Genomic DNA, 56,878 nt, shown 5'->3' on the forward strand with positions numbered 1-56,878 from the left:
TTCCATTGTCTTCTGAGTTTTTTTCTTAATTTACGCAGCATTAGCCAGTTCCTCCTTTATTAAAATATTTGTCCCAGAGTTCTTTTATACAAATAGTATACGGAGATTGAGGAAGACTTTTCGTGGTTATTAATGGAATTTAATATGATTTTTGAACGAAATTGTTTGCTGAATGACAATCTTTTTGTATGATGAGGGTGGGAATTGCAGACCAAGACGATAAAGGGGAAGTTGCGATGGATTCTAAATTAATCTTTTTTGATATTGACGGCACAATATATGATCATGATAAGAATATACCGGAAAGTACGAGAAAAACCGTGGCGGAGCTGCAGCGCCAAGGGCATCATGTGTTTATTGCCAGCGGCCGGTCTCCATTTTTGGTTAAGCCGATTTTGGAGGAGCTGGGCATCCACTCATTTATTTCCTACAATGGACAGTTTGTTGTCTTTGAAAATCAAGTGATTTATAAAAATCCGCTGCCTGAAGATGCAATCAGGCGATTATTAAAGCAGGCGGATGAAGGCAAGCATCCTGTTGTGTTTATGGCTGAGGACACGATGAAAGCGACTGTTGCGGATCACCCTCATGTTCTCGAGGGAATCGGCAGCCTTAAAACCGATTACCCAGAGACCGATGACCTTTTTTATGAAGGAAAAGAAATTTTTCAGCTTCTTTTATTTTGTCAGGATGAAGAAGAAAAAGCTTATGCCGCTTTTCCTGAGTTTGATCTAGTTCGCTGGCATGAGCTATCGACTGATGTTCTGCCGCACGGAGGTTCGAAGGCAGAAGGAATCAAAAAAGTGATTGAGCGTCTTCCGTTTGATATCGGCGATACATATGCTTTCGGCGACGGATTAAATGATCTGCAAATGATTGAATATGTAGGGACAGGCGTTGCTATGGGAAATGCTGTTCCCGAGCTGAAAGAAATCGCGGACTTTGTAACAAAACCGGTGGACGAGGATGGAATTGCATACGCTGTCAAAGAATTGGGCCTTTTAAAATAAAGAAATGGCTGGCATTGTGCCAGCCGTTTTTTCTTTTAGCGCTCAATTGCGATTGCATTTTCAGGTTCTTTGAAAGGATTTTCCTTGTCAATATGATCATAGAACATAACGCCGTTCAAATGATCGATCTCATGCTGAAACACAATAGCTGGAAATCCTTTTAAACGAATATCGATATTTTCGCCTTCTAGTGTTGTTCCTTTTACTCTGATGCGAGCATAGCGGGGAACATAACCGGGAATCGCTTCATCTACAGAGAGGCAGCCCTCGCCGCTTGTTAAGTAGCTTTTTTCAACTGAATGGCTGACGATCTTAGGATTAAACAGAGCATAGCTGTATAATTTACCGGAAGCATCTTCCGCATGAACGGCGATCATTCGTTTTTTGATATTAATTTGAGGAGCTGCGAGCCCTACGCCAGGGCGCAGCTTGTATTTTTCGGCTAATTCCGGATTTTGGCTGTTTTTAACAAATTCGATCATGTCGGCCAGCTGCTGTTTTTCTGCATCAGTTGGAGGCAGCTCAACAGGTTCGGCAGTCTCTCTGAGGGCTGGATGGCCGTCACGTACGATGTTTTCCATAGTAATCAAAAAACTTCACTCCTAAAGCTTAATATGTAAATTATATCGGATTTCTTCACAAAGGTGCAACGAAACGAATGACCAGCCGTATATGGCTGGTCAATTTCATGCTGTGTGGTTAGCAACAGCCTCCGCCTAAATAAGCAGCTCCGACAATGATTAACAGAATGAATAAAACAACGATTAGCGCAAAGGTGCGGCCGTAGCCATATCCGCAGCCACCATATCCGTAACCACCATAACCGCAGCAGCCTCCGCCGTAACCATATCCATACATATTACATAACCTCCTCTTTTAATTACGCCAGAGCCTTTATAAGTAGGCATAGCGTCTAATATAACCTATGTAAAAACAAAAAAGTTGTATGGTCATCTGTCCTGATTTTTCACTTTTTTGATTTAATTTCAGTATTGCATTAATACAGCACGACTATTGCCAAATGTCCCCATGGATTCTATAGTAGAAATTGTCAAGATTGGGGGATTTAACGTGAAAGACGCAATAAAACGGCGGCCTGGAATGAAGATCGGAGCTTTTTGTGCCATGGCACTGATATTAACAGGATGCATGGGACAGGACCCGGTTGATTCACTTCATCATTCATTAGAAAAAGCCGCGGAATCGGAAAAGCCGTTTCAAGAAGAACAAAAAACACTCAAAGAATTAGAGGCCAAAGAAAATCAGCTTTACGATAGTGTTATGAAGCTCAATATGGATGATTATAAAAAAATTGTTGCTTTATCTAATAAGGCGCTTGAAAATGTCAGCAAGCGCGAAGAACACCTAAAGCTTGAAAATGACAGCATGAAAAAATCGGAAACAGAATTTGAGGAAGCAAAAACGTCAGCGGAACATATTAAGGAAAAAGACATAAAAGAAAAGGCCGATGCCGCAGCAAACCATATGGAGAAAAGATATACATCATATGGCACCATGTATAAAGAGTATAAAAAAGCGCTTGAGCTTAATAAAAAACTGTATATGCAGCTGAAAGACAAAGATTTGACAAGAGATGATCTGGATCAGCAGATCGATAAAGTCAATGCTTCTTATGAAAAGATCCTTAAATATAGCGGAGAATTTAATGAACAAACCGAAAAATATAATAAAGCCCGGGAAGATTTATATGATGCTGCAGGCTATCGTGTGAAAAAGAGCTGACTCGATCAGCTCTTTTTTTGAATGAAATGCGATTCGGATTTCGTTCAAAATTTTCATTTCTATTGTAGTACAGTATAGTGAGGTATACTAGTACAGTTTTTGGTGCGGTTGGCATCTGTTTTTTTGTTGAAAATGTAAAGCGAATACATTTATTGAAAATCAGCGATGAAAACGATTGACGGTTCTTCTTTATTTGGTGTAAACTAATCCATGTTAAGCGGTGTTGTATTAGTTTTTTACAACTTCGAAATAATACAGTTCAAAGCAGAGTGTAACTATCCTACATAAAAGGTTTTGGCAAACTGGGGATCGGCTAAAATATAATACGACTTACTGCTGATACTTTAGGGTACCCTAAGTTTGTATGTATAAAAGGAATGCACGTCTAATGACTGTTTAAAAGAAAGGAAGAGGTGACTTAGTATGGCTGCAAAAACGAAAAAAGCTATCGTTGACAGTAAGAAGCAATTTGATGCCATTAAAAAGCAGTTCGAAACGTTCCAAATTTTAAATGAAAAGGGAGAAGTCGTGAATGAAGCGGCGATGCCTGATTTAACTGATGATCAATTAAAAGAGCTAATGCGCCGCATGGTATTTACGCGTGTGCTTGACCAACGCTCTATCTCATTAAACCGTCAAGGACGTCTCGGATTTTACGCTCCTACTGCGGGTCAAGAAGCTTCTCAGATTGCAACGCATTTCGCGCTTGAAAAAGAAGACTTTGTTCTTCCTGGATACCGTGATGTGCCTCAGTTAATTTGGCACGGCCTTCCATTATATCAAGCGTTTCTTTTCTCTCGCGGACATTTCAGAGGAAACCAAATGCCTGATGATGTGAATGCCCTTTCTCCACAAATCATTATCGGTGCTCAATACATTCAAACTGCCGGTGTTGCGCTAGGTCTTAAAAAACGCGGTAAGAAAGCTGTCGCAATCACTTACACTGGTGACGGCGGAGCTTCTCAAGGGGACTTCTACGAAGGAATTAACTTTGCCGGAGCTTATAAAGCACCTGCAATCTTCGTGGTGCAAAACAACCGTTACGCGATTTCAACTCCTGTTGAAAAACAATCTGCAGCTGAAACAATTGCACAAAAAGCTGTAGCTGCCGGTATTGTCGGCGTACAAGTAGACGGAATGGATCCGCTTGCTGTATACGCAGCAACTGCTGAAGCACGCGAGCGCGCAATCAACGGCGAAGGTCCAACACTAATTGAAACACTTACATTCCGTTATGGCCCGCACACAATGGCTGGTGACGATCCTACTAAATATCGTACAAAAGAAATCGAAAATGAGTGGGAACAAAAAGATCCGCTTGTACGTTTCCGTGCGTTCCTTGAAAACAAAGGCTTATGGTCTGAAGAAGAAGAAGCAAAAGTAATTGAGGATGCGAAAGAAGAAATTAAGCAAGCGATCAAAAAAGCTGATGCTGAACCGAAGCAAAAAGTAACTGATTTAATGAAAATCATGTACGAAAAAATGCCTCACAACCTTGAGGAGCAATTTGAAATTTATACACAGAAGGAGTCGAAGTAAGCCATGGCGCAAATGACAATGATTCAAGCAATCACGGATGCGTTACGCACAGAACTGAAAAATGACGAAAATGTCTTAGTTTTCGGAGAAGACGTTGGTGTAAACGGCGGCGTATTCCGTGCGACAGAAGGATTGCAAAAAGAATTCGGTGAAGACCGTGTGTTTGACACGCCACTTGCTGAATCTGGTATCGGCGGTCTTGCCCTTGGTTTAGGCTTAAACGGCTTCCGTCCGGTAATGGAAATCCAATTCTTCGGATTTGTTTATGAAGTAATGGATTCAGTTTCTGGCCAAATGGCTCGTATGCGCTACCGTTCTGGCGGACGCTGGACTTCACCTGTAACAATTCGTTCTCCTTTCGGCGGCGGTGTTCATACTCCTGAACTTCACGCTGACAGCTTAGAAGGTCTTGTTGCACAACAGCCTGGTATCAAAGTTGTTATTCCATCAACTCCTTACGATGCCAAAGGACTTTTAATTTCTGCGATCAGAGACAATGATCCTGTTGTCTTCTTAGAGCACATGAAGCTTTACCGTTCTTTCCGTCAGGAAGTTCCTGAAGAAGAATACACAATTGAGCTTGGAAAAGCTGACGTGAAACGTGAAGGTACTGATCTTTCAATCATCACTTACGGCGCAATGGTTCATGAATCATTAAAAGCTGCTGAGGAGCTTGAAAAAGACGGCATTTCTGCTGAAGTTGTCGACCTTCGTACAGTAAGCCCACTTGATATCGATACAATTATCGCTTCTGTAGAAAAAACAGGACGCGCGATTGTCGTTCAAGAGGCACAAAAACAAGCCGGTATTGCTGCAAACGTAGTAGCAGAAATTAATGACCGTGCGATCCTGAGCTTGGAAGCACCTGTACTTCGCGTTGCAGCGCCAGATACAGTATTTCCTTTCTCTCAAGCGGAGAGCGTATGGCTTCCAAACCATAAAGACGTTCTTGAAACAGCAAGAAAAGTGCTTGAATTTTAATCAAACTGCATAATCGAGAGGGAAGCTGAACGTTTTCCCTCTATTATATATCTGTTTTCAATGCTTACGATGTAAACTTTAAAATTGCTTAATCAAACTAGGAGGTCGAGAACTGTGGCATTTGAATTTAAACTTCCAGATATCGGGGAAGGTATCCACGAAGGCGAAATCGTAAAATGGTTTGTCAAGCCTAACGACGAGGTAGACGAAGATGATGTACTGGCTGAAGTCCAAAATGATAAAGCAGTAGTAGAAATTCCTTCACCTGTTAAAGGAAAAGTATTAGAATTAAAAGTTGAAGAGGGAACGGTTGCAACTGTTGGACAAACGATTATTACGTTTGATGCACCTGGTTACGAAGATCTTCAATTTAAAGGCAGCGATGAGTCTGACGATGCGAAAACTGAAGCACAAGTTCAGTCAACTGCAGAAGCTGGACAAGACGTTGCGAAAGAAGAGCAAGCTCAAGAGCCTGCAAAAGCTACTGGCGCAGGACAGCAGGATCAAGCTGAAGTTGACCCGAACAAACGCGTGATCGCTATGCCTTCCGTACGTAAATATGCTCGTGAAAAAGGTGTAGACATCCGTAAGGTTACTGGTTCAGGCAACAACGGACGTGTTGTAAAAGAAGATATCGACAGCTTTGTAAACGGAGGAGCGCAAGAAGCTGCACCGCAAGAAACAGCTGCACCACAAGAAACAGCTGCTAAACCGGCTGCTGCACCAGCTCCAGAGGGCGAATTCCCAGAAACACGCGAAAAAATGAGCGGTATCCGTAAAGCAATTGCAAAAGCGATGGTTAACTCTAAACACACTGCTCCTCACGTAACGTTAATGGACGAAGTGGACGTAACAAACCTTGTTGCACATCGTAAACAGTTCAAACAAGTTGCTGCTGATCAAGGAATCAAGCTGACTTACTTGCCTTACGTTGTAAAAGCTCTTACATCTGCACTGAAAAAATTCCCTGTTTTAAACACGTCAATTGACGATAAAACAGATGAAGTCATCCAAAAACATTACTTCAACATCGGTATCGCTGCTGACACTGAAAAAGGCTTGCTTGTACCGGTTGTGAAAAATGCAGATCGTAAATCTGTCTTTGAAATTTCTGATGAGATCAATGGCCTTGCAACAAAAGCTCGTGAAGGCAAGCTTGCTCCAGCTGAAATGAAAGGCGCATCTTGCACAATTACAAACATCGGTTCTGCCGGCGGACAATGGTTCACTCCGGTTATCAACCATCCAGAAGTTGCGATTCTTGGTATCGGACGCATTGCAGAAAAAGCGATTGTTCGTGATGGCGAAATCGTAGCAGCTCCAGTCTTAGCTCTTTCTCTCAGCTTCGACCACCGTATGATCGACGGAGCAACTGCGCAAAATGCATTAAATCACATCAAGCGTTTACTGAACGATCCACAATTAATTTTAATGGAGGCGTAATGTTATGGTAGTAGGAGATTTCCCTATTGAAACAGATACTCTTGTAATTGGTGCGGGACCTGGCGGCTATGTAGCTGCCATCCGCGCTGCACAGCTTGGACAAAAAGTAACAGTCGTTGAAAAAGCAACTCTTGGAGGCGTTTGTCTGAACGTTGGATGTATCCCTTCAAAAGCGCTGATCAATGCAGGTCACCGTTATGAGAATGCAAAACATTCTGATGACATGGGAATCACTGCTGAGAATGTAACAGTTGATTTCACAAAAGTTCAAGAATGGAAAGCTTCTGTTGTCAACAAGCTTACTGGCGGTGTAGCAGGTCTTCTTAAAGGCAACAAAGTAGATGTTGTAAAAGGTGAAGCTTACTTTGTAGACAGCAATTCAGTTCGTGTGATGGATGAGAACTCTGCTCAAACATACACGTTCAAAAACGCAATCATTGCTACTGGATCTCGTCCTATCGAATTGCCAAACTTCAAATATAGTGAGCGTGTGCTGAATTCAACTGGCGCTTTGGCTCTTAAAGAAATTCCTAAAAAGCTCGTTGTTATCGGCGGCGGATACATCGGAACTGAACTTGGAACTGCGTATGCTAACTTCGGTACTGAACTTGTTATTCTTGAAGGCGGAGATGAAATTCTTCCTGGCTTCGAAAAACAAATGAGTTCTCTCGTTACACGCAGACTGAAGAAAAAAGGCAACGTTGAAATCCATACAAACGCGATGGCTAAAGGCGTTGAAGAAAGACCAGACGGCGTAACAGTTACTTTCGAAGTAAAAGGCGAAGAAAAAACTGTTGATGCTGATTACGTATTGATTACAGTAGGACGCCGTCCAAACACTGATGAGCTTGGTCTTGAGCAAGTCGGTATCGAAATGACGGACCGCGGTATCGTGAAAACTGACAAACAGTGCCGCACAAACGTACCTAACATTTATGCAATCGGTGATATCATCGAAGGACCGCCGCTTGCTCATAAAGCATCTTACGAAGGTAAAATCGCTGCAGAAGCTATCGCTGGAGAGCCTGCAGAAATCGATTACCTTGGTATTCCTGCGGTTGTTTTCTCTGAGCCTGAACTTGCATCAGTTGGTTACACTGAAGCACAGGCGAAAGAAGAAGGTCTTGACATTGTTGCTGCTAAATTCCCATTTGCAGCAAACGGCCGCGCGCTTTCTCTTAACGAAACAGACGGCTTCATGAAGCTGATCACTCGTAAAGAGGACGGTCTTGTGATCGGTGCGCAAATCGCCGGAGCAAGTGCTTCTGATATGATTTCTGAATTAAGCTTAGCGATTGAAGGCGGCATGACTGCTGAAGATATCGCGATGACAATTCACGCTCACCCAACATTGGGCGAAATCACAATGGAAGCTGCTGAAGTGGCAATCGGAAGTCCGATTCACATCGTAAAATAATTTTCATATCAAAAACAGCCCTCGCTCAAAGCGGGGCTGCTTTTTTATTTTGACAGCACATGCTGTAATGGTTTAATGATGTCTTCTTTCTTTTTCACACATCCTTCGATTTTCACCACGACATGGCGCTGATCAACAACCATAAGGGTAGGGACAGTTTCAATCTCATCTTCCCAGCCTTCTTTTTTATCATAGACCTTCATTTTATCTATTTGCTCGGGATAATCTTTTTCTAAATCAAGCAGTGCATCGTAATAAGGCGCTTCCTGGTCTATTTGGTTCTCATCAGAAAAAAACAGGATTTGTGTATGATGAATGTTGTCAATCCGGCTTTTTTTCATCGGATTGATGGTGGAAAGCGTACAGCCCGATAAAGCAAATACTATTATCAGCATGGGGAATACCGCGCGATATCGCATCTATCTTCTCCTCTGTATAAACAGTAGTAAACTAGCTTTAGTTTATCACGAGAGGCGGCTTAATCTGCTTCTTGTTACCTAATTGTTATATAATTGAAACCGTTTTTAAAGTGAGATTACATATTATATCAATCGTTTAAAATAGCACCTGGGGTATATTGAATTTTTTGCTGCATTCTTGGATGAAAGTTCAAGAAAACGTGAAATTACATTATGTGCTGTGGCATATATATCGAGTAAAGCTTCTGTATGAAGAAGATAGTGTATGTGGGAAAATGAAAAAGAACGGTCTATATGATGATCTAAAATCAAATGTGTTATACAGTTTGTTGTTGACATTTTAAATGTGACATATTAATATAATAACAACAAAAGAAATTAAGCGTTTTCAAATTTCAAAGAAATGGGGAATAAGAGATGGGTACGATTGTTTGCCAAGATTGCAACGAAGCCATTCATTACTTTGAAGATGAGAAAGTGACAACATTATACGGAACATGCTGCGGACAATGTCAATGTCCTGTTGATGAAGAGTAAAAAAAGCATGCGGCTTTAAGCCGCATGCTTTTTATTTTTTATTGAATTGCTTTTTGTTCTTTGATGACTCGGATCATATGTAAAGTCGAGTCCTCAGGTCCTTGAACAGGGAGGCCTGCGTCAAGGTTTTTAAAAATGTAGCTGATGTTTTCTTCTGTAATAATTTCTCCTGGAATGAAGATTGGAATACCAGGCGGATATACCATGACAAATTCAGCAATAATCCGTCCGGATGCTTCTTTTAATGGGATGACTTCCGTATTTGCATAGAAAGCATCACGCGGAGTCATTGCCAATAAAGGTATTTCTGGAAGCAGAACCTCAGTTTGCTGATGTGTTACATCTTGTTCTGACATTTGCTGTGCGATCTCAGTTAAAGCCTCTACAAGCCGGTCTGCATCATTTTGGCTGTCACCAGGAGTGAAAATACACAAAATATTGTACAGATCAGAAAGCTCAACCTCAATATTAAAGGATTCACGAAGCCATTTTTCCACGTCATGTCCTGTCAGGCCAAGACTTTTCACAGAGATAATCAATTTTGTCGGATCATAGCTGTAAGCTGCTTTCGACCCAAGAATCTCAGAACCGACACAATAAATGCCTTCAATCTGGTTGAGGCGATCTCTCGTCTGATTGGCAAGCTTTAGTGTTTCCTCAGCAAGCTGGTGGCCTTCTGTTGCAAGGCGTTTTCTGGCAACATCCAAAGAAGCGAGAAGCAAGTAAGAAGTTGACGTAGTTGTCAGCATGCTCAGGATGGATTGCACTCTGTCTTTTGATACAAGGCCCTCTCTCATATTTAAAATCGAACTTTGCGTGAGTGATCCGCCCAGCTTGTGTACACTTGTCGCTGCTATGTCCGCTCCTGCCTGCATAGCCGATAGCGGCAATTCGTCGTGAAAATGAATGTGAACGCCGTGTGCTTCATCCACAAGCACTGGCACATCAAACGAATGAGCGAGTTCTACGATGCTTTTTAAGTCGGCTGCAACACCGAAATATGTCGGGTTGATGACGAGAAGCCCTTTTGCATCCGGATGTTCGGTAAGCGCCCGTTTAGCAGATTCAAGTGTAATGCCGTGGGAGATGCCCAATTCATTGTCAATTTCAGGATGAATAAAAATTGGAACCGCTCCGGAAAATACAATAGCTGTCATAATTGATTTATGAACATTTCTTGGAATAATAATTTTATCGCCAGGTCCGCAAACAGCCATTACCATTGTCATAATGGCGCCGCTTGTTCCTTGAACAGAAAAAAATGTGTGATCCGCGCCAAATGCTTCAGCAGCCAGATCTTGTGCTTGTTTAATAATGCCTTTTGGCGCGTGCAGATCGTCTAATGGTTCAATATTAATCAAATCTATGCTTAACGCGTTTTCACCGATAAATTGTCTGAATTCTGGGTCCATTCCTGCCCCTTTTTTATGGCCGGGAATGTGGAATTGAACAGGCTGTCTGCTTGCATGCTTTTTCAGTCCTGTGTATAAGGGTGTTTCATGTTGCGACAATTGTTTTCCCACCTTTGTAATCATACCTATGCATAATAGTGTGTATTAAAATCAGTTTCTCAACCGTTTTTTAGACGTAAAACAAATGAATTATATTATGAACTTGAAAGAATGTAAAGAACAATTTATGATCAAATGAAGATGCTTTCTCTTAAGGGAAGTAAATCTATAAGGAGTGAAGAAAATGGAGTATCAATATCCGATGAATGAAGATTGGACAACCGAAGAAGCAGTGGATGTGATTGCATTTTTCCAGCAGGTTGAGCTTGCATATGAAAAAGGGGCGGATCGTGAAGAACTGCTTAAAGCTTACCGCCGTTTCAAGGAAATTGTACCGGGGAAGGCCGAGGAAAAAAAGCTATGCGGCGAGTTTGAGGAACAAAGTACATATTCTCCTTATCGCACGGTCAAACAGGCGAAAGAATCTGATCACGCGAAGATTAAAATGTAGGAAAAAGAGCCGGGGATATCCCGGCTCTTTTTTATGCTTGTGATACTTTTTGGGTGAGACGGTACAGAAAAGCAAGCTGCTTAAAGGCATCGTCGATACGCTGAAGGAATTCCTGGTTATTCATATTCAGCACTTCTTCTTTTTGGAGCTGGATGCCGCATAACAGCTCAGCTTTCTTTACAGTCTGCAAACGCTCAAACAGTGTCTTCAGATGTTCCTTGTCCATTTCAGACTGTTTATGTACTCCCGGTTTTGTGTGATCTGCAGACCAAACGAAGCTGTCAGGGATATTTTTCGTAATGGTTTCTTGGTTCACTTCAAGCAATTTGCCGTATTCTTCTTTGATAGGGGATTCATAAATAATCGCGAACCACACAAAAACGTGGCTTTCCCATAAACCAATTTGGAAATGCGGCAGTTTTTTATAGCCTCTTTTGCTGTTTGCGAACGCCACCCAGCTGTCAGCCGGGGGATTGACGGATCTTCTTGCGTGCTTTGCCACATGCGGAAACATTTCATCTCCGGTTAAAGCTGATAAAGTTGGGGCAAAATGTTCGCCTAGAGCTGTAAGCTTCGGACGGACCGTCTCTTTTAATACTTCCATGCGCGCGTCTAAGCCTTCTATTGTAAAAGTGTTAAAGTCCTCTTCAGTGAAACGCATTTGTGTCATGATTTTCCTCCTTCATGCTAAGTATACATATTTTATCACAGTTCATACGAGCTTCAAAAAGATTGAGTGCGTTTGAAGTAAGGGGAAATGTGGTAATAAACGAATAGGTAAACACACAATTTTCAGAATCATGTTGCGCGTAAATAGAACAATCATACGATATAAGAAGTAATCATTGTTGAATGGCAAAATGGGATGCTTTTTTACAAACAAATGATCTCTGGAAGGGGCGAAAGACAATGAGGCAAGTTGTAAAAGAGGGATTTAAGGAAGAGAAAAACAATCGTGTTGCTGTCTGGAGACTAGAGGTTGATTATGAATTGGCAACCCTATATGAAGCAATGCAGAAAGAAAATGAAGAGCAGATTGAACAAAGCAAAAACAAACTTGAGCGACTTAGAAAAGAATGGATTCGTCTTAACGGGTAAAAAAGCGATAGTGAAAACGAACCGCATGAATGGTTCGTTTTTACGTGAGAAGGGATATTTTTCATTTTCCTTGCTTTTTCATTGCCGTTATCAGTATCCTATAAAATAAAAGGTCTACATAGAAGAGAGGTACGAACGAATGACAAATTGGACGGAAATTGATGAGATTGCAAAGAAGTGGATAAGAGAAGCAGGCGCGAGAATTACACAATCCATGCATGAAAGCCTGACAATTGAAACGAAATCAAATCCGAATGATTTAGTCACCAATATTGACAAAGAAACCGAAAAGTTTTTCATTGATCGAATTCAAGAAACTTTTCCGGGACATCGGATACTCGGTGAAGAGGGGCAAGGAGACAAAATCCACTCACTTGAGGGAGTCGTATGGATTATTGATCCGATTGATGGGACGATGAATTTTGTGCACCAGCAAAGAAATTTTGCGATTTCCATTGGGATTTTTGAAAACGGTGAAGGGAAAATCGGTTTAATTTATGATGTGGTGCATGATGAGCTGTATCACGCATTTAGCGGCAGAGGGGCTTATATGAATGAAACGAAGCTGGCTCCTTTAAAAGAAACCGTCATTGAAGAAGCGATTCTTGCCATTAATGCAACATGGGTAACGGAAAACAGAAGAATTGATCAAAGTGTGTTAGCGCCACTTGTGAAAAGAGTCAGAGGCACACGCTCCTACGGTTCTGCCGCTTTAGAGCTGGCAAATGTCGCGGCAGGAAGAATAGATGCTTACATCACGATGCGGCTTGCGCCATGGGACTACGCAGCCGGCTGTGTGCTGTTAAATGAAGTAGGAGGCATCTATACGACCATTGAAGGAGAGCCGTTTACTTTTTTAGAAAACCACAGTGTGCTAGCCGGAAACCCATCTATACATAAAACGATATTTGAAGAGTATCTTCATGCTGGGAAGTAGGCCATTTGAGCAGGATGATCTCAGCTTGTTAGAAAAGCTCGCGGAGGCTCATCCTGTATGGAAAGAGGAGGAGTTTGGAGATAAAGATGCAGAAGACTATATCATCTCCTATTCCATGTACAACGGGTCATGGCTTGTATGGGAAAAAGACGGTCTGCCTGTTGCCGTCAGCTACCATCTCGAGTGGTCTCCTTCAAACGGTAAGCCGTGGCTCGGAACGGTCCTGATTGACCCGGCTGAAGAAAAAAAGGGACATGCGAAGATGATCATTGAACAGATCAGCAAATTGCTTAGAGCCAAACACAAAGCGATGTTTGCGGGAGTTCCCATTGAGCGCAGTGAATGGATACTGTTTTTAAGCCAATGCGGCTTTGAACAGCTGAAAACGGAAAAAGATGAGAAAGGCAAATCATTTATGATCTTGGTGAAGCCTTTAGCAGAAGATTCCATATGATAACGGCAGCTTATTTGCTGCATACGGGTTCAATAAAAAGCCTCTCAAACATTGAGAGGCTTCTGATGATTTGAAAATTATTTTTTTACCGCATGAATATAATGAATCGTTTCAAACGCTGACAAATTGTCTTTTCGATTACTAAAGAAAAGGTCATTGATGTCGTCTGGTGATAGATGTTCATAGATCAGTAAACCAGATGACTCTAACAGATGTTCAATCTCTTGATAAGTGAAACATGATTTCATCGGTTCTCCGCTTGCGGCAGCCATCTTCACCATATGTTCAACTCGATTCGACGTCCCTTTTGCTGTAAAAAGTGTTTCGTCTGCATAATCAAAAACAATAGAGCTTCCAGGCGGGACATGAGAAAATAAATTGCTGATCAAGCTTGCATTTTCTTCCCGTGTTACATAATAAGACACTCCGAGAAGGCTGAAGAATGTTTTTGTGTTCTTAAATCCTTCATCTAAGAGAGGATCATACGAAAACGTATTGGTGAAATCCATAGGAACAAAATGAAGATGATCCGGAATTGTCAGATTTGCATCCTTCAGCTTATTTTTTTTGAATTGCTGTGTAGCCGGATGGTCAACCTCGAAAACCTGTAAGCTGTTTTCTAATTCTGGATGCCGAAAGCAGAAAGTATCCAGCCCCGCTCCAAGAATGACATACTGTTTTGCTCCCAGCATTAATTCGTTGTGCAAGACTTTTTCACAATAAGAAGCACGTGCTAGGGGCGTGGGAGACAGCTGGATTTGTGCAACCCATTTTAATATTTTTTCAGGATCATTTTGGAGACGTTCGGCGATCTCTTTGTTGAAAAACGATATTCCTTGAATCATATTTTTACTGATGTCGATAAACTCTTTTTCGTTAATGAGATCTTTTGCGATAAAATCATCAAAAATAAGTGGTGTGTCATATCGGCTGTGATATGCACGGGCAAAAGCTGAAATCAAAGACGTTAAGCTGGACTCATTTTTCCTCATGAAATGATCCTCCACAAAAAATAAGATTCCCCTGGCCAGGAGAATCTTATTATACATACAAATATATTAATAGTAAATTTTAGCATAAATAAATTTTTTGTCAATGTTTTTGCTCTTAATTGGACGCGCGATCCTTTACATAGCCACGTGACCTGGAGCAGAATTCGTCTATCAATTATGTGGACTGAATCATTAGCTTTTATAAAATGCGTACTTGCGGCTGCATCCCTCTTTTTGCAAATCAGGAGCGGTTTCTGTCTCATGGCAGCATCTTTTCGTCGTTTCTGCTGAGAGAGAAATCAAGATATGTAACAAAAAAAGCCTGAGAAATCTCAGGCTTTTCCTAATATTACAATCCAACAGCATTCCAGGCTGCTTCAACTTTAGCGGCATCAGTTGAGCCGTAGAGGTCACGGGCAGACTGAATGAGAGCTGCCTTGGCATCTTTGAACGTGGAAGAAGGCGTGAGGTACGTTGTTAACGCACGGTAATAGATTTGCTGTGATTTAGATACACCAAGTTTTGTGATGGTGTTGTAAGCGGCTTTGTTTGGAATTCCGCTGTTTGTGTGTACACCGCCATAATCGCCTTCATCTGTGTTTGGAAGGTTTCTGTAATTGGCGTAATTGTCAGGCTGGTTGTATTTTGTAGGGTTGGACAGGCTGCGAAGAGCAGGCTGGCTGACCGTAATGTCTTCACCGATGTCCCAGTCTTCTGTATCGTTAAAATACCCGAATACGTCAGAGAAAGACTCGTTTAATGCACCTGGCTGATTTTCATAAATCAAGTTGGCTGTTTCTTGGGTGACGCCATGTGTCATTTCATGCGCTGTCACATCTAATGAGCCGGAAAGCGGAGAGAAGAATGAACCGTCGCCATCACCGTAAATCATCTGGTCTCCTGTCCATGCAGCGTTATTGTATTGAGTGCCGTAGTGAACGGAAGAAACGATTTTACTGCCTTTGTTATCATAGCTGTTTCGTTTAAAGTTTGAATAAAAATAATCGTACACTTTACCGAGGTTATAGTGTGCGTCAACGGCTGCCCGCTGTGATGAAGATGTAAATGTTTTCGTTGTGCTTGAGACAAGCGTGCCCGGAAGGCGGCTTTGTCTGTTTTGCAAATCATATGTGATGATTTGGGTGCCTGTTGGTTTTGAAAGATCTCTTAGAACATATTTTCCGCCTTCATAAGAGATGTTCAAAGGAACAGTTGCGCCCTTTAGAGTTGTTCCGCTTCCAGTGGCGGCGGCATGTTCTACTTTATTTTGCTGTTTTAAAATGCTGCCTGTTTCGGCGTCAACTAAGACTTCCCAGTTTGCAGGTTCAGGCTCGACATAGCGAATCGTCACGTCGTAAGCAAGACGATAGCTGCCGTCTTTTGTTTCTATCGCTTTTAATTCGGCTTTATTGCTGTTTTTGGCCGCTCCGTTAGAAACAGCGTCTGGTGATTTGCCGATAGCTTTGAAAGCGAGTGCCAGCGCTTTTTCAGAAGAGACTTTTTGGCTGTTATCTGTTTTTGCAGCAGATTGATTGTGTAATTCACCATTGACCGCATAGACATTATCGGATTTATCGACGTGAACGATCACTTGCGAATCTTTAATTGGCACTCCGTTAACGACAGGCGCATATCGAAAGTGCTTGTATCCAAGGGCATCAGTCGTGCTTTCAACAAGCTTCAGCCTTTTGGAAGGGTCACCTTTAAAAATGTTGCTGTTCTTTTTCAAAAACTGCTTGACAGCCTTGTCATTTGGTGCAGAGAGTTCTGATTGCGCAATCGCGTTTTTGGAGAGGAAATTTGTTTGATTCTCTTTAAGCTGATGACTTTCAGCAGCCTGAACACCTGGCAGGCTGATTGATAAACTCATAAACGAAGCAGCGACAGCAACAGACAATTTCTTACCTAAACCCACAATAAATCCCCCTTTTTGAAAATACTGAAAACTTTATATTGTTATATTAAACTAGCATTCTGGAATACTCAACAAAAACTAACATAACTAGACAAAATTGATAGTATTGTCCTGTGTTTGTTTTTGTTGAATAATATCAAGATGAGTCAAGTGTCATGTGATGGTTCACTCAAGAGTTATGTTTTTTACATATCAAGGGGAAGATGAGATATTTTTGTTTCATCTTGAAACTTTTTGAAAAGTCCGCTGTCTAACCGAATGAGGCCTTAATAAGAAGTAAAGGATTGTTGTTCGTGTTGGAGTTATTCAGTCATTATGTATTGCATTTCGAACGTTATTTTATATTAAGCAGACAGAGCACCCTGCTGATTCAATGGTCAATTGTTGTTCTGTCGGGCTTATATCTTTTGGTGCATCATCCTAAAATAAACCGGCAGCGCACAATGTTCTTGGCGGGTGTTATATTGCGGATTGTGCTGCTGGCGGGAGTGTCTGTTGAACTTATTCACCAGGTGCAATCAACAAACTTCACCAGCGCTTACTTAAGAGAGGACGGAAAAGAACTGCTGCCGCTGCTGCATTTTTTGTTATACGGATATGTGTTGCTGACGGCTTTTCACTATATGCTGATGCCGCGTGATCATGGCGGAAAGGGTAAGTTTTATACGTTCGACCTTGCCGTTGTCAGTTTGCCAATCGTACAAATGATATTCAGTTTCTTTACGTATTGGAAGGAAAATCCGGATGGAGTCGAGCCAATTGCATTCGTGTTTCTGTTTTTCATCATCACTCTTCCCATTGCGTTGAATGTTGTGTTTTTCAAGCTGTATTGGAGAACAAATAAGATTTTACTAGGCTTATTTTATACGCTGATTATCGGACTGCTTGTCTTGCTGCTTGCGCCATATCCCAATCAAATCTCAAAAGATTATGGTGCAGTAATGCCATATACGATTTATTTGGCAATGGCCGGATTTTTGATGAGCTATCATCTGTTCCAAAAGTCAGGAAAGGTTTATGTGCGTGTGAATAAGTGGGTGACGATGGCTGTCATGTTGTTTTTTGTCCTGCTGTTAAATCCGATATATAACATAGGAACGGCTGCTTTCGCTGTATCAAAGCCAGCAAATGTCCATGATTCATTCAATTTTGTCGGGGAGCACATTTCATCAGAAAAAGCGGAACAGATACTAAAGTCATTTTTTCCTACGGATGAAACACTTTATTTGCATGATACAAACATGGATGTGCATTATTTCTACTCATTTGAAAGCAAAGGTTATAAAGCTGAGGTAGATGAAGTATCGCAGCTGATTCGTAATTATGAATACTTACAAAAAGCACATGGAAAAAAGCTAACGAATCAGGAGTACAAGCGAAAGTCCATCGCTTTCCTTGAGCGACACGGACGTGTGTTACATAAGGATCATATCGAAACAAAGGTATCTCAAGAAGACGGCCAAACAGTCGTACGTATTTACCTGAAAAATCAACTTCATAAAAAAGATCATGCTGATGATGGCGCGGTATTTTATTGGGAAAAGGAAACCTTAATGGGTTTTAGTGAAGATCCTTCGATTTATCAGCTTGACTCTCTTCTGCATGTTCATATAACAGAACAAGACATTCAAGACAAAGTGGAACAAATGTTTACAGTACTGAACATCTCAAAACAGCCTTATCAGATCACTGATATTGAAAGCAATAGCCTGCTCGGAAGCATGGTGAGAGTGGAAACAAAAGGTGGAATTGTTTTGGAATTTGAGGGCGAATCCGGTTGTTTACATAGTCTTTCGCTTCCGATGAAAAAGAATATCTCAATGGCTAACAGCCGACTGCAGCATCAGATATTATCGATCTTCGATGCTCGTGGATCAGAAAAGAAGAAAAAAAGCAGTCAGGGTGACATGGTGATGTATACTGATTCTTCTAAAACATATGAGTTTTTTGAAGATCAAGGTCAGCTAAACGTTTATGTATACAGCGATACACCTGATCAGTCATTCCCCTATACGTATCGTAATGGAACATTGGCTTACGAAAAAGTAGCTTCTCTATATCAGGATGTCATTTACAAAAAGCGTATGCGTCCGATTATCGTTCAAAGAGGGGATGAACGGCATTATGCATGGCTGATCATTATTCAGCCGTTTGGTTCAAATCGCCATGATGCCTATGTAGTGGATGGAGAAACACAAGAGGTGAAATGTCTTTATGAATCATAAAGAAAAAGAGTCTGTTTTTGTAGACTTATACGACCTGTATAAAGAAGGAGAGCTAGAGGATGAATCAATGGAATGGATGAAACAGCATGAATCCCTATTTCAAAAGAATGCGGAAGACTTAAAGAGTAAAACTTGTTTAAAGAGAAGTCCCGGTGCTGAAGAAGAAAGCCAAATCAGATATATGAAAGTATACCTGTCTTCCATGTATATCTGTTTCATTTTATTGGCCATTTGGATGACGGTGTGGTTTTACTTTTAATGAAGCATAAGGATTCCATTGAGGACTTGTATCGGCAGTATTATCAAGAAATTTTAAATTATTTATTCAGAAGGACTCATCACCTTGAAACAGCCAAGGACTTAGCGCAGGACACGTTTGTGAAAGCTCTTAACGGTCTGGCTTCGTTTAGGGGGCATTCTTCCATCAGAACATGGCTCTACACCATTGCGCATCATACCTTTATCAATTGGTACCGCAGGGATGTCAAATACCAATTTACTGATATCAGCAAAAATGAAGGGTTAACGCAAACAACTTATGAGCAGCCTGAACAGTATCTGTCACGGACGGTGAAAAGCGAAACACTGCGGCAGGAGCTCCTGAAGTTAAAAGATCAGCATCAATCCGTTTTGATTTTAAGAGAATTCCAAGAGCTTTCTTATGAAGAAATCGCTGAGATATTAGGATGGAGTCTTTCTAAGGTGAAAACCACATTGCACCGGGCTAGATTAGAGCTAAAGAAAAACATGACGAAAAGTAGAGAGGAGGAGCGGATATGACCTGCTTTCTAGTAAGAGACCTGCTTCCTCTGTATCTTGAAGGTGATTGTAAAAGAGAAACGGAACACGTTATAGAAGAGCATTTAAAAATGTGCAGCAGCTGCAGAGACATGTATGACACGATGGCTGAGCCATTTGAATTGGAAAGCGAACAGGCCGTTGAGGAGGCTTTTCTGCCGGAAGAAGAACTGCGTTTTAAACAGAGGTACTATGGTTTACTGATCATGAAAGCTGCCTGCTGGTTTGGAGCGGCGGTTGCCATGATGCTGATCATCAAACTGCTGATATAAAAAAAGCGCTTGTCCGATTCCGGCAAGCGCTTTTTCACATTAAGCCTGGGGATGAATCATATCGTAAATAGCGGCAAGCTGTTCTTGTGACAGGGCACTGAAGAGTTTTTCATAAACGTCAGCTTGCAGTGGCGTTGCACCTGCTTGTAGCGCTGCGTCTTTATCATAGCTGTACACATCATCTTGTAGCACAATGGCTGCTTGAAGAATGTGAATCTTGAGAGAAACAGCGGAGAAAAATTGTTCAAGTGCAAGTGCTTCTTTTTCTGTGAAGCCAAGTTCAACTGCTTTTTCTGTATCAAATTTGTAATTTCCATCCTCAAGATACACACATTGTGAAACAATGCTGAAAAATTCTGATGTCGATTCCCAGAGTGTAGCAATTACCTGAGCCTCTTCTTTTGTCATTCCTAACTCGACGGCTTTTTCGCTGTCAAAATAATATACACCGTCTTGTTCGTATATACATTGATTTAATATATCAATGAATGTATTGAGATCTTCGTTAGTGCTCGCCTGATGCTGAAGTTGAACAGCAGTGTTATCAACCAGTGTTTTTGCGCTGGCTGCATCAGGACCGAACGTTAATAGAGCAGCTGATGTCATTGCGGCAGTCGTTAACATAGCTTTTTTTACAAATGTTTTCTTCATGTTTCTTCTCTCCCTTTTATGAATTGTGCTACAAATTCCATTATAGGGAGTAGTTTCCGGTGGAGGAATAGGCGCTATGGTATTTTATGTGTATCGTTGCCGAACTACTTTTTGAAGGCTGCACGTGTGATCGTTAGAACGATTGTCTATGTATGAAGGATGATTTGCATCTTCCTGACTAAGAAACAGGGGAGATAAGGCTTAAAGAAATGAAAAACACCGCTTTCTTTGCGGTGTTTTTTGATTACAATGTCGCCGGCGGGGCAATGCTTTTAATCAAGCAAGCCTTGTTCGCGCATTTTCTTTTTTAATGTAAATCCGCCGCCCATGACAGCGCAAACAAGTACAATGCTGGCGATAATGCCAATAGCGCTTTTTTCAGCGATAAAGACGCCGATCAGCATAATGCTGAAAACCGCTGCAAATGCAAATAATAGTAAAAGCCAATTCATTTTTTTCATATTTTCCATCCCCTTTTACGTCTTATATTAAGTTTACTGAAAAACGTGACGCTTTTAAAGAGGATGTGTGGTATAATATGAAAGTTATCTAATTTTTTTAGGAGATGAAAAAGTGAAACTTCGAAATGATCTTCGCAACATCGCGATTATTGCCCACGTTGACCATGGGAAAACGACTTTAGTCGATCAGCTTTTACATCAGGCTGGTACGTTCCGTGCCAACGAACAGGTTGCTGAACGCGCAATGGACTCAAATGATCTTGAACGCGAACGCGGCATTACAATTTTGGCGAAAAATACTGCGATTAACTATAAAGATACACGTATCAATATTTTGGACACCCCTGGACACGCAGACTTTGGGGGAGAAGTAGAACGGATTATGAAAATGGTAGACGGCGTAGTGCTTGTCGTTGACGCATATGAAGGCTGTATGCCTCAAACTCGTTTTGTTCTGAAAAAAGCTCTTGAGCAAAACCTGAACCCTGTTGTTGTTGTAAACAAAATTGACCGTGACTTTGCTCGTCCAGAGGAAGTTATCGATGAAGTTCTTGATCTGTTCATTGAGCTTGATGCCAATGAAGAGCAGCTCGAGTTCCCAGTGGTATATGCTTCCGCGATTAATGGAACAGCGAGTCTTGATCCGAAACAACAGGATGAAAACATGGAAGCTTTATATGAAACCATTATTAAGCATGTTCCGGCACCTGTTGATAATGCAGAGGAGCCGCTTCAATTCCAAGTTGCCCTTCTTGACTACAACGACTATGTAGGCCGTATCGGAATCGGACGCGTATTCCGCGGCACAATGAAAGTCGGACAGCAGGTTTCTCTTATGAAGCTTGACGGAACGGCAAAGTCATTCCGTGTTACAAAGATTTTTGGTTTCCAAGGCTTAAAGCGTGTGGAAATTGAAGAAGCAAAAGCGGGAGACCTCGTTGCGGTTTCCGGGATGGAAGATATCAACGTTGGTGAAACGGTATGTCCTGTAGACCATCAAGATCCGCTTCCGGTGCTTCGCATTGATGAGCCGACACTTCAAATGACATTTGTCGTGAATAACAGTCCGTTTGCAGGCCGTGAAGGCAAATATGTAACGGCCCGCAAAATCGAAGAGCGTCTTCAATCACAGCTTCAGACGGATGTGAGCTTGCGTGTTGAGCCAACAGCTTCTCCTGATGCTTGGGTTGTTTCAGGACGCGGTGAGCTGCACTTGTCAATTTTAATTGAAAATATGCGTCGTGAGGGCTATGAGCTTCAAGTGTCAAAACCTGAAGTTATTATCAAAGAAATCGACGGCGTACGCTGTGAGCCTGTTGAACGTGTGCAAATTGATGTTCCTGAAGAGCATACTGGCTCTGTCATGGAATCAATGGGTGCCCGCAAAGGCGAAATGGTTGATATGATCAACAACGGAAACGGCCAAGTCCGTCTCATCTTTACAGTTCCTTCCCGCGGATTGATCGGTTACTCTACAGAATTCCTATCATTAACACGCGGATTCGGTATTTTGAACCATACGTTTGACAGCTACCAGCCGATGCAGGCAGGCCAAGTCGGCGGACGCCGTCAAGGTGTACTTGTGTCAATGGAAAACGGAAAAGCAACATCATACGGTATTCAAGGAATTGAAGACCGCGGTGTCATCTTCGTTGAGCCGGGTACTGAAGTATACGAAGGAATGATCGTTGGAGAGCATAACCGTGACAACGACCTTGTTGTTAACGTTAGCAAAATGAAACAGCAAACAAACGTCCGTTCTGCGACAAAGGATCAGACAACTACAATTAAAAAAGCGCGCATCATGTCTCTTGAGGAGTCTCTAGAGTACTTAAACGAAGATGAATATTGTGAAGTAACACCTGAATCCATCCGTTTAAGAAAGAAGATCCTCAATAAGAACGAACGTGAAAAAGCAGCTAAAAAGAAAAAAACAGCAGGATTGTCTTAATCTCGTGCAGAATTTGAAAAGATAGAACCCGTACGTTTACAGGGGAGGGAATCTTTTTGAATGACGTAAGCGAACGTCTGTCGTTCTTCGCCGCTCTATATCAAGTAGACCGGCAGCCTGCGGCAGGCATGTGGCTGCTGTACGGCACGATTTTTGTGTTGGCCGTTATTGTATTTAAGCTTGGATTTGCTAAACGGCTTCCTGTATTAAAATCTGCAGTGGTGTATGTATTTTTGGCGTTGGGCTGCACTGTTTTGACGTTTTTAGGGGTGTTTTTGCCCGTGGCAGAAGGATTGGTCGTCGCTGCGCTGATTTTAATCATTTACAAAATCCGGCTGTATCAGTCGAAAAAAGGACAGTCTGCAAAATCATAAAAGACTCAGCTGAAAGCTGAGTCTTTTTTGTGTTCTGTATGGTTAAGCGGCCGCTTTATTTTTTGACTTTTTCTTTTTTCTGCTGTCCCGGGTGAAAAGTAAATTTTCCCGTTTTCAGCCGTTCCTCTGTTTTTTTGGCAATCCGATCGTGGCATTCCTGGCACATATATGTATGGATCGGGCGGTTTCGAAGCCGTTTCGCGATCAGGGTATCATCATCAATTGTTTCAATTTTATCGCAAATAGAACATTTGACCCTCATCATATCACCTCTTTCACTAACATGTATTATAGCACGGATCAGAAGCTGTCCAAAATAAGAAAAAGCTAAAGCGCAAGGCTATAGCTTAGTCATTGTTGTTCTTTTTCATATGATGATCAGATTGATCGTTTTGCTCCTTCTCCATTTCCTGCTGCTGTTTTCTATTTAATTGGTCATTTTGCTGCTTTGTTTGCGGTTCGTCTTCATTGTCAATCACATCGTTAGGCACTTCGGGAAGCACTCGGCCGACAATTGCAGCTAATTCATCCAGTATACCTGTTACCGGATGGCCCTCGCTGATTTCTCTGCTCATTTCACGAAGGCGGCTGACCGTATCGGGATCAGCAATGACAACTGCGTTAGCGCCATATCGATCATTCTTTAGCGCCTGGGCTACAGAATATTTAATGGTTTCCACTTTGCTTCTGTCCAAAGTATCATCGACATCAATCCCAACAACAGCATAACCTCCCAGCACAACGGCTGTTGCATCCTTGACGTCGGAGTTTTTTTCAGCAACGCTGACAAGATGCTTGGCAATATCCGTTCTTGTTCCATTGTCTTTTGTTTCTTGAGTTGTGTCCTTTACGTGAATCGGTTTAGTCTCCTGCTGTCTTGTTGATTCTTTTTCAACATTCTGGCCCTGTTTTCCTTGTTGATAGGCACAAGCGGACAGGATAAGTGTCAGCTGTATGATAATGAAAAGAATTCGCACTTGCGGGTTCCCTCCTTGAAATGCTTTCATTAATTTTATTGTTGAATTAACCTTCTATCTTTATGCACAAAAACATATATTTTAGCAGGCATTCACCTTTTTCATCAAAAGAGAAGCAGGAAGAACTTTGACCCTTATATCAGGAGGCTGAGACTTGAGTAAAATTTATGTGTTAGATACGAATGTGTTATTACAGGATCCTAACGCGATATTTTCTTTTGAAGAAAATGAGGTTGTCATCCCTGCTGTCGTTTTAGAAGAGGTTGATTCAAAAAAACGGTATATGGACGAAGTTGGGAGGAATGCAAGGCACGTATCTAAGCTAATCGATGCGCTAAGACAAAAGGGCAGGCTGCATGAGCATGTCCCGCTTGACACCGGCGGCACACTGAGAATTGAACTGAATCATCGTTCGTTTCACCAGCTGCAAGAGATCTTTATTGAAAAGACGAACGATAATCGCATATTAGCCGTTGCGAAAAACTTGAGCCTCGAGGAAGAAACCAAGGAAAATGGCAGGCCGGTTATCCTCGTCAGTAAGGATGTACTGGTCAGGGTTAAAGCCGACGCAATCGGACTGCTTGCTGAAGATTTCTTGAATGACCGGGTTGTGGACAATGATGAAATGTACAGCGGCTATAAAGATTTATATATCAGCCAGCAGCTGTTCAGCTCTTTTTACGGAAAAAATCAAATTTCAGTAAACGATGTGAAACAGCATGCGTTTTATCCGAATCAGTTTGCTTTAATGAAGGATGAGCTAGGAGGGTCCTCCTCGGCAGTCGGAATTGCAGATAAAACCGGAACGGTATTAAAAAGACTCGTATTTGATGATGAACATATATGGGGAATCAGGCCGAAAAATGTACAGCAGACAATGGCATTAGAGCTTTTGCTGCGGGAAGATATTCCGCTTGTCACCCTGATCGGAAAAGCGGGAACCGGAAAAACGCTCTTAGCTTTGGCGGCAGGGCTATTACAGACAGAAGACTTGGGAATATATAAAAAGCTGGTCGTCGCAAGGTCGATTGTTCCTGTTGGCAAGGACATCGGGTATTTGCCAGGCGAAAAAGAGGAAAAGCTAAAGCCTTGGATGCAGCCGATTTTTGACAACTTAGAGTTTCTGTTTAATGCGAAAAAACCAGGGGAGCTTGATGCTATTTTGGCGGGAATTGGCTCAATTCAGGTAGAGGCGCTGACTTATATCAGAGGGAGAAGCATTCCAGATCAATTTATTATCATTGATGAAGCGCAAAATTTGACCAGGCATGAGGTGAAAACTTTGCTGACGAGAGTCGGTGAGGGCAGTAAAATTGTCTTAATGGGTGACCCTGAACAAATTGATCACCCATATTTAGACAGTCTGAACAATGGTTTAGCCTATGTGGTTGAGCGGTTTAAAGGACAACCCATCTCAGGCAGCGTGAAGCTGTTAAAAGGTGAGAGATCAGGTCTCGCCCAGCTCGCAGCTGATTTGCTGTAACATTAAATGATTTCGATCTCTTTTACGTCGGTAATCGGCTGTTTGTGATGAATCGGGTCTTCAAAGTAAATATGCACGGGGCCGCCTTCTTGAATCGGCTTGCCTGCCTCACTGAAATGGACAATACTGTTCAGAGCGGTTTCCAGAGAAACGGCGGCCTTTCCCGAACTTGTGACAAATACACATTGTGTCGCAGAGCTGTTCGGCTCAGCATTTTTCAGGACAGTCCCAAGTCTCATTGCGAAACTGCCGTTCATCAGTTTTTGCTTCTCATATTGCTTTTCCGTCTTTAATGTGGGCGGGGCGATTCGCCCCTCTCTGATGACGCGTTCCGGATCAAGGTCGGATTCATCCCCGGCTGATTGTAAATATGTGTCTTGACTGTCCCCTTTGCGGTCAAACGAAAATTTGCGATCATCAAAAATCCATACGCTTGGATCAATGGTAATTGGATATGTAACATTGCCTTTTACTTGGATAACGCTCATGATATGACCCCCTTCTCTCAAAATTATAAAAGTTTTCGCATGAATTGTCACTTTGTGTACAAATTATGTGTATTGAAATGCTGAGGGAACGAGGGTGTTTGCATGGTATGCCGGCATAATGATGAGCTTGAAGCCTTAGTGAAAAAGGCGAAAAAAGTAACAGACAAGGGGGAGGTAGCCAGCTATATTCCCGCCTTGGCAAAAGCTGATAAACACGACCTGTCAGTGGCGATTTATTATTCCAATAATGTTTGTCTGTCAGCAGGTGACGTAGAAAAAACATTTACGCTTCAAAGTATATCGAAAGTCCTTTCCCTTGCTTTGGTGTTAATGGAATACGGCAAAGATAAGGTCTTCAGTTATGTTGGACAGGAGCCGACCGGTGATCCGTTTAATTCAATTATCAAGCTTGAAACAGTGAATCCGAGCAAGCCGTTAAACCCTATGATTAATGCCGGGGCATTGGTAGTGACAAGTCTGATAAGAGGAAGAACGGTGAAAGAGAGACTTGATTATTTGCTTTCTTTTATCAGAAGGCTGACAAACAACCAAGAGATTACATACTGCCGGGAAGTGGCTGAATCTGAATACAGCACTTCAATGATTAATCGGGCGATGTGTTATTATATGAAGCAGTACGGCATTTTTGAAGATGATGTAGAAGCAGTAATGGATTTATACACGAAGCAATGCGCGATTGAGATGAACAGCTTGGATTTAGCGAAAATCGGATCTGTATTTGCATTGAACGGCAGACATCCAGAGACTGGGGAGCAAGTCATCAAAAGATGTCGCTAGAATTTGCAAAACGTTTATGGTGACGTGCGGAATGTACAATGCAAGCGGGGAATTCGCAATTAAGGTCGGAATTCCTGCGAAAAGCGGCGTATCCGGCGGGATTATGGGCATTTCGCCTTACGATTTCGGGATCGGCATATTCGGCCCCGCATTAGATGAAAAAGGGAACAGCATTGCAGGTGTAAAGCTTTTGGAAATAATGTCTGAGATGTACAGGCTGAGTATTTTTTAATTTATGTCATATGCTTAAATCCTCTTGCATTTTCTGTTGATACCCTTTATGATAAATAGAAGAATTAGGTACTCGCCTGGGGAACGGAGGGATACTTTTGGCTTCAGAGATGATAGTTGACCATCGGCAAAAAGCTTTTGAACTCTTAAAAGTGGACGCTGAGAAGATTTTGAAGCTGATCCGAGTACAAATGGATAACTTAACGATGCCTCAATGTCCTCTATATGAAGAGGTTTTAGATACTCAAATGTTCGGGCTTTCGAGGGAAATCGATTTTGCTGTCCGCCTGGGATTGGTTGATGAAAAAGACGGTAAAGACCTTTTATACACATTGGAGCGCGAATTGTCTGCTTTGCATGACGCGTTTACAGCTAAATAAATGATAAAACTCAAACTAATTAACAGTTTGGGTTTTTTTATAACCGCTATTTTTCTCTCATCTCATAAAAGACGGTCTTTTTTTACACATTCCTTCCGAATCGTATAGAGATTCTTCGTCTCGTTTGATAAATTGTAGTAAAATAAAAAAGATAAATACATAAAAACCATAGATAATGGAAGTTAGAAGCAGGGAAGAGGATGTTATGTTAAAAAAAATGCTAAAATCTTATGATTACTCACTGATATTCGCAATCGTATTATTATGCGGATTCGGTTTAGTGATGGTATACAGCTCAAGCATGATTACGGCTGTCTCCCGGTATGGAGTAAGCAGTAACTTTTTCTTCATGCGGCAGCTGTTTGCTTTAATTGCAGGTGGCGCTCTATTTATTCTCATGGCTTTGTTTCCTTATAAAGCACTGGCCCATCAAAAGTTTCAGAAGGGGATACTGCTTGTATCTGTTCTTGCGCTTATCTCACTGTTTGTATTCGGACATGTTGCCGGAAACGCGCAGAGCTGGTTTAAAATCGGCGGAATGAGTATTCAGCCGGGGGAGTTTGTTAAACTGGTCGTGATTTTATACCTCGCAGCCGTATATGCCAAAAAACAAAGCTATATTGACCATCTATTAACTGGTGTAGCTCCTCCGGTAGTCATGACACTTATAATTTGCGGGTTAATTGCCATGCAGCCAGATTTCGGTACAGCCATGATTATAGGGTTAATTGCGACGTGCATGATCTTGTGCTCCGGCTTCAGCGGAAAGACGCTGGTGAGGCTTGTGATACTGGGCGGAATTGTTTTCATTTTAGTCAGCCCGATTATCTATTTGAATCAGGACAAAATTTTAACTGAAGGCCGTTTAGCGCGTTTTGAGAGTCTTGAAGACCCATTTAAGTATGCAAATTCATCAGGTTTGCAAGTGATCAATTCTTATTATGCGATCAGCTCAGGCGGCATTTTCGGCCTGGGGCTCGGTGAAAGTATCCAAAAATACGGATATCTGCCTGAATCACACACTGACTTTATTATGGCTGTCATTGCTGAAGAGCTCGGCATTTTTGGGGTATTGTTTGTTATTTTCTTATTGGGTTTTGTCGTCATAAAAGGTTTTTATATTGCCAGAAAATGCGAGGACCCGTTTGGAAGTCTTCTGGCGATCGGCATTTCAAGCATGATTGCCATCCAGTCGTTTATTAACCTTGGCGGTGTCAGCGGATTAATTCCGATTACAGGGGTTACGCTGCCATTTATCAGTTACGGGGGCTCTTCTTTGGTGCTGCTGCTGGGGAGTATGGGGATATTAGCGAATATCAGCATGTTTGTGAAATATTCAGAGAATAAGAAAAAGAAAGAGCCCTTGGCGCCGAAGGGAATGAAAAAGAAACAGCTCAAAAAAACTGTTTATCAGTAAAAAACAAGTGTGTACAGGGGAAGGATATTCCGCTATGATAGATTATATTCCATTCGGGTAAGGGGGAGAAAAGTTTGTCTCAGCAATCGATACAAAAAGTATTAGTAGCAAACAGGGGAGAAATTGCAATCCGAATATTCCGGGCGTGTACCGAGTTGAATATTCGTACAGTTGCGGTCTATTCAAAAGAAGATTCCGGTTCCTACCATCGGTACAAAGCGGATGAAGCATACTTGGTCGGTGAAGGGAAAAAACCGATTGATGCTTACCTGGATATTGAAGGTATCATTGATATTGCGAAAAGAAACAAAGTCGATGCAATTCATCCGGGATACGGTTTCTTATCTGAAAATATTCATTTTGCGAGACGATGTGAAGAAGAAGGCATCGTTTTCATAGGGCCAAAATCCGAGCATCTCGATATGTTTGGTGACAAGGTAAAAGCGCGTGAGCAGGCAGAAAAAGCGGGAATCCCCGTGATTCCGGGAAGCGACGGTCCTGCCGAAACGCTTGAAGCCGTCGAACAATTTGGACAAGCTAACGGTTATCCGATCATCATTAAAGCCTCGCTTGGCGGCGGCGGCCGCGGTATGCGGATTGTCAGATCTGAAAGTGAAGTCAAAGAAGCATATGAGCGTGCTAAATCAGAGGCGAAAGCAGCCTTTGGCAATGATGAAGTTTATGTAGAAAAATTAATTGAGAATCCGAAACATATTGAGGTTCAGGTCATTGGAGACAAGCAGGGCAATGTCGTCCATCTTTTTGAGAGGGATTGTTCCGTTCAAAGACGCCATCAAAAAGTCATTGAAGTGGCGCCGAGTGTCTCGCTGTCACCTGAATTAAGGGAACAAATTTGTGAGGCAGCAGTTGCGCTTGCCAAAAATGTAAACTATATAAATGCGGGGACGGTCGAATTCCTTGTTGCAAACAACGAGTTCTACTTTATTGAAGTAAATCCTCGCGTACAAGTTGAACACACGATAACAGAAATGATTACTGGTGTCGATATTGTTCAAACTCAGATCCTTGTTGCCCAAGGGCACAGCCTTCACAGCAAAAAAGTAAATATTCCTGAGCAAAAGGACATTTTTACAATCGGTTATGCCATTCAGTCACGGGTTACGACTGAGGATCCGCAAAATGATTTCATGCCTGATACAGGAAAAATCATGGCTTACCGCTCAGGCGGCGGTTTTGGTGTCCGTCTTGATACCGGAAACAGCTTCCAGGGCGCCGTGATCACACCATACTATGATTCACTTCTCGTTAAGCTTTCAACTTGGGCTTTAACGTTTGAACAGGCAGCTGCCAAAATGGTACGAAACCTTCAGGAGTTTAGAATCAGAGGCATAAAAACGAACATTCCGTTCCTTGAGAACGTTTCAAAACATGAGAAGTTCCTGACAGGGCAATATGATACGTCTTTCATTGATACAACGCCTGAATTATTTAATTTCCCTAAACAAAAAGACCGCGGAACGAAAATGCTCACTTACATCGGCAATGTGACAGTAAACGGCTTCCCCGGAATCGGGAAAAAAGAAAAACCGGCGTTTGACAAACCGTTAAGCGTAAAGGTAGACGTTGATCAGCAGCCTGCCAGAGGAACAAAGCAAATTCTCGATGAAAAAGGTGCAGAAGGGCTTGCAAGTTGGGTTAAGGAGCAGAAATCTGTCCTTTTAACTGATACGACATTCAGGGATGCCCACCAATCGTTATTGGCAACTAGAATCAGATCGCATGATTTGAAAAAAATCGCAAATCCTACGGCTGCGTTATGGCCTGAACTATTCAGTATGGAAATGTGGGGAGGCGCGACCTTCGATGTAGCCTACCGATTCCTGAAAGAAGATCCGTGGAAGCGTTTGGAAGATCTTCGCAAAGAAGTGCCAAATACCTTATTCCAGATGCTGCTTCGCTCATCAAATGCGGTCGGCTATACGAATTATCCGGACAATGTGATTAAAGAATTTGTGAAGCAATCAGCTCAATCCGGTATTGATGTGTTTCGTATTTTCGACAGCTTAAACTGGGTAAAAGGGATGACGTTAGCCATTGATGCCGTTCGGGATACCGGAAAAGTGGCAGAAGCTGCGATTTGTTATACGGGAGATATCCTTGACAAGAACCGGACGAAGTACGATCTTGCTTATTATACATCGATGGCGAAGGAGCTTGAGGCGGCCGGAGCCCATATTCTCGGGATTAAAGATATGGCAGGGCTGTTAAAACCGCAGGCTGCATATGAACTCGTTTCTGCGTTGAAAGAAACGATCGACATTCCGGTACACCTTCATACGCATGATACGAGCGGAAACGGTATTTATATGTATGCGAAAGCTGTTGAAGCCGGCGTTGATATCATAGACGTGGCGGTCAGCTCAATGGCGGGATTAACGTCACAGCCTAGCGCGAGCGGATTTTATCATGCGATGGAAGGCAACGACCGCCGTCCGGAAATGAATGTCCAAGGCGTTGAATTGCTGTCCCAATATTGGGAGTCGGTACGTAAATATTATAGTGAATTTGAAAGCGGAATGAAGTCTCCGCATACTGAAATTTATGAGCACGAAATGCCAGGGGGTCAATACAGCAACCTGCAACAGCAAGCCAAGGGAGTAGGCCTTGGCGACCGCTGGAACGAAGTCAAGGAAATGTACAGACGCGTGAACGATATGTTCGGTGACATCGTCAAGGTAACGCCTTCCTCAAAAGTAGTCGGAGATATGGCACTCTACATGGTGCAAAACAATCTGACTGAAAAAGACGTTTACGAAAGAGGCGAATCTTTAGATTTCCCTGATTCTGTCGTGGAGCTTTTCAAAGGAAATATCGGCCAGCCTCATGGCGGATTCCCAGAAAAACTGCAAAAGCTGATCTTAAAAGGGCAGGAGCCGATTACAGTCAGACCGGGCGAACTGCTTGAGCCGGTGTCATTTGAAGCGATCAAACAGGAATTTAAAGAGCAGCATAACTTGGAAATTTCAGATCAGGATGCTGTGGCGTATGCCCTTTATCCTAAAGTCTTCACTGATTATGTGAAAACGACAGAAAGCTACGGGGACATTTCGGTATTAGATACACCGACATTCTTCTACGGTATGACATTAGGTGAAGAGATAGAAGTTGAAATTGAGCGCGGCAAAACGCTGATCGTTAAGCTGATTTCAATCGGTGAGCCTCAGCCTGACGCCACTCGCGTCGTTTATTTCGAACTGAACGGGCAGCCGCGTGAAGTAGTCATTAAAGATGAAAGCATTAAGTCTTCCGTTAAGGAAAGGCTGAAAGCAGACCGGACAAATCCAAGCCACATCGCAGCTTCCATGCCTGGAACCGTTATTAAGGTATTGGCTGAAGCAGGTACAAAAGTCAATAAAGGTGATCATTTGATGATTAATGAAGCGATGAAAATGGAAACAACGGTTCAGGCGCCTTTCTCAGGAACAATCAAGCAGGTTCATGTGAAAAATGGCGAGCCAATCCAAACGGGAGATCTGCTTCTCGAAATTGAAAAAGCATAAAAAACAAGAGTGTATGTCATTTGATATACACTCTTGTTTTTTTATAAAGAAAATGTGGAGTGAAGCAGATGGTTAGAAGAGATATAAGGGGACTTCAGAGATTATACAGTACTGTCACAAGCCCAAAATAAAAAGAGGCTTATATACCACCCATTTTTTAGATGCTTTGTAGTAGTCCATGCATATTTCTTTAAGCACTATCTGATTTAAAAGGCTTTAATACTTATGTTCGCGGGCTATAGATCCATATGAAATTTCTATAATACGATGAGAAAGGGACAGACTGAAGTGAGCCGCTCACTGATCATCAAGTTCAGCGAAGGCTGGCGATTAAAACGCATAAAGTTCCAAAAAACAAGACATTAAAAAGACCAAAGCCGCCTAAGGCTTTGGTCTTGAGTCCTTATGATTGCCTGGATTCATAACGGAAACGAGCAATCAATAATAAGAAGTAGCATAGAACGCCAAACAGACAGGCAATAAAGAACGAGTGGGCAAGTGCAAAGCCCAGAGCCAGTTCAGAGTATACGATCATAATACCGGACAGTGCCTGTAATGTAATGAAAATAAGACATGAGATCCATCCCCAAAAGATCTGTTTTTGATCTTTATAGGAAGTAATAGCATGAACAGCGGCAACAATAATCCATACAAATAACAGTAAGGCTGCTGCTCTGTGGCCCATTTGCACCCATTCATGGAATTGGGTCGGAAGTCCATTGTTCAGCGGGCTGCACAGCGGCACATCAGGACATGCCAGACTTGATTCAGTGTGTCTTACATATGCGCCTGTATACACAACGATATAGGAATATATCAAAATTCCTATCATGTGAAATTGCATCTTTTTGCCGATTTGAAGCGGCTTAACCAGTGTTCTGACTGATTTATCAGCTTCAAATATGAGCAATGTCAAAATAAGCACTGAAGCAAAAGAAATTAATGAGATGCCGAAGTGAAGCGCCATAATCAGCGCGTTCGAACCGAATACGACAGCCAATGCGCCAAGCAATGCCTGAAGAAATAAAAAGATAATTGACATGATCGCGAGAAACGTTGTTTCACGGAAAATCGGCGTGATTTTTCTCCATGACCAAAACGCAAGGCTTAGCACAAGGATAATAGAGATTCCGCTTGCGAATCGGTGGCTCCATTCAATAATTGAAGCCGGATTCAGTTCAGGGAAAAAACGGCCGTGACACAGCGGCCACTGTCTGCCGCATCCTTGGCCGGAACCTGTTTTTGTAACGAGGGCACCCCCGATTAAAACAATTAGCATGACAAATGTCGTCAGAACACCGAGAGCTTTTAATGCTTTATTCATACAATATTCACCTTCTCAACATACTGCTGCAATTTTATATACGTTCCAAGTGTAAGCGAATATGTGTTTTGTGGCAATTCCCAGAGCCTTTTGTTCACAAAAATATAATAGAATGACGGCTTCTGGAAAATGTACACTTGATTATTCATGCCGGGTCTGATAGAAATAAGGTAAACGCAATGACGATTTGGAGATTGCCTTCATCTTTGGTAAAATTCATAAAAAGTTCACAAATAAATTCCTGTTTGTCGTTTAATATTTAATAGGATGTTTTTTTACAAGATGTTATCTTGTATGATAGAGTTGCAGGTTATTTTATTTTCCTGCGTTAGGTTTGTAAGGGAGGTTTACGTTATGGCTAACTCCAGAATCTTAAATGATACAGCTATAGACGGACAAATTGAAGAAACAACGGCATGGAAAGATTTTCTGTCCCTTATTAAAATAGGGATCGTCAATTCTAACCTCATCACGACTTTCACTGGAATGTGGCTTGCACTGCATATTTCCGGTTTAAGTTTTTTAGGCAATATAAACACCGTTCTTCTTACGTTAATCGGGTCTTCACTGATTATTGCGGGCTCCTGCGCGATCAATAACTGGTATGACCGGGACATTGACCATCTTATGGAGCGTACGAAAGTAAGACCGACGGTTACGGGTAAAATTCAGCCGAGTCAGGCGTTATGGTCTGGAATTTTGCTGGTTGCTTTAGGATTGATCATGCTGCTGATGACAACTGTCATGGCTGCTGTTATCGGTTTTATCGGAGTCTTTACGTATGTTGTATTGTACACAATGTGGACGAAACGCCGCTATACGATTAACACAGTAGTAGGAAGCGTTTCCGGTGCAGTGCCGCCGCTTATTGGATGGACGGCAGTGGAAGGGAATATCGGTGTCGTAGCATGGGTGTTATTCATGATTTTATTTATTTGGCAGATTCCTCACTTCTTAGCATTGGCTATCAAGAAAACTGAGGATTACAGAGCTGCAAATATTCCGATGCTTCCTGTCGTATATGGTTTTGAAGTGACAAAAAGACAAATTATTGTGTGGGTTGCGTGCCTGATGCCGCTTCCGTTTTTCCTTGGTAGCCTGGGTCTTCCGATTGTCATTCTCGGCTTGCTGTTAAATATCGGCTGGCTGATTCTTGGCTTAATGGGATTCCGCTCCAAGAATATCATGAAGTGGGCAACGCAGATGTTCGTTTACTCGCTTAACTACATGACAATCTATTTCGTTGCCATGGTTGTCTTGACGCTTTTCTAAAAAATAGATATGATGCTTGTTTTATCGCTTCAAAATAAACGATGACAACTAGTAAATGCCGCCTTGACCTCTTGTTTAATCAGGCGGCTTTACTTTTATACATAGATGGCATTTTGAGTAAAAAAACTCATAATTTAAGAGAAGAGGAAATGTAAGTGCTTTATTGGTGATAGGTTGGATGGCGACAGATTTCGATCCGCTTTCCGCCTTTGTATTGACCAGAAAAGGGGTTGGGTGAAATGGTAAAGCATTGGCGTCTTATTTTATTATTAGCCTTAGTGCCGCTTCTATTAAGCGGATGTGGAAAACCTTTTTTATCCACGCTCAAGCCTGCTGGCGAGGTGGCTGATAAACAGTATGACCTGACAGTGCTCAGCACATTGATTATGGTGGTTGTTGTTGCAGTAGTATCTGTTATCTTCTTTTATGTGATTGTGAGATTCAGAAGATCACGGGTCGGTGAGAACACGATACCGAAACAGGTAGAGGGGAATAAATTTTTAGAAATCACATGGACCGTGATCCCGATTTTGCTGCTCATTATTCTTGTGATTCCTGTTGTATTATATACGCTGGAGCTAGCGGACACATCACCAATGGATAAAAAAGGCCGCAAAGCTGAGGATGCTCTTGTAGTCAATGTTAGGGCAAATTTATACTGGTGGGAGTTTGAGTACCCTGATTACGGCATTATCACAAGCCAGGAGCTGATTGTGCCGACAGACCAGCGTGTATATTTTAATTTAAAAGCCTCTGATGTAAAACATTCCTTCTGGATTCCTTCAGTTGGAGGAAAACTTGATACGAATACGGATAATGAAAATAAGTTCTTCCTGACATTTGATTCAAAACGAAGCAAAGAGGCAGGAGATATGTTTTTTGGGAAGTGTGCAGAGCTTTGCGGCCCTTCACATGCGCTGATGGATTTTAAGGTGAAGACAATGTCTGCAAAAGAATTTCAGGGCTGGACAAAAGAAATGAAGAACTATAAATCTACAGCAGAGAGCGATTTGGCTAAGCAGGGTGAAGAACTGTTTAAAGAGAAAAACTGCCTGAGCTGCCATGCGGTAGAGCCGAATGATAAGCGTGCAGAAGCCGCTAGAACGGCACCCAACTTGGCGACCTTCGGTGAAAGGACAAAAGTGGCAGGGGTGAAAGAGGCCAACAAAGAAAATGTGAAGGCTTGGCTGAAGGACCCTGACAGCATAAAGCCGGGGAACAAAATGACAGGCACATATCCAAAGCTCTCAGACAGTGAAACAGATGCGCTTTATGAATACTTAAAAGGCTTAAAAGCGGAAAGCAAGTAGGGAAGAAAGGGAGATATTGGGGGAGGTCACATATGTTGAATGCGCTTACAGAAAAGCGGACGCGCGGATCTATGCTTTGGGATTATTTGACGACGGTGGACCATAAAAAAATCGCGATTCTTTATTTAGTGGCAGGGGGATTCTTCTTTCTTGTCGGGGGAATTGAAGCGATGTTTATCAGAATTCAGCTTGCAAAGCCGGAAAATGCGTTTCTCAGTGCTCAAGCGTACAATGAAGTAATGACTATGCACGGAACGACGATGATCTTTCTGGCTGCGATGCCGCTCTTATTTGCCTTGATGAATGCGGTTGTGCCTTTGCAGATCGGGGCTCGGGACGTTTCGTTTCCATTTTTAAACGCGCTTGGTTTTTGGCTCTTCTTTTTCGGGGGCATTTTCTTAAATCTAAGCTGGTTTTTGGGCGGAGCGCCAGATGCGGGCTGGACGTCATATGCCTCACTTTCGCTTCATTCTAAAGGGCACGGCATAGACTTTTTCGTCCTCGGACTTCAAATATCGGGGCTCGGGACGCTGATAGCCGGGATTAACTTTTTGGCCACGATTATCAACATGAGGGCTCCGGGCATGACGTATATGAGGCTGCCTTTGTTTACATGGACGACATTTGTGGCCTCGGCATTGATTTTGTTCGCGTTTCCGCCGCTTACGGTTGGATTGGCTCTCATGATGCTGGATCGACTGTTCGGAACCAATTTCTTTAACCCGGAGCTTGGCGGAAATACGGTCATTTGGGAACATTTATTTTGGATCTTCGGCCACCCGGAGGTTTATATCCTAATTTTGCCTGCATTCGGTATTTTTTCTGAGGTCATCCCTGTGTTCGCCAGAAAGCGTTTGTTTGGCTATTCTTCAATGGTTTTTGCAATCGTGCTCATTGGCTTTCTGGGCTTTATGGTTTGGGTGCATCACATGTTCACGACTGGTCTCGGCCCGATTGCAAATGCGATTTTTGCGGTTGCAACAATGGCTATCGCGATTCCGACCGGGATTAAGATTTTTAACTGGCTGTTGACGATTTGGGGAGGAAATGTGAAGTATACAACCGCTATGCTGTATGCTGTCTCATTTATTCCATCCTTTGTGCTCGGCGGTGTGACGGGAGTCATGCTGGCAGCTGCTGCGGCTGATTATCAGTTCCATGATACGTATTTTGTGGTTGCGCACTTCCACTACGTCATTATTGGCGGCGTTGTATTCGGCCTTTTAGCCGGTGTTCATTTCTGGTGGCCGAAAATGTTCGGTAAAATTCTGCATGAAACGATGGGGAAAATTTCATTTGTATTGTTTTTTATCGGCTTTCACCTCACGTTTTTCATTCAGCATTTTGTCGGCTTAATGGGGATGCCGCGCCGGGTTTATACGTTTTTGCCAGGACAGGGTCTGGAAACCGGCAACTTGATCAGTACAATCGGGGCGTTTTTTATGGCGGCAGCTGTTATTCTTCTGCTGGTCAATGTCATATGGACATCGGTAAAAGGTGAATATGTAGGTGCTGATCCATGGCATGACGGACGTACGCTGGAATGGACCGTTTCTTCACCGCCGCCGGAGTATAACTTTAAACAGCTTCCTTTTGTCAGAGGACTTGATCCGCTTTGGATCGAGAAGCAGGCAGGGCACAAATCAATGACGCCGGCGGAACCAGTTGATGATATTCATATGCCAAACGGCTCAATCCTGCCGCTCGTCATTTCCTTCGGCCTTTTTGTCGCAGCGTTCGGGCTGCTGTACAGAAGTGATTACGCTTGGGGCCTGCCGGTGATCTTTATCGGGCTCGGCATCACATTTATTACGATGCTGCTTCGTTCAGTAATTGATGATCACGGCTATCATATTCATAAAGAGGAACTGCCGAACGATGATAAAGGGGTGAAGGCATAATGCAAGTTCAAGAAAAATTCACCGCAGAAACCTTTCCAGCTTCTCCTGAAAAAGTAACCCTGGAAGGGAAAAATAAATTTTTAGGCTTTTGGCTTTTTCTTGGCGGAGAGACTGTTCTGTTTGCGTCTCTCTTCGCCACGTTTCTTGCGCTTCGGAATTCAAATGCCGGTGATCCGCCTACGACGGAAATGTTCGATGTGACACTTGTATTCATTGCCACAATGCTTCTATTAACGAGCAGTTTAACGAGTGTGTACGCGATGTACCACATGAAGAACTTTTCCTTCGGCAAGATGCAGCTTTGGCTGGGAATTACGATTTTATTGGGGGCGGGCTTTTTAGGACTGGAAATCTATGAGTTCAAGCATTACACCCATGAATTTGGCTTTACCATCACAAGCTCTGCCCTTGGTTCTGCGTTTTACACGCTTGTCGGTACACACGGCGCCCACGTGGCATTTGGGCTTATGTGGATCAGCACGCTTATGATCCGCAATGCCAAGAGAGGGCTGAATCTGTATACGGCGCCTAAGTTTTACGTTGCCAGCCTTTATTGGCACTTTATTGATGTCGTGTGGGTCTTCATCTTTACCGTTGTATATTTAATGGGGATGGTGGGATAAACATGGTCGATAAAAAAAGCAGAGGGCATATCAATAGCGACCTTGAATTTAAGAAAAAAAAGCATGCCCGGGAGATGAAATATCAAGTCCTGTCTTTTGGTTTAATGATCGGTCTTACGATTGTTGCATTTCTGACTGTGGCCACGGACGGTGTCGGCAGCTGGTTTACGATTCCTTTCATTATTTTGCTAGCTGCTATTCAAGTCATCTTTCAGCTGTATTATTTCATGCATATGAATCAGAAAGGGCATGAGGCGCCGGCACTGTTTTTGTATTCAGGGGTGTTTGTCGCGTTTATCACTGTGCTTGCGTTTGTGACAATTATATGGTGGTAATTTGAACAGCCGCCGGAGGTGAAGAAATGAACCAGTTGGAGATATTTGGGTTTCGCGCGATGTGGAGCCCTTATCTTTTTTGTATCCTGTTAGGCATTACGGCGCTTTATCTCTATTTTTACAGGCGAATGTCTTCAAAGCCGAATCGAATAACTGGTAAAGAGATGGTGTGCTTTCTGTCGGCGATGCTGTTTTTATATGCAGCCGAGGGAAGCCCGGTTGATCTGCTCGGACATATTATGTTCAGTGCGCATATGGTGCAAATGGCCGTCCTATATTTGGTTGTCCCGCCACTTTTGATCGCGGGAATTCCTGCATGGCTCTGGGAAAAAATCATTTTCAGGCCTTCAATCAAACCGGTTTTTTCCTTTTTTACAACGCCTTTAATTGCTTTGCTTTTGTTTAACGGCATTTTTTCTTTATATCATGTACCGCTTATATTTGATACTGTCAAAACCGATCCGTTTTACCATACATTAATCACTTGGCTTATCTTTGTGCTTGCGTTCTTCATGTGGTGGCCGCTTGTTCATAAGGTTGAGCGTCTACGGCAGCTCAGCGGCTTGATGAAGCTGGGTTATATTATGGCGGATGGTATGCTGCTCACACCTGCTTGCGCCTTGATCATGTTCAGCGGTGCACCGTTATACGCCACCTATACAGATCCGGCTGTATGGGCAGAGGCAATGAGGCTTTGTGTGCCAGCGGATATGATGGGGCAGGTCCCATTAACAGGGCCAGAGATGTTGAATACACTGCCTTTGTTAGAGGATCAGCAGCTCGGAGCAGTCATGATGAAAATCATTCAGGAAATTGTGTACGGTACTTTTTTGGCCATTATTTTTTTCCAATGGGTGAAGAAAGAAAGGGAAAAGGACGGGCAGGAGGAGCCGCCGTATATTCAGCAGACGATATCATAAAAGGTACAGCGAAATATGCTGTACCTTTTCGTTACATTTGAACTGTTTTTAACATGTTGGCTATGTCCTGAATCAGTGCCTTGCTTTTTGTCACAACCTGTACGGGAAACTCTTCCGTTTCTCCATATTCTACTCCATGAGGGTAGTAATGCTTTCCTAGGAGAGGGGACATTAATTGAATCACGGCGCGCCCGCTTCCGACATCGCCTTCTGATGCAATGCCTTGTATCCGCAGGTAAAACGTACCCTCAATCGTCGAAAACTTCTTGTCATAGGTGACTCTCTCGTAATCCCATTGACCCGCTCTGATGAGACCTTTGCTTTCCATTAAGTCGTCTAGCCAGCTGAGCTCAGCCTTAACCCCTTCAAGTCCGCTTTCAGTAAACTTCAACACTGACCCCTCCTTATAAAAATTACCTTTCCTGACAATCATAGTATGAAAGCGTTAAACTTTCAATGAATCTTCTTCTTTTGAAAGTATGCAAAAATTAAATTTTGACGACAATAGCACTAGACTAAAGGAGGTTAAACGGATGACAAAAATAAAAGATCTGATGACAGCCGACTTGCAATATTGCACGGTATTAGATAATGTATATGAAGCTGCTGTAAAGATGAAGGACGCAAATGTAGGAGCGATTCCGGTAGTTGATGAGGACGGGGAAACATTGGTCGGCATCGTAACCGACCGCGATCTCGTATTAAGAGGAATCGCCATCAAAAAACCGAACTCGCAAAAAATCACTGACGCGATGACCGAAAAACCTGTCAGTGTGGAGGAAGATGCTTCAGTCGATGAGGTTCTTCATTTGATGGCATCGCATCAGCTCAGAAGGATACCAGTTACAAAAAATAAAAAACTGACTGGCATTGTCACGCTTGGTGATCTTTCTTTATCTGAGCAAACGAATGAACGTGCCGGCAGCGCCTTATCGGATATTTCCGAAGGTGATAATAGAGAAGAAGGCTTTTTTCATTAACACATAAATCTTTGACATGTTAAATAGGCTGTATTGTAATGGGATGTAAGCAAGAGATTGTGAATCGCCACGGGGGTGATAGATTGAAAAATATATTGAGAGCAATGGTTATCCTTTTGATTATCTGCGGAACCTATGTTCTGTTTATTCAATATGGATCTGTTCCTGAAAAGAAATCAAATGACAGCGAGCCTCAGGTGTCGAATGAGGAAGCGCAAAGCGGCAAACGAATACATATGCCGACTTCAGGGTTATTGTCCTTCATGGGCAAGCCCGCCGATGAAGTAACGAAAAAGCTTGGGGAACCTGAACGTATTGACCCTTCGGCTTATGATTACGATTGGTGGGTATACAATCAAGGTAAGGATCAATATATCCAAATCGGGGTATTAAACAATAAAGTGGTCACATTATTCGCTGCGGGTAATGATATTAACGCCAAGCCTTTCAAAATTGGAGAATCAACTGGCGAAGTATTCAAGACCACCCAGGTGGCACCATTTGTGAATGTAGAGTATAAAGGAAATTCCTATCGGTTTGAATTTTCTGAAGAAGATATCAATACAAGACCGACTGTAAAGGTAGGAAAGATGTATGTCCAGCTGTATATGGACAAATTTGAGGGGAAGCTATCCAGCATCAGGGCGTTTGATGCGCAAACCTTTGTAAAGCAAAGACCTTATGAGGTAGTGTACCGCGGGGAATTAATTAAACCGAAAGCCGTTTCAGATGAGAAATGGAAAAAGATCCAAACAACGAGCGAAAAGCAAATCCTTGATTTGACGAATGTCATACGCGTTAAACATGGACTTGCGAAGCTTGAGTGGGATCAGCCAACGGCGGAAGTGGCATTTGGACATAGTGAGGATATGAAGGAAAATAATTATTTCTCCCATGTCTCTAAAAAATACGGCTCGCTGAAAGACCGCTTAGAAGAAGGGCATGTTGACTTTCAGCAAGCTGGAGAAAATATCGCATACAATTATGTGGACGGTCCGGCTGCTGTAGAAGGCTGGCTGAATAGCGAAGGCCATCGAAAAGCGCTTCTGAATTCAGATTATACGCATCTTGGTGTCGGAGTAGACCGGAAATATTACACCCAAAATTTTATTAAGCGATGGTAATGAAAGCCGCGGACGAATGGTTCCCGGCTTTTTCTATTTCCATACAAGCTGGTCTGAATGAATGTGCTGATAGCTTACAGATAAGGCCGTTTCCCATCCCTTCAATCAGGCTTTTTCACCAGTGTATAGGGCTATCGCTAAAAATTCATTTGGGAATGAATATAGGCGAACACAATGCCCGACAAAACGATACATTGTAGTAGGTAACGATTTTCGGAGGGGGTGAGGATTGTGGCGAATCAACATGCCAATCATTCAATCAATGACTTTAAACAATTCGTCAAGAAGCATCCCAAGCTGATAAAAGAAGTGCGCAAAGAACAAAGAAGCTGGCAGGACGTATATGAAAATTGGGTCCTCTTCGGGGAGAGCGACCCGATTTGGGATCCTTATCGGGAACCGGAAGAAGCTTCTGAAGCTGTGCCTGAAACACCGCAAAAAAATGATTTTGTCTCGAAAATGGTGACAGCGGTGAAAAAGATGGATGTCAATCAAATGAACGAACAAATCAATAAAATGAGCCAGTCGATCTCATCGTTGCAAAGCCTTCTTAATACATTTTCCGGAAGCGGACAGAAGCATTCTCAGCCAGGCTCTGGACAGCATCCTTTTTCTTTTCGAAAGGATTAAAAAAGGGGAGCTCATATGCGCAAAGAGGTTCAGGAATATATTTTAGCAAACGAAGAACGGAAACGATTCATCAGAGAACAGCCGATATGGTACCGCAGGCTTTCAAGAAAACCGGATGATCTGTCCTCCTTTCAGCTTGAAATGATGAATTTTTATGAAAAAACCATTCCGCATCGGGTGAATCAGTTTACGAACGGGATTCAAATGGCGCAAATGATGATGCAAATGTTTCAAGCGATGCGGACAAAAGATTAAAAGGCCCCGAAAAAGGGTCTTTTTTCATGCGGACATAAGGTTTTGTATACGGCTGCGGTTAAGCATTTTCCAATTGGCTGGTTTCATGGTAAACTAACAACTGGAGGTGCATGTTATGTATGCGACGATGGAATCCGTGCGGCTTCAAAGTGAAGCTCAGCAGCTTGCCGAGATGATTCTGCAGTCGGAGACGGCTGAGAACTACCGCAATTGTTACAAGCGTCTCCAGGAAGATGAAGAGGCAGGTCGGATTATTCGTTCTTTTATCAAAATAAAAGAGCAGTATGAGGATGTACAGCGTTTTGGCAAATATCATCCTGACTATAGAGAAATATCCCGGAAAATGAGGGAGATCAAACGTGAGCTGGACCTGAACGATAAGGTGGCTGACTTCAAGAGAGCTGAAAATGAGCTCCAGTCTATTCTTGATGAGGTCAGCGTTGAGATTGGGACAGCTGTTTCGGAGCATGTGAAAGTTCCGACTGGGAACCCTTATTTTGACGGTTTGTCTTCATGCGGAGGCGGCTGCGGTTCAGGTGGAAGCTGCGGATGTAAAGTGTCCTGACGAGACTGGCCGTCTCGTCTTTTACATATAAGAGAAAACAGGCAGGTGATTGTATTGGAGAATAGGCGCCAGGGCATGGTTGTGTATCTGCACTCCCTAAAGCAGAGCAAAATGCTGAGGAAGTTCGGGAATGTGCACTATGTATCAAAACGATTAAAATATGTCGTACTGTACTGTGATATGGACCAAATTGAAAAAACAATGGACAAGATTGCGTCTTACTCATTTGTGAAAAAAGTGGAGCCTTCTTATAAACCGTTTTTAAAATTGGAATTCGAGTCAAAGCTTGATAAGGCAAAAGAATACGATTATAAAATCGGCATATAGCTATAAAAAAATCCCCGCAGGCATCTGCGGGGTCCTTCTATTCCTTAATATGTTAAGGAGAAGGCAAAGGGAGAGGAGAAACCGGAGGAAGAACTTATGGGGAAACGTAAGTCTTCTCCGCGGTTGGCAACAACATCCTCTAGATGCTGTTGCTTATAGTATGGTCAAGGATCATGCTGCCTATACACCTGTTTATCAAGATTAGCGTTCATTGTTTGGAAGAATGCTTTATGTTAAGATAGGATTGATTTTTTTCTATGTACATAGCGGCGTCCGGCCGAATAAAGAAACAAAATAGCTTTTAGAAAAAGTGGTGTGGAACATGAGAGTAATTTCTGGATCAAAAAAAGGCCGTTCACTAAAGGCTGTACCCGGAACATCAACAAGACCGACAACCGACAAAGTGAAGGAATCCATTTTCAATATGATCGGCCCTTATTTTGACGGGGGCAGGGGACTTGACTTATTCGCAGGGAGCGGAGGTCTTGGAATCGAAGCGCTTTCACGCGGGTTTGAGCATTGTATATTCGTTGACCGTGATTTTAAAGCGATTCAAACGGTAAAATCTAATTTGAAAATGCTGGAGCTTACAAAACATGCACAGGTATACCGCAATGATGCGGAACGTGCTTTGCACGCTGCTGCTAAAAGAGAAACCGGCTTTCGCGGAATTTTTCTCGATCCGCCGTATAAGGAACAAAAGCTGAAAGCACTTTTAACTTTGATTGACGAATATCAAATGCTGGAAGAAGACGGCTTTATCGTCGCTGAGCATGACAGAGAGGTCGAGCTTCCCGAAACCGTAGGAGATCTTGTGATGACAAGAAAAGAAACCTATGGGTTAACAGGTGTGGCGATTTATAAAAAGAGGGGGTAGTGAGGTGGCGAGTATAGCTGTCTGTCCCGGCAGTTTTGATCCGGTGACCTACGGGCATCTGGACATCATCAAGCGCGGGGCGCATATTTTTGAACAAGTGTATGTATGTGTGCTGAATAATTCTTCAAAAAAGCCTTTGTTCAGTGTGGAAGAACGGTGTGAGCTTCTGAGAGAAGTGACAAAAGACATTCCGAACATAACAGTTGAAACATCGCAAGGCCTGTTAATTGATTATGCAAAAAGAAAAAATGCGAAAGCCATTTTAAGAGGCTTGAGAGCTGTATCTGATTTTGAATACGAGATGCAGGGGACATCAGTAAACCGTGTGCTTGATGAATCTATTGAGACATTTTTTATGATGACAAACAATCAATATTCGTTTCTAAGTTCAAGCATCGTAAAAGAAGTGGCGAGATACAACGGCTCGGTATCAGAGTTTGTACCGCCGGAAGTAGAGCTGGCGCTTCAGCAAAAATTCAGACAAGGATGAGGGTTTTGACTCATCCTTTTTTTGTTCCGTTTGTCAGTCTGTAAGAAAAAATGATAATGTACGTAAACAGCGCGCATAGTGTGACAGCAGGTCCGATCTGCACAAGCAGATTCCAGCCGTTTATGAAGGCAGTTGGCATTTCACTGCTGTTAAGAGATTTAAATACATACTGATACGGATCATGCCATGCCGTGTAAAGAGGTTTCCATAAAAGCATGACGAAGACAGCGGCATAAACGCCCTGCAGCAAACGTGCGATAAAGAATGGTTTAAATCTAATGTCGGTTTCCGATAAAATACCTGCCACCTGAGCTTGTACGGAAAAGCCGCTAAACCCGAGAATAAAGCTGACGATAATGGCTTTTTGCAGAAGAGAAACATCTGTCTCGCTGACAAGCTTGCTGCCTAATGTAATTTCAAACATCCCTGATAAAAGCGGAATGTCCAATTGAGTCGGAAGCTGAAACAAAGTTAGTGCTCCTTTTGTGAAAACAGACAAAACATCAGTCAGCTGGACCACTGACAACAGCCGATTGAAGACAGAAAATAAAATAATAAAGCCGCCTACCATAAGAAGCGTTTGAACAGAAGACGTCACGGCGTCGCCTAAAATTTTACCCAAGGGCCGTTTTTCTGCAAGTCTGGCGGTATGAAGAGCGTGTAAAGCATCTTTGACTGAAGGGAAAGGTATCGTTTTCTTTCTTCTGAGATGCTGCTCTTCCTTGCGGCCATAGGAACGCATTGTTAAACCGACGGCAAGATTCCCCAAATAGTGTGCAGAAGCTAATAAAATGCCTAGTGACGCGTTTTGAAAGAAACCGACGGCAACAGCGCCGAAAATAAAGAGCGGGTTTGAAGAATTGGTAAACGACGCGAGCCGTTCTGCTTCTACTCTTGAAATCTGATTTTCCTGCCGCAGACGGGCAGTGAGTTTTGCTCCCGCTGGGTTTCCTGATGCCATTCCCATAGCAAGAACGAAGCCGCCGACACCCGGCACGCGAAAGATCGGCCGCATAAAAGGCTCAAGCAAAACACCGACAAACCGCACAATGCCAAAGCCGATTAAGAGTTCGGACAGAATGAAAAATGGCAGCAATGACGGAAACACAACCTCCCACCACATAGACAGCCCGGTTTTAGAGGCTTCGAATGAGGCCTGTGGATGTGAGATGACAGTCGCTGTTAAAAAAAGAAAAAACGAGGCAATCAAAAGTGTATTAATCTTCGACAAGTTCATTCTTACCTCCCCGATGCTAAAAATGCCCAATGACATGTATATCATGATAAAATAATGTATGATGTAAAACGGCCAAGCAGTACCTGTCCTCTTGATTCTTTGTACTAATATACGAGCATAGGGGTTCAGTTTAGACCATAGAATTCGGTATACAGGAAATTCAGGCAGGAGGTTAACGCTTTGGCCAAACCTAAAATCGGGTTAGCGTTAGGATCGGGAGGGGCCAGAGGGCTTGCTCATCTCGGTGTGCTTTCCAGTTTACATAAGCACCAAATTGAAGTGGATATGATTGCAGGAAGCAGCATGGGCGCTTTGGTGGGCAGTTTTTATGCCGCCGGACATGACGTGGCAACGATGAAAAAAGTAGCCAAAGCCTTTAAACGAAGGCTTTATGCTGATTATACGGTGCCGAAGCTCGGTTTTTTAAAAGGTGACCGCGTCAGACAGCTTGTGCATGCTTATACATTCGGAAAACCGATTGAAGAGCTCCAAATCCCGCTGGGCATTGTTGCGTGTGATCTACAGACGGGAGAAAAGATTGTGTTCCGAAAAGGATCAGTGTCAGATGCAGTGAGGGCCAGCATCAGCATACCGGGTATCTTTATTCCGCAGCGGCTGGACGGACGCCTTCTTGTAGACGGTGCGGTCGTCGATCGAATTCCGGTTTCTGTTGTGAAAGACATGGGAGCTGATATTATCATCGCTTCGGATGTTTCCAGGGTTCGAAAAACTGAGACAGCAGTGCATATTTTTGATGTGATTATGCAAAGTATGGATATACTGCAAAATGAATTAGTGCGGCATCAAACAATTGCCGCAGATATCATGATTCGCCCTTCCCTTGAAACATACAGCTCAAGCTCGTTTGCCAATATTGAAGAAATGATATCGGCAGGCGAAGAGGCGACAAACCGAATGATCAGCAAGATAAGAAATGAAATAGAGAATTGGGAGGGCTCATAATTTGCTACGTAAAAAACATTTTAGCTGGATGCTCGTCATCCTCATACTGATCGCCGTTTTATCATTTATAAAACTTCCATACTATATTACAAAACCGGGAGAAGCGACAGAGCTTGCTTCATTGATAAAAGTGGAGGGAGGCTACCCGGAAAAAGGAAGCCTGTCCTTAATGACTGTTAAAGTGGGACCGGCTAATCCGTTTACATATGTGTGGGCAAAGATGCACCCTTATTATGAAATTGTTCCTGATGAGAGCATTAAGGAGGAAGGCGAGTCAGATAAGGAGTATATGAAAAGACAGCTCCAAATGATGAAAAGCTCGCAAGAAAATGCGGTTATAGCCGCCTATCAAAAGGCAGGAAAAAAAGTCAGCTATTCCTTTAACGGCATATACGCAAGCTCAGTTGTAGAAAACATGCCGGCAAAAGGGAAAATAGAAGTCGGTGATAAAATCATCAGCGCAGACGGCAAAAACTATCAGTCTGCTGAAAAGCTGATTGATTATATCAGCAGCAAAAAAGCGGGAGATAAAGTCACGTTAAAGATCGAAAGAGAAGAAAAAGAAAAGCGTGTCACCCTTACGTTAAAACAATTTCCTGATGAGCCGGATCGGGCAGGAATCGGAGTTTCGCTTTATACAGACAGAAACGTGAAGGTAGAGCCTGATATTGATTTTGAAATCGAAAATATTGGCGGCCCGTCAGCAGGGTTAATGATGTCCCTTGAAATCTATAATCAGCTGACAAAACCAGACGAAACAAAAGGCTACGATATTGCGGGAACAGGTACGATTGATGTTGACGGAAAAGTAGGCCCGATCGGTGGCATTGATCAAAAAGTCGTCGCCGCAGACAAAGCCGGAAAAGACATTTTCTTCGCGCCAAATCAAAACGGCGCCAGCAATTCCGATTATAAGAACGCAGTAAAAACAGCAAAAGATATTGATTCAGATATGAAGATTGTGCCTGTTGATACCATGCAGGATGCGATTGATTATTTGAATAAGCTGAAAGCGAAAAGCACCTGATTCTCAGGTGCTTTTTCTATACATTTAAAAAGTGTTGTTCATCTTCGTCATATCGAATCGGTGCATGTCCGTATTCCTGCAGGTCAAACTCAGTTCTCAGCGGCTCTTCTATCGGCAGGCTGTAAATCCTGCTTGCTTTTACGTCCAGATCGAGAGCTGGATGGGAGAAAGAGGACAGTTTGCTGACAAGCGGAACAGACAGTGCTTTTTTCTTTTCGGATAAATAAGCCTGTCCTTTTTTCGTCATGCCGAGAAGCCTGATATACGGCACCTTATCGTTGTCAAGCAGCTTTTGCATATCCTGTTTTTTTGTTCTGGTTAAAATGTGTGTATTCATCCGCTGGAGCCTTGTCCACGTATAGCGTTTTGTTTTCAGCAGCTCCATAAATTCCTGATAGTAGCTGGATTTTCTGATCGAACGAAGAATTCTGTGCTCTAAACCTTCCTCCACCTCGTATACTTGCTGTAATTCCTGTGCCGTTACAGTTGAAAGGCTGTATTTTAAGTAAGAAAAGTAGCTCTCAGGTGTATGCCACAATCCGAAAGATTTGCGGTAAGCTGCTAATTCACGTGCAGAGGCAGCAGGGAGAAAACGAAGGCAGGCTTCGAGATTCTGGCCAGTCATCGCTTTTCTGATGCTTGTGGCGCTTGCGATGTGGTTTTCGCCTTCAGGGAGATCGGCATCATGATAGTCCGAAGAGATGCGTGCCGTAGTATAAGGTTTCATAGGGTATCCCCCGGTTAGAATCGAAGTCACATACTGGTATCCCAAAATGTTATTTGGTTTTGACAAGTCAAGTGCACTTTCGGTATGCAAAATGGAGCTGAAGGCGCTAGCCGCTGCTGCTGGGTAACTCGTTCCCGTTTTAAGTTCTTCTTTAATTCGGTCATCAAATGTATGTTTATGCTCACCAATAAGCTGTGCTGTTTCTAAAAACGGCTTGATATCCCCATTTTCACTCCCGAAAAACAGCGCCTCACATTCAAGTTCGTTCAGGATGGAAACACTGCCGCGTGCAAAAATGTCCGCTTTTTGCACGGCATAAAGATAAGGCAGCTCAATAACAAGATCAACTCCGCTTTGCAGCGCCATTTTTGTTCGGGCCCATTTTGACACAACAGCCGGTTCCCCACGCTGTAAAAAATGCCCGCTCATGACCGCGACAGCCGTGTCACATCCGGTTTGCAGCTTTGCTGTTTGGGCATGATAAAGGTGACCGTTATGAAAGGGATTATATTCAACCACCAATCCGACAGCTTTCATATTTTTTCCGCCTTTCTTGCTATGTTTAAAAACGTATGGTACATTTGCAAATGAAAACTCTTACGCCTTATTTTTGTTTTAAGTGTATGCATAGCATATTCCGCTGTCAACGATACTTCAATGGCAGCATTATGCTGTAAAGAAAAAATATTGACAAAAACAATCTTAAAAGCTATAATCATGTTTGTTGCTTTCCTGAGGTGATACAAATGAAATGGACGATTTATCAGCTGCATCAAATGCCAAAACAAAGTTTTGAGTTTGATGAAACAGTTGAGTTAAATGAGCTGACAAAGCTGAATTCTGACATTCGCCGCATTTCTCCCGTCCGGGTGAAGGGCAGAGCGGATATCAAATCCAAACAGGTTTCGTTTGATTTTACAATTTCAGGCGAAATGATTTTGCCATGCTCAAGAACACTCGTTGATGTCCCGTATCCATTTGAAATTTCAACAAAAGAACTGTTTATATTTCATCACACGGATGATATAGAAGATGATGACGTTCACATTGTTGAGGACGATACTATCGACTTAACTCCGATCGTGAAAGAAGAAATTCTTTTAGAAATCCCTATGCAAATCTTTTGTGAATCTGAACAAGAAAAAGGAGCTGCTCCTCAAGAAGGAAAGGATTGGCAAGTCATTTCGGAAGAAGACAAGAAGAATCAAGTTGATCCGAGACTTGCAGCCCTCGAAAAGCTCTTAAAACAAGATGATGAATCTTAACTCTTTAAGGAGGTGGGAATAATGGCTGTACCTTTTAGAAGAACTTCTAAAATGAAGAAAAGATTGCGCCGTACACATTTCAAACTTAATGTACCTGGTATGACAGAATGTCCGTCATGCGGAGAGATGAAGTTGTCTCACCGTGTATGCAAAGCATGCGGATCATACAACGGCAAAGACATAAATGTAAAAAGTAACTAATAAGAAAAGCGCGGGGTGAAAGCCCTGCGCTTTTTCTTTTTCTCTTCCTGTCAGCTTGCGGAAAATTTGTGAGTGCAAATAGTCTATCTAATCTATTACCGGCATATGTATGAGATAAATAAGCTGACATGGAGGGAGATTGAATTTGACCATTACAAGACAAGATGCTTGGACTCAGGATGAGGATTTGCTGCTGGCAGAAGTGGTGCTTCGTCATATTCGAGAGGGAGGAACACAGCTTTCAGCCTTTGAGGAGGTTGGGAGGGCGCTTACCAGAACCGCGGCAGCCTGTGGTTTCAGGTGGAACTCGTATGTGAGAAAACAATACCAGTCAGGTATAGAGCTTGCAAAAAAGCAAAGGAAAGAACTGAGAAAGCAAATCGGCGTTCATTCGGTCAATATGCCGAATTCCATGAAGCAGACTGCCTCGGCATCGTCGGAAGGAAAACGAGATTTGTCCATTCAGGATGTCATCCAATTTCTCGAACAATTCAAAGAAGCGCCGTCTGCACAAGAATTTCAGCTTGAAAGGGAAAAATTGAAGGAGCAAATCCAATCGCTGCAAAAAGAGCTTGAGGATTTGCGGAGTGAAAATCAGACATTGCGGAATCAGCTAGAGATGACAGAAGAGGATTACAAGGCACTGATCGATATCATGGATCGGGCCAGAAAAATGGTTGTTTCGAAGGAAGACGGAAGAATGAAAAAAGCGGCTCAAGAAACGTAAAGAAACGCCTGAAATGAACCGGCCCTATAGTAAGAATAGGCCGGTTGTTTTGATTTCTATGCAGACTCTCCCGGTGTCATTTCGTGATCCATATCAGGATGCCAGATGAGCGGGTTTTCCCCTTTGTCCCGCGCCATATCATACTTAACAGTTTTAAAGTTCATTTTATTCCAAAATTCCGCTGATTTCATTCTCGGATTTGTCCGGATCGGCATTTTGAATGATTTTGCAAATTCAACCAAGGCTCTCCCGTATCCCCTGTTCTGGTAGCCCGGAAGAACCTCAAGCTTCCACAGCTCCAAATAATCCTGGCGGTTGTCAAAATAGGGATTCGATTTGCCGTTAACTTGATACAGACTCATTCGTGCTACAAGTTTATCGCCAAAATAAATCCCGTAAAAAGGCGAGGTGCTGTCATTTTCAATAATATTATCCTGAAGTTCTTCAAGCATTGAAAGCTCCTGAATGCCGTATTCTTTGAATTTCTTGAATTCTTCCAGCGTTTTATAGTTGATAAGCAGACGTTCTACCTTTGTCAAACAAATCTCCCCCTTTGTTGTTACTACATATATTGTAAACGCTTTATTTAAAAAATCCAAATATTTAAACTTTAATTTTAAGCACATGGGATCTTTGAGAAGTAATTTCTTCTTACTTCTGCTATGATAATACGTAAATGCTAAATTGGGTGTGACATCATGAAAATTGGAATTATCGGCGGGGGCTCCGTCGGTCTTTTATGCGCCTATTATTTGTCACTTTATCACAACGTGACTGTTGTGACGAGGCGGCAAGAACAGGCTGCGGCCATTCAGTCTGAAGGAATCCGGCTTTATAAAGGCGGAGAGGAATTCAGGGCTGATTGCAGTGCGGACACGAGTATCAATTCGGACTTTGACCTGCTTGTCGTGACAGTGAAGCAGCATCAGCTTCAATCTGTTTTTTCGTCGCTTGAACGAATCGGGAAGACGAATATATTATTTTTGCAAAACGGCATGGGGCATATCCACGACCTAAAAGACTGGCACGTTGGCCATTCCATTTATGTTGGAATCGTTGAGCACGGAGCTGTAAGAAAATCGGATACAGCTGTTGATCATACAGGCCTAGGTGCGATAAAATGGAGCGCGTTCGATGATGCTGAACCAGACCGGCTGAACATCATGTTTCAGCATAACCATTCGGATTTTCCGATTTATTATGAGACGGATTGGTACCGTCTGCTGACGGGCAAGCTGATTGTAAATGCGTGTATTAATCCTTTAACTGCGTTATTGCAGGTGAAAAATGGAGAACTGCTGACAACGCCAGCTTATCTGGCTTTTATGAAGCTGGTATTTCAGGAGGCATGCCGCATTTTAAAACTTGAAAATGAAGAAAAGGCTTGGGAGCAGGTTCAGGCCGTTTGTGGACAAACGAAAGAGAATCGTTCATCAATGCTGGTTGACGTCATTGGAGGCCGGCAGACGGAAGCTGACGCCATTATCGGATACTTATTGAAGGAAGCAAGTCTTCAAGGTCTTGATGCCGTCCACCTAGAGTTTTTATATGGCAGCATCAAAGCATTGGAGCGAAATACAAACAAAGTCTTTTGAGCTTTTTCGGTAACATGCTATACTCATTTCGGATCACTAACTATTTATTGGAGAAAGGAAGTTCTAGAAGATGCAGCTAACTGAACTTTCCATCAAAAATCAGAATGTGTTTGTACAGCACTATATAGATGGCAAAGAAGAAATGTCTTCTTTTTTTGATTACAGTATTCATCATAAGGACATGTGGCGCGAAAGACTGGAAGACTTATCTTCCCGGTTTTTCGCAAGAGAGGAATTGGCGGCGTACTTAACCTCTTACCATAATAAATTCGGTTCAAGTGCGATGCAGTCTGCTATTGAGAAGCTGAAGGACCCGTCAAGTGCCGCTGTAGTCGGCGGACAGCAGGCAGGACTTTTAACAGGACCGCTTTACACCATACATAAAATCATTTCAATCATTGTTTTAGCAAAGCAACAAGAAAAGGAACTGCAAGTGCCTGTCATACCAATCTTCTGGGTGGCTGGAGAAGACCACGATTTGGATGAGATTAATTTTGTTCACACAACTGAAGAGAATGGGCCTGTGAAAAAAAAGCTGCCTCAGTCTTATTGGAAGAAATCATCAGCAGCGAGTACATCGCTTGATCAAGAAAAGTGTGCCGCGTGGATAGATGATGTTTTTGCCGATTTTGAAGAAACAGACCATACGAATACACTTCTCGACAATGTGAAACGATGTTTAAGGGAATCTGTTACGTTTACTGACTTCTTTGAACTGCTGATCGCGGATTTGTTCCAAGAAGAGGGCTTAGTTTTATTAAATTCTGGAGATCCGGGGATTAAAAAGCTGGAAACGGCCATGTTCCAAAAGATTCTTCGAGAAAATGATGAACTCGCCAGGGCTGTATCAGATCAGCAGGCTTTCATGCGTCAAGCAGGCTACAAACCGATTATCGAGTCCGGAAAAGAGCAGGCGAATCTGTTTTATGAATACGAAGAAGAGCGTTTTTTAATTGAAAAAGATAACGGCCGATTTGTCATCAAAGAGCTTGATCTAGGATGGACGATGGATGAACTTCATACACATATGGAAGAACATCCAGAGCGTTTCAGCAACAATGTTGTAACGAGGCCGTTAATGCAGGAATTTCTCATTCCGACTTTAGCATTTATTGCAGGGCCTGGAGAAATCAACTATTGGGGCGAGCTCAAACAGGCTTTTGCGGTGATGGGCTTCAAAATGCCTCCTGTCATGCCAAGGCTGAACATTACGATACTTGAGCGGCATATTGAGAAAAAACTGGCTGAACGGAATATCTCGTTACAAGACGCGATTGAGCGCGGAACGGAGAATCAAAGAGAGACATACTTCGAGCGCCAGATTCCGGAAGAGTTTACGGCGGTGATGGATCATGCGAAAAGCCAAATTGAAGCGATTCACAAAACGGTCCGGCAGGAGGCGTTAAAGGTTGATCAAAGCATGGAACCTTTACTCCTGAAAAATGCCGCTTTTATTCAGGATCAGCTTCAATTCTTAGAGCGCACGGTGACGAAGCGAATTGAAGAAAAAGAAGGCTACGTCTTAAAGGATTATGAAAGAATTCAAAATAGCATTAAGCCGCTTCTTGCGCCGCAAGAACGGATTTGGAATATCATGTATTATTTGAACAGGTACGGTCCAAAATTCTTCACGACATTCAAGAATCTGCCATTTTCTTTTCAAAATCAACATCAAGTTGTCAAACTTTGAAATAAAGTTTTAAAGAACCCTGAATAGTTCAGGGTTTTTTTTTATGGGTAAACAGTGTAAAATGAAGTTGTGGAGCGAAGTGGTGAATAGTGGTGAGTTAAGGAGAGAAAGTGGGGCAAGAGATCATGTTTATGGGTGAATATCAGCATACCATCGATGCGAAAGGCCGCATGATCGTACCCGCTAAATTCAGAGAAGGCCTAGGTGAGCAATTTGTGCTGACTAGAGGACTTGACCAATGTCTCTTCGGCTACCCTATGCACGAATGGAAACAAATTGAAGAAAAACTAAAAGCTCTTCCTCTCACAAAGAAAGATGCCCGCGCGTTTACCCGTTTCTTCTTTTCAGGGGCGACTGAATGCGAACTGGACAAGCAAGGCAGGGTAAATATCGCATCATCTCTATTGAATTACGCCAAACTGGAAAAAGAATGTGTTGTTATCGGGGTTTCTAATCGAATTGAATTGTGGAGTAAAGTAATTTGGGAACAATACACAGAAGAGCAAGAAGATTCATTTGCTGAAATTGCTGAAAACATGATTGGGTTTGATATATAATGATTCTTCGTGTATAACACTCTAAAAACAATTTCAATTCATCCTGATAAAAGGTGGGACCAACACAATATGTTTCAACACAAGACAGTACTTCTTCGTGAAACCGTAGACGGACTTAATATTAAACCAGACGGTACATATGTAGACTGCACACTCGGCGGAGCTGGGCATAGTACATACTTATTGCAGCAGTTATCCGAGAAGGGGCGTTTAATCGCTTTTGACCAAGATGATACGGCATTACAGCATGCTAAAGAAGTGCTGTCCGATTATAAAGGACAGCTCATTCTGATTAAAAGCAATTTCAGGTATTTAAAAGAATGTTTGAATGAACAAGGCATTACAGAAGTAGACGGCATTTTATTTGATTTAGGGGTGTCCTCTCCGCAGCTGGATACACCGGAGCGCGGATTCAGTTACCATCATGACGCACCGTTGGACATGAGGATGGACCAGTCGGCTACGCTTTCGGCGAAAGAAGTCGTTAATGAGTGGCGCTATGAGGATCTCGTCCGTATTTTCTTTAAATACGGAGAAGAGAAGTTCAGTAAACAGATCGCCAGAAAAATTGAGGAGGCAAGAATGAAGTCTCCTATTCAAACTACGGGCCAACTGGTCGATCTAATAAAAGACGCGATTCCCGCTCCAGCGAGAAGGAGCGGCGGACATCCCGCTAAACGCGTGTTTCAGGCAATCAGAATTGCCGTAAACGATGAACTTAGGGTGTTTGAAGAAGCTTTGGAGCAGGCAATTGAGGTTCTGAAGCCAGGGGGCAGGGTGTCGGTTATTACCTTCCACTCGCTAGAAGACAGAATTTGCAAAACCACTTTTAAAGAAAAGTCGTCGCTTCCGGAACTTCCTCCGGGGCTTCCTGTTATACCGGAAGAGTTTGAACCGGAGCTGAAGCTCATCACACGAAAACCGATTACGGCATCTCAAGAAGAGCTTGAAGAGAACAACCGGGCTCGTTCTGCCAAGCTTCGGATTGCTGAAAAAAGAAAATAACGAAACGCGAACGCAAAATTAAAAGGAGGTCATCAGCCTATGAGCAATTTAGCTTACCAACCAGAGAAACAGCAGCGGCATGCGATCAGTCCTGAGAAAAAAGTGATTGTCAAGAAAAGGGCTTCCATTACTCTCGGAGAAAAAGTGCTTCTTGTCCTCTTTGCTGCGGCGGTGCTCAGCGTATCGCTTTTGATCGTATCGAAGGCGTATGCGGCATATCAAACCAATATTGAGGTGCAAAAGCTTGAGGAGCAAATTTCATCCGAAAATAAGCAAATTGGTGACCTCGAAAAAAGCGTTGCTGATTTAAGCAAACCGCAGCGCATTATGGACATTGCGAAAAAGAACGGCTTGAATTTAAAAGATAAAAAAGTGAAAAACATACAGGAATGATTCAAATGCCAAAAAAGAATAAATTTATGAATAGAGGAGCAGCGATTCTAAGTATTTGTTTCGCTCTCTTTTTCTTTGTCATCC

Annotated in this window: 64 protein-coding genes and 1 pseudogene (1 of these 65 cut by a window edge); 47 read left to right on the top strand and 18 right to left on the bottom strand. The window is 42.6% G+C overall.

The window, feature by feature from the left end; all coding sequences use genetic code 11:
- Positions 1-236: 236 nt before the first annotated feature.
- Positions 237-1,010 (top strand): Cof-type HAD-IIB family hydrolase, encoded by a 774-nt coding sequence (locus MHH79_RS07870; RefSeq protein WP_015252170.1) that lies wholly within the window; start codon positions 237-239, stop codon positions 1,008-1,010.
- Positions 1,011-1,045: 35 nt separating this feature from the next.
- On the opposite strand, the gene def is transcribed toward MHH79_RS07870, so the two are convergent.
- The gene (gene def / locus MHH79_RS07875) at positions 1,046-1,600 is read right to left on the bottom strand and encodes a peptide deformylase (protein ID WP_003245474.1); all 555 of its coding nucleotides are present in this window, start codon (positions 1,598-1,600) and stop codon (positions 1,046-1,048) included.
- Between the two features lie 109 nt (positions 1,601-1,709).
- Positions 1,710-1,868 (bottom strand): YjcZ family sporulation protein, encoded by a 159-nt coding sequence (locus tag MHH79_RS07880; RefSeq protein ID WP_063336139.1) that lies wholly within the window; start codon positions 1,866-1,868, stop codon positions 1,710-1,712.
- 213 nt (positions 1,869-2,081) lie between these two features.
- Here MHH79_RS07880 and MHH79_RS07885 point away from each other — a divergent pair, with 213 nt between their 5' ends.
- The 5 genes from MHH79_RS07885 to lpdA all read left to right on the top strand — a co-directional run bounded on the left by MHH79_RS07885 (position 2,082) and on the right by lpdA (position 8,133).
- On the top strand, positions 2,082-2,753 hold the full coding sequence (locus MHH79_RS07885) for a YkyA family protein (protein ID WP_014476698.1): 672 nt from the start codon (positions 2,082-2,084) through the stop codon (positions 2,751-2,753).
- Positions 2,754-3,176: 423 nt separating this feature from the next.
- The gene (gene pdhA / locus MHH79_RS07890; protein WP_003222294.1) at positions 3,177-4,292 is read left to right on the top strand and encodes a pyruvate dehydrogenase (acetyl-transferring) E1 component subunit alpha; all 1,116 of its coding nucleotides are present in this window, start codon (positions 3,177-3,179) and stop codon (positions 4,290-4,292) included.
- 3 nt (positions 4,293-4,295) lie between these two features.
- Positions 4,296-5,273, top strand: a complete 978-nt coding sequence (pdhB, locus tag MHH79_RS07895; RefSeq protein ID WP_014113660.1) for a pyruvate dehydrogenase complex E1 component subunit beta — start codon at positions 4,296-4,298, stop codon at positions 5,271-5,273.
- Positions 5,274-5,387: 114 nt separating this feature from the next.
- Positions 5,388-6,716 (top strand): pyruvate dehydrogenase complex dihydrolipoyllysine-residue acetyltransferase, encoded by a 1,329-nt coding sequence (pdhC, locus tag MHH79_RS07900; protein ID WP_003232311.1) that lies wholly within the window; start codon positions 5,388-5,390, stop codon positions 6,714-6,716.
- 4 nt (positions 6,717-6,720) lie between these two features.
- The gene (gene lpdA, locus MHH79_RS07905; RefSeq protein ID WP_003232309.1) at positions 6,721-8,133 is read left to right on the top strand and encodes a dihydrolipoyl dehydrogenase; all 1,413 of its coding nucleotides are present in this window, start codon (positions 6,721-6,723) and stop codon (positions 8,131-8,133) included.
- Between the two features lie 44 nt (positions 8,134-8,177).
- On the opposite strand, the gene slp is transcribed toward lpdA, so the two are convergent.
- On the bottom strand, positions 8,178-8,552 hold the full coding sequence (gene slp / locus MHH79_RS07910; RefSeq protein WP_003245672.1) for a peptidoglycan-associated lipoprotein Slp: 375 nt from the start codon (positions 8,550-8,552) through the stop codon (positions 8,178-8,180).
- A gap of 417 nt (positions 8,553-8,969) precedes the next feature.
- Between slp and MHH79_RS07915 the strand changes: the two genes are divergently transcribed.
- Complete coding sequence (locus MHH79_RS07915; RefSeq protein WP_003232305.1) at positions 8,970-9,089, top strand: GapA-binding peptide SR1P; 120 nt, start codon at positions 8,970-8,972, stop codon at positions 9,087-9,089.
- A 38-nt stretch (positions 9,090-9,127) separates the two neighbouring features.
- On the opposite strand, the gene speA is transcribed toward MHH79_RS07915, so the two are convergent.
- Positions 9,128-10,600: an arginine decarboxylase gene (gene speA, locus MHH79_RS07920; RefSeq protein WP_014479695.1), complete on the bottom strand. Its 1,473-nt coding sequence runs from the start codon at positions 10,598-10,600 to the stop codon at positions 9,128-9,130.
- Positions 10,601-10,784: 184 nt separating this feature from the next.
- On the opposite strand from speA, the gene MHH79_RS07925 reads away from it, so the two are divergent.
- Entirely contained in the window at positions 10,785-11,051 is a 267-nt protein-coding gene (locus MHH79_RS07925; protein WP_047182561.1) for a UPF0223 family protein, read from the top strand.
- 31 nt (positions 11,052-11,082) lie between these two features.
- Here the strand turns inward: MHH79_RS07925 and MHH79_RS07930 are convergent, their stop codons facing one another.
- Positions 11,083-11,721, bottom strand: a complete 639-nt coding sequence (locus MHH79_RS07930; RefSeq protein WP_100506081.1) for a YktB family protein — start codon at positions 11,719-11,721, stop codon at positions 11,083-11,085.
- Positions 11,722-11,960: 239 nt separating this feature from the next.
- Between MHH79_RS07930 and MHH79_RS07935 the strand changes: the two genes are divergently transcribed.
- The 3 genes from MHH79_RS07935 (at position 11,961) to MHH79_RS07945 (ending at position 13,540) form a co-directional block, all read left to right on the top strand.
- On the top strand, positions 11,961-12,149 hold the full coding sequence (locus MHH79_RS07935; RefSeq protein ID WP_009967148.1) for a hypothetical protein: 189 nt from the start codon (positions 11,961-11,963) through the stop codon (positions 12,147-12,149).
- 139 nt (positions 12,150-12,288) lie between these two features.
- The gene (suhB, locus tag MHH79_RS07940; protein ID WP_015383566.1) at positions 12,289-13,086 is read left to right on the top strand and encodes an inositol-1-monophosphatase; all 798 of its coding nucleotides are present in this window, start codon (positions 12,289-12,291) and stop codon (positions 13,084-13,086) included.
- A 25-nt stretch (positions 13,087-13,111) separates the two neighbouring features.
- Positions 13,112-13,540, top strand: a complete 429-nt coding sequence (locus MHH79_RS07945; RefSeq protein ID WP_080030727.1) for a GNAT family N-acetyltransferase — start codon at positions 13,112-13,114, stop codon at positions 13,538-13,540.
- A gap of 77 nt (positions 13,541-13,617) precedes the next feature.
- Here MHH79_RS07945 and MHH79_RS07950 read toward each other — a convergent pair whose 3' ends face one another.
- Positions 13,618-14,532: a class I SAM-dependent methyltransferase gene (locus MHH79_RS07950; protein ID WP_063336137.1), complete on the bottom strand. Its 915-nt coding sequence runs from the start codon at positions 14,530-14,532 to the stop codon at positions 13,618-13,620.
- A 349-nt stretch (positions 14,533-14,881) separates the two neighbouring features.
- A complete protein-coding gene (gene nprE / locus MHH79_RS07955; protein ID WP_015383569.1) occupies positions 14,882-16,447 on the bottom strand; it encodes a neutral metalloprotease NprE in 1,566 nt (521 codons plus the stop codon).
- A 284-nt stretch (positions 16,448-16,731) separates the two neighbouring features.
- Between nprE and MHH79_RS07960 the strand changes: the two genes are divergently transcribed.
- Genes MHH79_RS07960 through sigQ form a run of 4 tightly spaced genes read left to right on the top strand, consistent with a single transcriptional unit; the run spans position 16,732 to position 19,742 of the window.
- Positions 16,732-18,672 (top strand): hypothetical protein, encoded by a 1,941-nt coding sequence (locus MHH79_RS07960; protein ID WP_181219088.1) that lies wholly within the window; start codon positions 16,732-16,734, stop codon positions 18,670-18,672.
- A complete protein-coding gene (locus MHH79_RS07965) occupies positions 18,662-18,931 on the top strand; it encodes a hypothetical protein (protein WP_003232287.1) in 270 nt (89 codons plus the stop codon). Before MHH79_RS07960 ends, MHH79_RS07965 begins: the two co-directional genes overlap by 11 nt.
- Entirely contained in the window at positions 18,931-19,452 is a 522-nt protein-coding gene (gene ylaC / locus MHH79_RS07970) for an RNA polymerase sigma factor YlaC (RefSeq protein WP_063335431.1), read from the top strand. Before MHH79_RS07965 ends, ylaC begins: the two co-directional genes overlap by 1 nt.
- The gene (gene sigQ, locus MHH79_RS07975) at positions 19,449-19,742 is read left to right on the top strand and encodes an anti-SigP sigma factor SigQ (protein WP_015383572.1); all 294 of its coding nucleotides are present in this window, start codon (positions 19,449-19,451) and stop codon (positions 19,740-19,742) included. Before ylaC ends, sigQ begins: the two co-directional genes overlap by 4 nt.
- Positions 19,743-19,781: 39 nt before the next feature.
- On the opposite strand, the gene MHH79_RS07980 is transcribed toward sigQ, so the two are convergent.
- Positions 19,782-20,393 (bottom strand): hypothetical protein, encoded by a 612-nt coding sequence (locus tag MHH79_RS07980; RefSeq protein WP_015383573.1) that lies wholly within the window; start codon positions 20,391-20,393, stop codon positions 19,782-19,784.
- A 272-nt stretch (positions 20,394-20,665) separates the two neighbouring features.
- A complete protein-coding gene (locus MHH79_RS07985; protein ID WP_014476712.1) occupies positions 20,666-20,854 on the bottom strand; it encodes a YlaF family protein in 189 nt (62 codons plus the stop codon).
- Positions 20,855-20,966: 112 nt separating this feature from the next.
- On the opposite strand from MHH79_RS07985, the gene typA reads away from it, so the two are divergent.
- On the top strand, positions 20,967-22,805 hold the full coding sequence (typA, locus tag MHH79_RS07990; RefSeq protein WP_003232278.1) for a translational GTPase TypA: 1,839 nt from the start codon (positions 20,967-20,969) through the stop codon (positions 22,803-22,805).
- 56 nt (positions 22,806-22,861) lie between these two features.
- A complete protein-coding gene (locus MHH79_RS07995) occupies positions 22,862-23,179 on the top strand; it encodes a YlaH-like family protein (RefSeq protein WP_003232274.1) in 318 nt (105 codons plus the stop codon).
- A 55-nt stretch (positions 23,180-23,234) separates the two neighbouring features.
- On the opposite strand, the gene MHH79_RS08000 is transcribed toward MHH79_RS07995, so the two are convergent.
- Together MHH79_RS08000 and MHH79_RS08005 are read right to left on the bottom strand one after the other, a co-directional pair.
- Entirely contained in the window at positions 23,235-23,444 is a 210-nt protein-coding gene (locus MHH79_RS08000) for a YlaI family protein (RefSeq protein WP_003232271.1), read from the bottom strand.
- Between the two features lie 82 nt (positions 23,445-23,526).
- The gene (locus tag MHH79_RS08005; RefSeq protein ID WP_340035079.1) at positions 23,527-24,156 is read right to left on the bottom strand and encodes a YhcN/YlaJ family sporulation lipoprotein; all 630 of its coding nucleotides are present in this window, start codon (positions 24,154-24,156) and stop codon (positions 23,527-23,529) included.
- Positions 24,157-24,310: 154 nt separating this feature from the next.
- On the opposite strand from MHH79_RS08005, the gene MHH79_RS08010 reads away from it, so the two are divergent.
- The gene (locus MHH79_RS08010) at positions 24,311-25,639 is read left to right on the top strand and encodes a PhoH family protein (protein ID WP_015483188.1); all 1,329 of its coding nucleotides are present in this window, start codon (positions 24,311-24,313) and stop codon (positions 25,637-25,639) included.
- 2 nt (positions 25,640-25,641) lie between these two features.
- Here the strand turns inward: MHH79_RS08010 and MHH79_RS08015 are convergent, their stop codons facing one another.
- Positions 25,642-26,127: a hypothetical protein gene (locus MHH79_RS08015; RefSeq protein ID WP_015383578.1), complete on the bottom strand. Its 486-nt coding sequence runs from the start codon at positions 26,125-26,127 to the stop codon at positions 25,642-25,644.
- Between the two features lie 102 nt (positions 26,128-26,229).
- Between MHH79_RS08015 and glsA the strand changes: the two are divergent.
- The 4 genes and pseudogenes from glsA to pyc all read left to right on the top strand — a co-directional run bounded on the left by glsA (position 26,230) and on the right by pyc (position 32,474).
- Positions 26,230-27,157 (top strand): annotated as a pseudogene (glsA, locus tag MHH79_RS08020) (glutaminase A).
- A gap of 97 nt (positions 27,158-27,254) precedes the next feature.
- Positions 27,255-27,536, top strand: coding sequence for a YlaN family protein (locus MHH79_RS08025; protein ID WP_003245286.1), 282 nt, complete (start codon positions 27,255-27,257; stop codon positions 27,534-27,536).
- A gap of 205 nt (positions 27,537-27,741) precedes the next feature.
- Entirely contained in the window at positions 27,742-28,953 is a 1,212-nt protein-coding gene (ftsW, locus tag MHH79_RS08030; RefSeq protein ID WP_038427644.1) for a cell division protein FtsW, read from the top strand.
- A gap of 74 nt (positions 28,954-29,027) precedes the next feature.
- Positions 29,028-32,474 carry a pyruvate carboxylase gene (gene pyc / locus MHH79_RS08035; protein WP_100506546.1) on the top strand — a complete coding sequence of 1,149 codons (3,447 nt, stop codon included), beginning with the start codon at positions 29,028-29,030 and terminating at the stop codon, positions 32,472-32,474.
- A 403-nt stretch (positions 32,475-32,877) separates the two neighbouring features.
- Here pyc and ctaA read toward each other — a convergent pair whose 3' ends face one another.
- Positions 32,878-33,798, bottom strand: a complete 921-nt coding sequence (ctaA, locus tag MHH79_RS08040; RefSeq protein WP_015483190.1) for a heme A synthase CtaA — start codon at positions 33,796-33,798, stop codon at positions 32,878-32,880.
- Positions 33,799-34,152: 354 nt separating this feature from the next.
- Between ctaA and cyoE the strand changes: the two genes are divergently transcribed.
- From cyoE to ctaG, 6 genes are all read left to right on the top strand, one after another.
- Positions 34,153-35,070 carry a heme o synthase gene (gene cyoE / locus MHH79_RS08045; protein WP_003232250.1) on the top strand — a complete coding sequence of 306 codons (918 nt, stop codon included), beginning with the start codon at positions 34,153-34,155 and terminating at the stop codon, positions 35,068-35,070.
- Positions 35,071-35,309: 239 nt separating this feature from the next.
- Complete coding sequence (gene coxB / locus MHH79_RS08050; protein ID WP_014663859.1) at positions 35,310-36,380, top strand: cytochrome c oxidase subunit II; 1,071 nt, start codon at positions 35,310-35,312, stop codon at positions 36,378-36,380.
- A 32-nt stretch (positions 36,381-36,412) separates the two neighbouring features.
- Complete coding sequence (ctaD, locus tag MHH79_RS08055) at positions 36,413-38,281, top strand: cytochrome c oxidase subunit I (RefSeq protein WP_015383583.1); 1,869 nt, start codon at positions 36,413-36,415, stop codon at positions 38,279-38,281.
- Positions 38,281-38,904 (top strand): cytochrome c oxidase subunit III, encoded by a 624-nt coding sequence (gene ctaE / locus MHH79_RS08060; RefSeq protein ID WP_003232244.1) that lies wholly within the window; start codon positions 38,281-38,283, stop codon positions 38,902-38,904. Before ctaD ends, ctaE begins: the two co-directional genes overlap by 1 nt.
- A gap of 2 nt (positions 38,905-38,906) precedes the next feature.
- Positions 38,907-39,239, top strand: a complete 333-nt coding sequence (gene ctaF / locus MHH79_RS08065; protein ID WP_003232242.1) for a cytochrome c oxidase subunit IVB — start codon at positions 38,907-38,909, stop codon at positions 39,237-39,239.
- Positions 39,240-39,265: 26 nt separating this feature from the next.
- Entirely contained in the window at positions 39,266-40,159 is an 894-nt protein-coding gene (ctaG, locus tag MHH79_RS08070; protein WP_046664162.1) for a cytochrome c oxidase assembly factor CtaG, read from the top strand.
- A gap of 31 nt (positions 40,160-40,190) precedes the next feature.
- Here the strand turns inward: ctaG and MHH79_RS08075 are convergent, their stop codons facing one another.
- Positions 40,191-40,553 carry a YugN family protein gene (locus MHH79_RS08075; RefSeq protein WP_309529620.1) on the bottom strand — a complete coding sequence of 121 codons (363 nt, stop codon included), beginning with the start codon at positions 40,551-40,553 and terminating at the stop codon, positions 40,191-40,193.
- 139 nt (positions 40,554-40,692) lie between these two features.
- On the opposite strand from MHH79_RS08075, the gene MHH79_RS08080 reads away from it, so the two are divergent.
- The 8 genes from MHH79_RS08080 to coaD all read left to right on the top strand — a co-directional run bounded on the left by MHH79_RS08080 (position 40,693) and on the right by coaD (position 45,407).
- Entirely contained in the window at positions 40,693-41,139 is a 447-nt protein-coding gene (locus MHH79_RS08080; RefSeq protein WP_003221362.1) for a CBS domain-containing protein, read from the top strand.
- A gap of 83 nt (positions 41,140-41,222) precedes the next feature.
- Positions 41,223-42,263 (top strand): CAP domain-containing protein, encoded by a 1,041-nt coding sequence (locus tag MHH79_RS08085; RefSeq protein ID WP_015483195.1) that lies wholly within the window; start codon positions 41,223-41,225, stop codon positions 42,261-42,263.
- A gap of 231 nt (positions 42,264-42,494) precedes the next feature.
- Positions 42,495-42,893 (top strand): YlbD family protein, encoded by a 399-nt coding sequence (locus MHH79_RS08090; protein WP_003232233.1) that lies wholly within the window; start codon positions 42,495-42,497, stop codon positions 42,891-42,893.
- A gap of 15 nt (positions 42,894-42,908) precedes the next feature.
- Positions 42,909-43,148 (top strand): YlbE-like family protein, encoded by a 240-nt coding sequence (locus MHH79_RS08095; protein WP_003232231.1) that lies wholly within the window; start codon positions 42,909-42,911, stop codon positions 43,146-43,148.
- Positions 43,149-43,263: 115 nt separating this feature from the next.
- On the top strand, positions 43,264-43,713 hold the full coding sequence (gene ricF / locus MHH79_RS08100; RefSeq protein WP_003221370.1) for a regulatory iron-sulfur-containing complex subunit RicF: 450 nt from the start codon (positions 43,264-43,266) through the stop codon (positions 43,711-43,713).
- 54 nt (positions 43,714-43,767) lie between these two features.
- Positions 43,768-44,040 carry a YlbG family protein gene (locus MHH79_RS08105; RefSeq protein WP_009967171.1) on the top strand — a complete coding sequence of 91 codons (273 nt, stop codon included), beginning with the start codon at positions 43,768-43,770 and terminating at the stop codon, positions 44,038-44,040.
- Between the two features lie 322 nt (positions 44,041-44,362).
- Positions 44,363-44,917: a 16S rRNA (guanine(966)-N(2))-methyltransferase RsmD gene (gene rsmD / locus MHH79_RS08110; protein WP_340035080.1), complete on the top strand. Its 555-nt coding sequence runs from the start codon at positions 44,363-44,365 to the stop codon at positions 44,915-44,917.
- Positions 44,918-44,921: 4 nt separating this feature from the next.
- A complete protein-coding gene (coaD, locus tag MHH79_RS08115) occupies positions 44,922-45,407 on the top strand; it encodes a pantetheine-phosphate adenylyltransferase (RefSeq protein WP_003245283.1) in 486 nt (161 codons plus the stop codon).
- Positions 45,408-45,417: 10 nt separating this feature from the next.
- Here the strand turns inward: coaD and spoVV are convergent, their stop codons facing one another.
- Complete coding sequence (gene spoVV / locus MHH79_RS08120; protein ID WP_072175369.1) at positions 45,418-46,644, bottom strand: dipicolinic acid transporter SpoVV; 1,227 nt, start codon at positions 46,642-46,644, stop codon at positions 45,418-45,420.
- 180 nt (positions 46,645-46,824) lie between these two features.
- On the opposite strand from spoVV, the gene MHH79_RS08125 reads away from it, so the two are divergent.
- Together MHH79_RS08125 and ddcP are read left to right on the top strand one after the other, a co-directional pair.
- Positions 46,825-47,607, top strand: coding sequence for a patatin family protein (locus MHH79_RS08125; protein ID WP_015383589.1), 783 nt, complete (start codon positions 46,825-46,827; stop codon positions 47,605-47,607).
- A gap of 1 nt (position 47,608) precedes the next feature.
- Positions 47,609-48,634, top strand: coding sequence for a protease DdcP (ddcP, locus tag MHH79_RS08130; protein ID WP_014476730.1), 1,026 nt, complete (start codon positions 47,609-47,611; stop codon positions 48,632-48,634).
- A gap of 16 nt (positions 48,635-48,650) precedes the next feature.
- Here the strand turns inward: ddcP and MHH79_RS08135 are convergent, their stop codons facing one another.
- A complete protein-coding gene (locus MHH79_RS08135) occupies positions 48,651-49,898 on the bottom strand; it encodes a nucleotidyltransferase (protein ID WP_340035081.1) in 1,248 nt (415 codons plus the stop codon).
- Positions 49,895-50,080, bottom strand: a complete 186-nt coding sequence (locus MHH79_RS08140) for a hypothetical protein (RefSeq protein WP_003232215.1) — start codon at positions 50,078-50,080, stop codon at positions 49,895-49,897. Before MHH79_RS08140 ends, MHH79_RS08135 begins: the two co-directional genes overlap by 4 nt.
- A 27-nt stretch (positions 50,081-50,107) precedes the next feature.
- On the opposite strand from MHH79_RS08140, the gene MHH79_RS08145 reads away from it, so the two are divergent.
- From MHH79_RS08145 to gerR, 3 genes are all read left to right on the top strand, one after another.
- Positions 50,108-50,626 carry a DUF177 domain-containing protein gene (locus MHH79_RS08145; RefSeq protein ID WP_014479718.1) on the top strand — a complete coding sequence of 173 codons (519 nt, stop codon included), beginning with the start codon at positions 50,108-50,110 and terminating at the stop codon, positions 50,624-50,626.
- A 21-nt stretch (positions 50,627-50,647) separates the two neighbouring features.
- Entirely contained in the window at positions 50,648-50,827 is a 180-nt protein-coding gene (gene rpmF / locus MHH79_RS08150) for a 50S ribosomal protein L32 (RefSeq protein WP_003154457.1), read from the top strand.
- 145 nt (positions 50,828-50,972) lie between these two features.
- Positions 50,973-51,554: a sporulation specific transcriptional regulator GerR gene (gerR, locus tag MHH79_RS08155; protein WP_015383592.1), complete on the top strand. Its 582-nt coding sequence runs from the start codon at positions 50,973-50,975 to the stop codon at positions 51,552-51,554.
- 56 nt (positions 51,555-51,610) lie between these two features.
- On the opposite strand, the gene MHH79_RS08160 is transcribed toward gerR, so the two are convergent.
- The gene (locus MHH79_RS08160; protein ID WP_014476736.1) at positions 51,611-52,093 is read right to left on the bottom strand and encodes an N-acetyltransferase; all 483 of its coding nucleotides are present in this window, start codon (positions 52,091-52,093) and stop codon (positions 51,611-51,613) included.
- A 159-nt stretch (positions 52,094-52,252) separates the two neighbouring features.
- Here MHH79_RS08160 and MHH79_RS08165 point away from each other — a divergent pair, with 159 nt between their 5' ends.
- From MHH79_RS08165 to pbpB, 6 genes are all read left to right on the top strand, one after another.
- On the top strand, positions 52,253-53,149 hold the full coding sequence (locus MHH79_RS08165; protein ID WP_047182576.1) for a 2-dehydropantoate 2-reductase: 897 nt from the start codon (positions 52,253-52,255) through the stop codon (positions 53,147-53,149).
- Between the two features lie 70 nt (positions 53,150-53,219).
- Complete coding sequence (gene bshC / locus MHH79_RS08170; RefSeq protein WP_063335316.1) at positions 53,220-54,839, top strand: bacillithiol biosynthesis cysteine-adding enzyme BshC; 1,620 nt, start codon at positions 53,220-53,222, stop codon at positions 54,837-54,839.
- 125 nt (positions 54,840-54,964) lie between these two features.
- Complete coding sequence (gene mraZ / locus MHH79_RS08175; RefSeq protein ID WP_003221402.1) at positions 54,965-55,396, top strand: division/cell wall cluster transcriptional repressor MraZ; 432 nt, start codon at positions 54,965-54,967, stop codon at positions 55,394-55,396.
- A 69-nt stretch (positions 55,397-55,465) separates the two neighbouring features.
- Entirely contained in the window at positions 55,466-56,401 is a 936-nt protein-coding gene (gene rsmH / locus MHH79_RS08180) for a 16S rRNA (cytosine(1402)-N(4))-methyltransferase RsmH (RefSeq protein ID WP_014479723.1), read from the top strand.
- Between the two features lie 39 nt (positions 56,402-56,440).
- On the top strand, positions 56,441-56,794 hold the full coding sequence (gene ftsL / locus MHH79_RS08185) for a cell division protein FtsL (protein ID WP_003232200.1): 354 nt from the start codon (positions 56,441-56,443) through the stop codon (positions 56,792-56,794).
- A protein-coding gene (pbpB, locus tag MHH79_RS08190; protein ID WP_080467317.1) for a penicillin-binding protein 2B crosses the window boundary here: on the top strand, positions 56,791-56,878 show its 5' portion. It continues 2,063 nt past the right edge of the window; the window shows 88 of its 2,151 coding nt (coding positions 1-88); the start codon lies at positions 56,791-56,793; its stop codon lies off the right edge, out of view. Before ftsL ends, pbpB begins: the two co-directional genes overlap by 4 nt.

Origin of the sequence: Bacillus sp. FSL K6-0993, from assembly GCF_037977205.1 — a bacterium.
In the GTDB taxonomy this organism is placed as follows: domain Bacteria; phylum Bacillota; class Bacilli; order Bacillales; family Bacillaceae; genus Bacillus; species Bacillus subtilis.

What these genes read in the sequence shown, in the direction of transcription:
- MHH79_RS07870 (WP_015252170.1), top strand. Translation starts at nt 237, where the DNA reads ATGGATTCTAAATTAATCTTTTTTGATATTGACGGCACAATATATGAT.
- MHH79_RS07880 (WP_063336139.1), bottom strand. Translation starts at nt 1,868, where the DNA reads ATGTATGGATATGGTTACGGCGGAGGCTGCTGCGGTTATGGTGGTTAC.
- pdhA (WP_003222294.1), top strand. Translation starts at nt 3,177, where the DNA reads ATGGCTGCAAAAACGAAAAAAGCTATCGTTGACAGTAAGAAGCAATTT.
- pdhB (WP_014113660.1), top strand. Translation starts at nt 4,296, where the DNA reads ATGGCGCAAATGACAATGATTCAAGCAATCACGGATGCGTTACGCACA.
- lpdA (WP_003232309.1), top strand. Translation starts at nt 6,721, where the DNA reads ATGGTAGTAGGAGATTTCCCTATTGAAACAGATACTCTTGTAATTGGT.
- slp (WP_003245672.1), bottom strand. Translation starts at nt 8,552, where the DNA reads ATGCGATATCGCGCGGTATTCCCCATGCTGATAATAGTATTTGCTTTA.
- MHH79_RS07915 (WP_003232305.1), top strand. Translation starts at nt 8,970, where the DNA reads ATGGGTACGATTGTTTGCCAAGATTGCAACGAAGCCATTCATTACTTT.
- MHH79_RS07925 (WP_047182561.1), top strand. Translation starts at nt 10,785, where the DNA reads ATGGAGTATCAATATCCGATGAATGAAGATTGGACAACCGAAGAAGCA.
- MHH79_RS07930 (WP_100506081.1), bottom strand. Translation starts at nt 11,721, where the DNA reads ATGACACAAATGCGTTTCACTGAAGAGGACTTTAACACTTTTACAATA.
- MHH79_RS07935 (WP_009967148.1), top strand. Translation starts at nt 11,961, where the DNA reads ATGAGGCAAGTTGTAAAAGAGGGATTTAAGGAAGAGAAAAACAATCGT.
- suhB (WP_015383566.1), top strand. Translation starts at nt 12,289, where the DNA reads ATGACAAATTGGACGGAAATTGATGAGATTGCAAAGAAGTGGATAAGA.
- MHH79_RS07950 (WP_063336137.1), bottom strand. Translation starts at nt 14,532, where the DNA reads ATGAGGAAAAATGAGTCCAGCTTAACGTCTTTGATTTCAGCTTTTGCC.
- MHH79_RS07965 (WP_003232287.1), top strand. Translation starts at nt 18,662, where the DNA reads ATGAATCATAAAGAAAAAGAGTCTGTTTTTGTAGACTTATACGACCTG.
- ylaC (WP_063335431.1), top strand. Translation starts at nt 18,931, where the DNA reads ATGAAGCATAAGGATTCCATTGAGGACTTGTATCGGCAGTATTATCAA.
- sigQ (WP_015383572.1), top strand. Translation starts at nt 19,449, where the DNA reads ATGACCTGCTTTCTAGTAAGAGACCTGCTTCCTCTGTATCTTGAAGGT.
- MHH79_RS07980 (WP_015383573.1), bottom strand. Translation starts at nt 20,393, where the DNA reads ATGAAGAAAACATTTGTAAAAAAAGCTATGTTAACGACTGCCGCAATG.
- MHH79_RS07985 (WP_014476712.1), bottom strand. Translation starts at nt 20,854, where the DNA reads ATGAAAAAAATGAATTGGCTTTTACTATTATTTGCATTTGCAGCGGTT.
- MHH79_RS08000 (WP_003232271.1), bottom strand. Translation starts at nt 23,444, where the DNA reads ATGATGAGGGTCAAATGTTCTATTTGCGATAAAATTGAAACAATTGAT.
- MHH79_RS08015 (WP_015383578.1), bottom strand. Translation starts at nt 26,127, where the DNA reads ATGAGCGTTATCCAAGTAAAAGGCAATGTTACATATCCAATTACCATT.
- ftsW (WP_038427644.1), top strand. Translation starts at nt 27,742, where the DNA reads ATGTTAAAAAAAATGCTAAAATCTTATGATTACTCACTGATATTCGCA.
- ctaA (WP_015483190.1), bottom strand. Translation starts at nt 33,798, where the DNA reads ATGAATAAAGCATTAAAAGCTCTCGGTGTTCTGACGACATTTGTCATG.
- cyoE (WP_003232250.1), top strand. Translation starts at nt 34,153, where the DNA reads ATGGCTAACTCCAGAATCTTAAATGATACAGCTATAGACGGACAAATT.
- coxB (WP_014663859.1), top strand. Translation starts at nt 35,310, where the DNA reads ATGGTAAAGCATTGGCGTCTTATTTTATTATTAGCCTTAGTGCCGCTT.
- ctaD (WP_015383583.1), top strand. Translation starts at nt 36,413, where the DNA reads ATGTTGAATGCGCTTACAGAAAAGCGGACGCGCGGATCTATGCTTTGG.
- ctaE (WP_003232244.1), top strand. Translation starts at nt 38,281, where the DNA reads ATGCAAGTTCAAGAAAAATTCACCGCAGAAACCTTTCCAGCTTCTCCT.
- ctaF (WP_003232242.1), top strand. Translation starts at nt 38,907, where the DNA reads ATGGTCGATAAAAAAAGCAGAGGGCATATCAATAGCGACCTTGAATTT.
- ctaG (WP_046664162.1), top strand. Translation starts at nt 39,266, where the DNA reads ATGAACCAGTTGGAGATATTTGGGTTTCGCGCGATGTGGAGCCCTTAT.
- MHH79_RS08080 (WP_003221362.1), top strand. Translation starts at nt 40,693, where the DNA reads ATGACAAAAATAAAAGATCTGATGACAGCCGACTTGCAATATTGCACG.
- MHH79_RS08095 (WP_003232231.1), top strand. Translation starts at nt 42,909, where the DNA reads ATGCGCAAAGAGGTTCAGGAATATATTTTAGCAAACGAAGAACGGAAA.
- ricF (WP_003221370.1), top strand. Translation starts at nt 43,264, where the DNA reads ATGTATGCGACGATGGAATCCGTGCGGCTTCAAAGTGAAGCTCAGCAG.
- rsmD (WP_340035080.1), top strand. Translation starts at nt 44,363, where the DNA reads ATGAGAGTAATTTCTGGATCAAAAAAAGGCCGTTCACTAAAGGCTGTA.
- spoVV (WP_072175369.1), bottom strand. Translation starts at nt 46,644, where the DNA reads ATGAACTTGTCGAAGATTAATACACTTTTGATTGCCTCGTTTTTTCTT.
- MHH79_RS08135 (WP_340035081.1), bottom strand. Translation starts at nt 49,898, where the DNA reads ATGAAAGCTGTCGGATTGGTGGTTGAATATAATCCCTTTCATAACGGT.
- MHH79_RS08140 (WP_003232215.1), bottom strand. Translation starts at nt 50,080, where the DNA reads ATGATTATAGCTTTTAAGATTGTTTTTGTCAATATTTTTTCTTTACAG.
- MHH79_RS08145 (WP_014479718.1), top strand. Translation starts at nt 50,108, where the DNA reads ATGAAATGGACGATTTATCAGCTGCATCAAATGCCAAAACAAAGTTTT.
- rpmF (WP_003154457.1), top strand. Translation starts at nt 50,648, where the DNA reads ATGGCTGTACCTTTTAGAAGAACTTCTAAAATGAAGAAAAGATTGCGC.
- MHH79_RS08165 (WP_047182576.1), top strand. Translation starts at nt 52,253, where the DNA reads ATGAAAATTGGAATTATCGGCGGGGGCTCCGTCGGTCTTTTATGCGCC.
- bshC (WP_063335316.1), top strand. Translation starts at nt 53,220, where the DNA reads ATGCAGCTAACTGAACTTTCCATCAAAAATCAGAATGTGTTTGTACAG.
- mraZ (WP_003221402.1), top strand. Translation starts at nt 54,965, where the DNA reads ATGTTTATGGGTGAATATCAGCATACCATCGATGCGAAAGGCCGCATG.
- rsmH (WP_014479723.1), top strand. Translation starts at nt 55,466, where the DNA reads ATGTTTCAACACAAGACAGTACTTCTTCGTGAAACCGTAGACGGACTT.
- ftsL (WP_003232200.1), top strand. Translation starts at nt 56,441, where the DNA reads ATGAGCAATTTAGCTTACCAACCAGAGAAACAGCAGCGGCATGCGATC.